The sequence below is a fragment of the Streptomyces sp. NPDC048420 genome, from assembly GCF_040651535.1.
Classification (GTDB): domain Bacteria; phylum Actinomycetota; class Actinomycetes; order Streptomycetales; family Streptomycetaceae; genus Streptomyces.
Genome location: NZ_JBEZKG010000031.1, coordinates 56,139 through 101,556, shown reverse-complemented (window position 1 = coordinate 101,556; position 45,418 = coordinate 56,139). Strand labels below are relative to the sequence as shown.

The window sequence follows — 45,418 nt, the reverse complement described above, 5'->3', positions numbered from 1 at the left end:
GCTGCTGCCGGCCGCCGACTTCACCCAGGTACCAGAGGCCGGCCACTTCATCGCCCTGGAACGACCCGACGTCCTGGCCGACCTGCTCAACGCGGCGGCATAGGCATCACACAACCGCAGCGGTCACCCCCGATCGGGGGTGTCGCGTCGGGGGAGCCTCGGTCGACCATGTGCTCGAGAAGGCGTCGTGGCAGGCAAAGGAGCAGCACATGACGGATATCCAGATCGAGTGCGACGTACCCGCGAAGATGCGTGACGGCACGGTCCTGCGCGCGGATGTCTACCGGCCCGGCGGCAGCGGACCGTGGCCGGTCCTGCTGAGCAGGCTGCCGTACGGGAAGCAGACGGCCCTGGCGATAGCGGTGCTCGATCCGCTGGCGGCGGCACGGCGTGGCTTCATGGTGGTCCTCCAGGACACCCGCGGCCGGTTCGCCTCCGAGGGTGAGTGGGAGCCGTGGACGCACGAGGAGAACGACGGGTACGACACCGTACGGTGGGCCGCCGCCCTTCCCGGCTCGAACGGCTCCGTCGGCATGATCGGCGCCAGCTATTTCGGCCACACGCAGTGGATGGCGGCGCTGTCCAAGCCGCCGGAGCTGAAGGCGATCGCGCCGATGGTCGCGTGGTCCGATCCGGACGACGGACTGTGGACGCGTGGCGGCGCGATCGAGCTCGGTATCACCGCGCCCTGGACCCTCATGATGGGCGCCGACGCGCTGATGCGGCGGCACGCCACCGACCCCGCCACGCTGGTCGGCAGCCTCGGCGGGCTCGTACAGGATCTCGACGGCCTGTCCGACGGCGGCTACGGCGAACTGCCCGCCGGGCACTTCCCCACGTTCGCCCGGCACGGCCTTCCCGAACTGGGCTACGAGCGGTCCCGGCGGGAGCCCGAGTGGGCGCGGGTCTGCCGGGTCGCGGGCCGGCACGACGAGGTGGACCTGCCCACCTTCCAGGTCGGCGGCTGGTACGACATCTTCACCCAGGGCACGCTCGACAACTTCACGGCCATGCGCCGGGCCGGCCGGTCCGCCACGCTGGTCATGGGGCCGTGGAGCCACGCCAACCAGCAGCACGTCATCGGCGACGTCAACTTCGGGTTCGCCGCGAACTTCGCCTTCATGGGCATGCGCGGCCCCCTGCACGGCCTTCAGCTCGACTGGTTCCAGCGCACGATCGGCGACGGCGAGCCGCTGGAGCCGGACACCGGCCAGGTGCTGCTGTTCGTCATGGGCGTCAACCAGTGGCGCGAGGAGACGGAATGGCCCCTGTCACGAGCCGTGGACACGGACTTCCACCTGCGACCGGACGGACGTCTGACCCCGGAGCCGCCGTCCGCCGACGAGCAGCCCGAGGAGTTCGCCTACGACCCGATGGACCCGGTGCCCACGACCGGCGGGGCGCTCTTGCTGACGGAGGACTTCCGTCCCGGGCCGCTCGACCAGAGGGACGTGGAGGCGCGCGAGGACGTCCTGGTCTTCACCACCGAACCGCTCGCCGAGGACGTCGAGGTGACCGGCCGGGTCCGGGTGGTGCTGTTCGCCGCCACCGACGGGCCGTCGACCGACTGGGTCGCCCGACTGTGCGACGTCGACGAGCACGGTGTCTCCCGCAACGTGACCGACGGCATCGTGCGAGTTCGTGAAGCGACACCGGGTGAGCCCGCCGAGCACGTCGTGGACCTGTGGTCGACGAGCATCGTCTTCCGGGCAGGCCACCGCATACGGGTCCAGGTCACCTCCAGCAACTTCCCGCGCTGGGACCGCAACCTCAACACGGGCGAACCCGAGCGGAGCGCGACCGCGGCGCGGGTGGCCCGGCAGCGGATCTTCCACGACGCCGGCCGGCCCTCCCGCATCGTCCTGCCGGTGGTCCCGGGCTGACAGGAAGCGGCGGGGCCGGCCGAGCGGTTGGGCCGCGCCGCCGGGGGCAGCGTTCTCCCGGCGGCGCCTGGCCGTCGGCGATCACCGGTTACCAGGAGGCCAGTGAACCGTCGGTGTTGCGCCAGACGGGGTTGCGCCAGCGGTGGCCGCGTTCGGCGGCGGCGCGGACCGCGTCCTCGTCGATGGTGATGCCGAGACCGGGTGCGGTCGGGCGGTCGATGTAGCCGTCGCGGAACGTGAAGGGTGTGGTGTCGGCGAGGTAGTCCAGCAGGCCGCTGCTGTCGCCGTAGCCGATGCCGAGCGCCTGTTCCTGGATGAGGAAGTTGGGGATGGCGAAGTCGAGTTGGAGGCTCGCGGCGAGGGCGATCGGGCCGAGCGGGCAGTGCGGGGCCACGAGGACGTCGTAGGCCTCGGCCATCGCGGCGATGCGACGGGTCTCGGAGATGCCGCCGGCGTGGCTGATGTCGGGCTGGGCCACGGCGATGCCGTCGGAGAGCACCGAGCGGAAGTCCCAGCGGGAGTAGAGCCGTTCGCCGGTGGCGATGGGGATGGAGGTGGAGCGCACCACGGAGCCGAGGTCCTGGGAGAACTCCGGCAGCACTGGCTCTTCGACGAAGAGCGGCAGGAGTGGTTCCAGGAAGGGCAGGACGCGGCGGGACATCGCCCCGCTGAACCGGCCGTGGAAGTCCAGCGCCAGGTCGCGGTCCGGCCCGATGGCCTCGCGGACCGCGCTCACGCCGGCCACGATGGCGTCGATCGCCGCGGGCGTGGCGAGTGGTTCCAGCTGGCCGCAGGGGTTGAGCTTGACCGCGGTCATGCCCTTGGCGACCTGCGCGGCGGCCGACTCGGCCAGTTCCTCGGGGGTTTCGCCGCCGACCCAGCCGTAGACACGCACCCGGTCGCGCACATGGCCGCCGAGCAGCTGGTGGACCGGGACGCCGTGGGTCTTGCCCGCGATGTCCCACAGCGCCTGGTCGATTCCGGCCAGGGCGCTGTTCAGGACGACTCCGCCCCGGTAGAAGCCGCTCTTGGCGAGCACCTGCCAGTGCTCCTCGATGCGGGCCGGGTCCTGGCCGAGGAGGTAGTCGAACATCTCCTCGACACAGCGGGCGACCGTGTGGGCCTTGCCCTCGACTATGGGCTCGCCCCAGCCGGAGATGCCCTCGTCGGTGTCGACGCGCAGGAAGAGCCAGCGCGGTTCGACGAGGAAGATTTCGTATCCAGTGATCTTCATGGGAGGGACCTCCGGGTCCTGTGCTGTGTACGGCCTGGTGCGGGGCCGAGGCTTGGTGAGGGGTGAGGGGTGAGGGGTGAGGGGTGAGGGGTGAGTCGGTCGTGGCCGTGGCGGGCAAGGGCCTCGGCCCGCTCGGTGGGAGAGGTGTGGGAATGAGGGGAGCAGGGCCGGTGCGGGCCTGCGACGCCGGAGTGGCGGCGGTCGGGCCGTTCCCGGAGCGGGCGGGGGTGTTCGCCCGGAGCGGGTGAGCCGGTGACCTACTCCTGGGAGCTGATGCTGCGGCCGCCGTCCACGAGCAGGTTCTGGCCGGTGACGAAAGCGGCGTCCTCGGAGGCGAGGAAGGCGACGGCGGCGGCGATGTCCTCGGGGACTCCGAGCCTGCCGACGGGGGTGCGCGCGGCGGTCCGCGCCTTGTACTCCTCGGGCACCTCGGCCCACAGGGCGGTGACCACGGCTCCTGGAAGGACGGCGTTGAACCTGATCTGGCCTCCGTACTCGACGGCCAGCTGGCGTACGAGAGCGTCGATCCCGCCCTTGGCGGCCGCGTACGCGGGGAAGCCCTTGAAGCCGATGGCCGCGTGCACGGACGAGGTGATCACCACCGCGCCCCTGGCCGTTCTCAGCAGGGGTACGGCGGCCCGGACTCCGTAGAACACGGAGTCGAGGGAGAGCCGCAGCTGGTCGTGCCAGCAGGTGTCGTCCAGTTCGTGGGCTGCTCCGGACACGTTGCGACCGGCGTTGAGATGGAGCACGTCCAGGCGGCCCGTCCAGGACTGTGCCTCGGCGACGGCCGCGGCCCACTCCCCCGGCGAGGTGACATCGAGGCGTCGGTCCCGCGCTTGTCCGCCCCCTGCGCGGATCTCCTCGGCCACGCGCTGGGCGCCTTTGTCGTCCACGTCGGTGACCATGACGGACGCGCCCTCGGCCGCCAGCCGGTGGGCGGTGGCCGCCCCGATGCCGGAGGCGGCCGCGGTGAGCAGGGCCGTACGGCCGGCGAAGCGCGCCGGTGCGGCGACGGTCATGGCGTTCCTCCTGCTTCTGCCGGTCTGGCCGTGGAGCCGCGCAGCATCAGCAGCGGCTCGGTCGGAACGACGACGTCTCCTGTCGGCTTGCCCTCGATGGTGGCCACCAGGGCGTCCACCGCGGCGGTTCCGAGCTCGTGCAGGGGCATCGCGACGGTGGTCAGCGGGGGACTGAGGTGCGCGGCCACCGGCAGGTCGTCGTTGCCGACCACGGAAATGTCCTCCGGGATCCTGAGGCCGAGGTCCCTGATCGCGGCCATGGCGCCTATCGCCTGGGCGAGCGAGCTGGTGTAGAGGGCGGTGACGGGTGGCCGCCCGTCACTGTCGGCGGGGCGCAGCAGTTCCCGTGCGGCGGACCCGCCGCCGTCCTCGGTGAAGTCGCCGGACGCGACGGGCGCCCTGTCCAGCCCGAGGGTGTCGGCGTGCTCGAGAAACGCCTTCTTGCGGACCTCGCTGGGGGTGATTCCGGGGGGACCCGCGATGTGGCCGACCGCGCGGTGACCGAGGCCGTGCAGGTGGTCGAGTGCCGTCACGCTGGAGCGGGCGACGTCCATGGTGACGTTGCGGCCGGATCCCTCCACCGAGCGGTTGAGGAAGACATGGGGGACCGCGCTGCGGCCCAGTGCCTCCAGCAGGGGGTGACCGGGGCGGGCCGAGGCGATGAGCAGTCCGTCGACCCTGCCTTCCTGGACCAGGTCGTGGAAGGACTCGTCGGCCTCCTGCCCGTCGAAGTCCTCGGCCAGCAGGGAGAGATAGCCCAGTTCACGGGCCCGCTGGTAGGCGCCGCGGGCGATGGTGACGTACGTGGGGTTGGCGAGGGCGGGGATCAGCAGGGCCAGTGCGTGGGTGCTGGCCCCGGCCAGTGCCCGGGCCCCGGAGTGGGGCCGGTAGCCGAGCGCCTCGGCGGCCTCGTGGACACGTCGGCGCGTCTCCGGCCGTACGGAAAGGTCCTGGCGGCCGTTGAGCACCTTGGACACGGTGGCCTTGGAGACCCCGGCCGCGTGTGCCACATCCACGAGCTTGGCCCGGACGGGCTGTTCCGGCACGTGCTCCCCCTCTTCCGACTGACGCGTTCTGGCCACTTGACACTTTCTGGAAACGCAACTTAACGTTCGCGAAAGTTTCAGTCAACCGGTTTCCTCGGACGGGAATAAGCGATACGTCCGAGCAGAAGCCACGAAACCGGTCATATCGATATCGCTAGATGTCGGCCACAGTTGACTCCCCGTCAGCAGCGGCCGAGGAGTCACCCCCGGGCTCACCGCGCACGCGACCACCGTCGCACTCGCGGTCCCCTGGCACCTGTGCGCGCACTGTCCACGCAGACAGCCGCACCCGGTTCAGGGCATCTCGCACCACCCCGAGCAAGCCGGTGCACCACCGGCCCCCCATGCTCGCCCGCTCGCTTCTCACGGCAGCCCCTCATGCCGCCATGGACTCCGCCCTACGTTCCGCAGCCGCCGTACGTCCCCGCAGCCGCGCACCTGTCGCGACCGCGCACGTCCCGCCACGAAAGGCAATCACCATGCCCATGTCCACGTCCCTCGACAGACGGCGCTTCCTCGCCCTCTCCGCCGGAACCGCGCTCGCCGCCACCGGTGTGTCCGCCTGCGCCGGCTCCGTCAGCAACGGCACGGGTGGATCCGGGGGCGGCAAGACGACGCTCACCGTGATGACGGTGCAGAACGAGTGGGACAAGAAGACCCTCAAGGCCGCCGAAGAGGCGCTGGGGATGAACCTCAACGTCATCATCTGGGACGCCACCAAGCTCAACGCCATGCTGGCCGCCAAGAACCCGCCGGACGTGGTCCGCGGCTTCGGCGCGACCGAGACCCCGTACTTCGCGACCCGCGGCCTGATGACGGACCTGGACCCGTACTTCGCCAAGAGCTCGGTGCTGAAGGACTCGGACCTCGACCCGGTCAACGACGTCTGGCGCTACGACGGCAAGAAGCAGGGCGCCGGACCGCGCTACGGCATGGCCAAGGACTACTCGCAGGACTCCATGTTCTGGTACCGGACCGACATGTTCGAGGCCGCCAAGCTGGACGCGCCCAGCGCGACCGAGCCGGTCTCCTACGACGAGTGGCTGGACCTGGGCGAGAAGCTGGTCAAGCGCCGCCTGGGCAAGGTGAAGGTGTACGGCCTGAACGCCACCGGCATGGGTGTCTTCCCGCAGCTCATGGGGATGACCGCGTCGGCCGGCGGCAGCCTCTTCGCCGAGGACCTGGCCACGGTGGACTTCTCCTCCCCCGAAGCGCTCAAGGCGCTGCAGTGGTACCTGGACTACGCCAAGGCCGACATAGGCCCGAACGTCGTCAACCCCAACCCGGACGGCTGGGACGGCCCCACCTACCAGGCCAACCGGATGGCGATGAGCTGCAACGGCTACTGGTTCGGCGGACTGATCGGCGCCGACGCCAAGCTCGCCGACGTCTCCCGCTTCGCGCCCGCCCCGCAGTTCGGCGGCACCCGCGTCAGCTCCTGCTTCGGCGCCACCGGCTTCTGGATCCCGAGGGACGCCAAGAACAAGGACGCGTCCTGGAAGTTCTTCGAGTGGTACTTCGGCGGCAAGCCCGCCCAGGAGCGTGCGGCCAGCGGCTGGGGCATCCCCTCGCTGAAGTCGCTGCGCGCGAACATGCCGCAGACCAGTGCCTTCCAGAAGCAGGCCTTCCAGGTGCAGGAGCAGGAGCTGCCGCACTTCTCCGTCCTCAGCTTCACCCCGTACGCCCAGCAGGCCGCCCTGGAGGGCGTGCTCAGCAAGGTCCTGCCGGGTGCCGTGAAGTCCGGGACGTCGGCGGGCAAGGTCGCCGACACGCTCAACTCCCGGATGAACGAGGCGCTCGCCCAGGGCAAGGAGCTCGTGGGGTGAGCACCGATCAGATCACCGCGTCGGGCGCGCCGTCTCCCTCCGGGGAGCCGGCCGCCCGGCCCGGGCCCCGCACCCCCGCGCACGCCGGACGCCGGCGCACCTCGCTGACCACCCGCCGGGCCCTCTCCTTCTATGTGTTCGCCGGACCCTGGGTGCTGGGCTTCCTCACCCTGACGGCCTTCCCGCTCGGTTACGCGCTGTGGCTGAGCCTGACCAACTCCGACGGACTGTCTAACAACTCCCGCTTCGTCGGCCTGGACAACTACCGGGAGGTCCTGACCGATCCGGAGACGATGTCCTCGCTGGCCCGCACCGGCGTCTTCACCGCGATCACCGTGCCGCTGAGCATCGCGGCGGGGCTGCTGCTCGCGGTGCTGGTCAACCAGCCGATCCGGGCCCGCGGCCTGTTCCGCACCCTGCTGTACCTGCCCGCGGTGGTGCCGCCGGTCGGTGCTGCCCTCACCTTCAAGCTGATCTTCGACCGGGACTCGGGCGCCGCCAACGGTGTCCTCGACGCCCTGGACATCAACGGCGTGGCCTGGCTGATGGACCCCTACGCCCGCTGGGTCCTGATCACCCTGATGCTGTGGGGCTGCGGCAACGCCATGATCATCTCGCTGGCGGGGCTCCAGGACATCCCCAAGGAGCTCCACGAGGCCGCCCGCATGGACGGGGCGAACGCCTGGCAGTCCTTCCACAAGATCACCGTCCCGATGCTGTCCCCGGTGCTGTTCTTCCAGGTCATCACCGGCATCATCGCCGCCGTACAGAGCTTCCTGCCGCTGCTGATCTCCCTCGATCCCACCCCCAGGGGCGTCTCGGCCGTCCCCGAGGGCAACTACCTGTTCATGATCCACGTGTTCGCCCAGTACTTCGCCAACGGCCGCTACGGATACGCCTCGGCGATGCTCTGGGTGCTGTTCCTGATCATCGTCGCGATCACCTTCCTCGTCTTCAGGCTCAGCAGGGGCGCGGTCTTCTACTCCGTCGCCCCGGAGCAGGACAGGCCTTCCCGGCCGCGCACGATCGGAGGCAAGTGATGGTGTTCCCCCGCAGAAGTGCCGTCTACGTGTTGCTGGTCGGCGCCGTGGTCCTCTTCCTCGGTCCGTTCGCCTGGCTGCTGGACACCGCTCTGAAGGCTCCCTCCGAGCTGCGCGCGCTGCCCATCCACTGGTGGCCGCACCACCCCGGCCTGGGCAACTTCCGGGACGCCCTGACCGAGATCGACTACCTCGGCTATGCCCGCAACTCCCTGATGATCGCCACCCTTTACGCCGTCCTGGTCACCCTGGCCTCGGCGTGGGCGGGCTACGGCTTCGCCCGTCTCCAGGCGCCCGGCAAGCGGCTGGTCTTCTCCGTTCTGCTGTCGACGATGATGCTGCCGCAGGTCCTCACCCTCATCCCGACCTATCTGCTGTTCGCCAAGATCCACCTCACCAACACCTATGTGCCGTGGGTGCTGTGGGGTCTGTGCGGCGCCCCGTACCTGATCTTCCTGTTCCGGCAGTTCTTCTCGAACATGCCCAAGGAGCTGGAGGAGGCCGCGATCGTGGACGGCTGTGGGCAGATCCGCATCTTCTGGCGGATCTTCCTGCCGCAGTCCTGGCCGGTCATCGCCACCAGCCTGATCCTCTCGTTCAGCTGGACCTGGGGCGACTACATCGCGCCGGCCCTGCTGCTGGACGACGCCCACACCACGCTCGCGGTCAAGCTCGCCTACGGCTACGTCAACGCGCACGGCTCGCCGCTGCCGAACCTGGTCGCCGCGGGCGCCGTGATGTACGTCGTGCCGGTGCTGGCGCTGTTCCTCATCGTGCAGCGGGGCTTCGTCACCAGTGCCGCAACCTCCGGGCTCAAGTGATCCCTCGACACCGGCGTACGCGCTGATCCGCCCCCGCCGACGCACCTCCGATCCGCGTCACCGACGCACCCGCCAGTAAAGGAACCCGCATGACCGACACCCAGGGAATCCTCAACTCCCCCACGGCGGTGGGGTCATGACGGAGCGTCCCGCCCTCACCCCGCAGCTCGGCCGGACACGGGTCATGGCCATCCTCAGGTCGGCCGACGCCTCCGGGCTGCCCGCCGTGGCCCGGGCCCTGGCGGCCGGCGGGGTCAGCTGCCTGGAGATCACCCTCACCACCGCCGGAGCGCTCGACGCGCTGGCCGCCGTCCGGGAGGAACTCGGCCCGGAGGTCGCGGTCGGCGCGGGCACGGTGATCACCGGCGAGCAGGCCAGGGATGCCCTGGCGGCGGGAGCGGAGTTCCTGGTCGCCCCTGTCGTGGACACCGACGTCATCCGGAACGCCGCCGACCGGGGCATCCCGTGCTACCCGGGCGCCTGGACACCGACCGAGGTGTCCCAGGCGTGGGGTGCCGGCGCCGCCGCCGTCAAGCTGTTCCCCGCGGGCACGGGCGGCCCCGCCCATCTGCGCCACCTGCGGGCCCCCCTGCCCGACATCCCCCTCGTCGCCGTCGGCGGTGTCGGCATCGACGAGGCACGGGACTACCTGGACGCGGGCGCCTGCGCGGTCGGTATCGGCTCCCCGCTGCTGCGTGGGGCGGACCGGGACCCGACTCCGCAGGCCCTGGACGCCCTCACCGCGAGGGCGCGCACCCTGCTGGACGCGGTCCGGGCCACCGCGCGGGTCGGGGAGGCGAGCGCGTGAGCGTCTCCTCACCTCCGTCCGGCGAGCCCTACCTCGTCACCCTCGGCGATGTGCTCGCCGTCATGGCCGCCCGGGAACCCGCCCCCTTCGGGCTCGGCACGACACTGCGCCTCGGGATCGCCGGCGCCGAGTCCAACGTCGCCATCGGGGTCTGCCGGCTCGGCGGAACCGCCACCTGGATCGGCCGGGTCGGCGACGACGAACTCGGCGACCTCGTCCTGCGCGAGTTGCGGGCCGAAGGGGTCACCACCGTCGCCGTCCGCGACCCCGCCCCCACCTCCCTGCTGCTGAAGGAACGCCGCACCTCCACCCACAGCCGTACGCGCTACTACCGCACCCACACGGCCGGAGCCCGGCTGACCGCCGACGACATCCCCGAGCACGTCGTCGCGGGGGCCGCGGTCCTGCACATCACCGGTATCACCCCGGCGCTCGGGGAGGGCCCCGCCGCGGCCGTGACCCGGGCCGTGGACATCGCCGCCGACGCCGGCGTGACCATCTCGCTGGACGTCAACTTCCGTTCCCTGCTGTGGAGCGAGGCCGAGGCCCGGGCCACCCTGTTGCCCCTGCTGCGCCGGAGCGACCTGGTCTTCGCCGGACCGCACGAGGCCGCGCTCGTGGTGCCCGACACCGACGGACCGGAGGAACTCGCCAAGGGCATCTGCGACCTGGGACCCGGCGGGGCCGTGATCAAGCTCGGCGCCGACGGGGCGTACGCCCTCCTCGACGGACTGTCCTACCGGCAGCCCGCCGTACCGGTCCGCGTGCACGACACGGTGGGCGCCGGAGACGCGTTCGCCGCCGGCTACCTCGCCGAACTGCTGGCGGGCGAGCCCCCGGAACAGCGGCTGCGGACAGCGGCCCTGCTCGGCGCCTTCGCGGTGAGCACCGCAGGCGACTGGGAGGGCCTGCCCCGGCGCTCCGAACTGGGACTGCTCGACCACCACGACGACATCGTCCGCTGAGACCTTCTCCACCCGCTCCGCCCCATGAACCTCCCAGGACCACCCATGCGCACCCACTCCCTCACCGTCCTCACCGGGTCCTACACCCAGGACTCCGGTGGCAACGGCCCTGGCATCGCCGCCCTGCGGCTCGATCCCACGACCGGACACCTCTCGTACGACGAGGTGGAGCCGCTGCCCGTGAGCGGGGCCTCGTTCCTGGCGGCGCACCCGTCGCTGGGGGTCGTCTACAGCACCAACGAGGCCGAGACCGGAACCGTCAGCGCCGTCATCCGCGACGGCGGGCTGTCCCCGCTGGGCGACCCGATGAGCAGCGGCGGAGCCAACCCGTGCCACCTCACCGTCCACCCGGACGGGGAATGGCTGCTCACCGCGAACTACGGCAGCGACACCGCGCCCGGCACGGTCGCGGTGCACCGGCTCGGCGCGGACGGACGCGTGCTGGAGCCGACCGATCTCGTCGTCCACCAGGGGTCGGGGCCGGTCGCCGGACGGCAGGAGGGCAGCCACGCCCATCAGGTACTCGTCGACCCGGCGGGCCGGTTCGTGCTGGCCACCGACCTGGGGGCGGACGCGGTCCTCACCTACCGGCTCGACACCCGCACCGGAACCCTGGAGCGGGTCGCGGTGAACCCGATGGCCGCGGGATCAGGCCCCCGCCACCTCGCCTTCTCCTCCGACAGCGACCTGGTGTTCAGCGCCGACGAGCTGTCCTCGACCGTCACCTGCCACCGCTACGACGCCGGTACGGGCACCCTGACCGCTCTCTCCTCCGTACCCGCCACGACAGCCGAGGGCGTCGACAACCAGCCCGCGGGAATCGTCGCCTCGCCCTGCGGACGCTTCGTATGGGTGACCAACCGGGGCGCGGACACGGTCGCCGCGTTCCGACGCGCGGGCAACACCCTGGAACCGCTCGGCGAGGTCCCGGCCGGCGGCACCTGGCCCCGCGGCCTCGCTCTGGTGGACGGTCATCTGCTCGTCGCCAACCAGCACAGCGGCTCACTCGCCGTCCTGCGTGTCCTGGACGACGGAACCCCGACCCAGTCCCACCCGCCCGTCTCCGCCCCCTCGGTCGTCTGCGCCCTGGCGCTCTGACCTCTCCCCGTACTTGCTCGAAAGGCAGTCATGTCCCACCCCGGCACCACCCCCGCGACGTTCACCCTCGACCCGGCCTTCGCGGTCGGCAGCGTCAACCCCCGGCTGTACGGGTCGTTCGTCGAGCACATGGGCCGCTGCGTCTACACCGGCATCTACGAGCCCGGCCACCCCACCACCGACGCGGACGGCCTGCGCCAGGACGTCCTGGAACTGGTCCGGGAGCTGGGCGTCACCACGGTCCGCTACCCCGGCGGCAACTTCGTCTCGGGCTACCGCTGGGAGGACAGCGTGGGCCCGCGCGAGGAGCGGCCCACTCGGCTGGACCTGGCCTGGAAGTCCACCGAGACCAACGAGTTCGGCCTCGGCGAGTTCATGGAGTTCTGCGGCAAGACCGGCATGGAGCCGATGATGGCCGTCAACCTCGGCACGCGGGGCGTGGAGGACGCGGTACGGCTGCTCGAGTACGCGAACCACCCCGGCGGCACGGAACTCTCCGACCAGCGCATCGCCCACGGCGGCAAGGAGCCGTACGGCATCCGGATGTGGTGCCTGGGCAACGAGATGGACGGCCCCTGGCAAACCGGGCACAAGACCCCCGAGGAGTACGGCCGCCTCGCCGCCGAGACCGCCCGCGCGATGCGGCAGGTCGACCCCGGTCTGGAACTGGTCGCGTGCGGCAGCTCCAGCTCCTCCATGCCGACCTTCGCCTCCTGGGAGTCGACGGTCCTGCAGGAGACGTACGACCTGGTGGACTACGTCTCCCTGCACGCCTACTACGAGGAGATCGACGGCGACCGCGACTCCTTCCTGGCGTCCGCCGTGGACATGGAGCACTTCATCGAGTCGGTCGTCGCCACCTGCGACCACGTCCGCGCCCGTCTGAAGGCGAAGAAGCACATCAACCTCTCCTTCGACGAGTGGAACGTCTGGTACCAGAAGCGGCCCAACCCGCACGCCGTGGAGGAGTGGCAGCAGGCTCCGCGCATTCTGGAGGACGTCTACACCGTCACCGACGCCGTGGTCTTCGGCTCGCTGCTCATCGCGCTGCTGCGGCACGCCGACCGCGTCACCTCCGCCTCCTTGGCGCAGCTCGTCAACGTCATCGCGCCGATCATGACCGAGCCCGGCGGCGCGGCCTGGCGGCAGACCACGTTCCACCCCTTCGCCCAGGCGTCGGCGTACGGGCGCGGCCGGGTCCTGCGCGTCGAGGTCGACAGCCCGACGTACCCCACCGCGCGCTTCGGTGAGGTACCGCTGCTGCACGCCACGGCGGTCATCGACGACGAGACCGGCGACCTCACCGTCTTCACGGTCAACCGCAGCCAGACGGACGCCCTTCCCCTGCAGGTCGACCTGCGCGGCGTCGACGCCCACACCGTGGTGGAGCACCTCGTCCTGACCGACGAAGACCCGGAGGCGGCCAACACCGCGGACCGGCCCGACCGTGTCACCCCGCAGCCCGCCACGGGCACGGCGGTCACCGACGGCGTCCTGCACGCCGAACTCGCCCCGCTCTCCTGGAACATGATCCGCCTTACGCGCCGGCCCGCCTGACGGCCTCGACGAACCGACCTCGTACTCACTCCTGGGAAGAACCGATGACAGCCGTTGCCCGACCCCTGTTCCGAGACCCCGTGCACGACGGCGCGACCGACCCCACCGTCATCTGGAACCGGCACGCCCGCGAGTGGTGGATGTTCTACACGAGCCGTCGCGCCGACGCGCCGCCCATGGACGACGTGAGCTGGGTGCACGGGAGCGACATCGGGATCGCTTCCTCCTCGGACGGCGGGGCCTCCTGGCTGTACCGCGGAGTCGCCGAAGGGCTGGACACCGAGCCGGGGCGGCACACCTACTGGGCCCCCGAGATCGTCGACGACGGAACCGACTACCACATGTTCGTCACTGTGATCCGCGGGGTTCCGACCCAGTGGGCGGGCCACGCACGCGTGATCCGCCACTACACGAGCCACGACCTCTTCTCCTGGACCTACCGCTCCACCCTGTCGCTGTCGTCGGACAGAGTGATCGACGCCTGCGTCCTGCGGCTCCCCACGGGCGGTTACCGCATGTGGTACAAGGACGAGGCCGACGACGCGCACACCTACGCGGCGGACAGTGACGACCTGACGCGGTGGACCGTCCGGGGACCCGCGGTCGAGTGCTCGAAGCACGAAGGCCCCAACGTCTTCGAGCTCGACGGCAGTTACTGGATGTTGGTCGACGAGTGGCACGGCCTGCGCGTGCTTCACTCGCGGGACCTGGAGACATGGGAGCCGCGAGGACTCGTCCTCGACCGCCCCGGCCATGGCCCCGACGACGGCTCGTACGGCTTCCACGCCGATGTCGTCACCAGCGAACTCGGCGCGTTCGTCTTCTACTTCACCCATCCCGGACGATCCGACGCCGGCCCTGGACGACGACACAGCGACCACGACGACCGCCGAAGCTCGATCCAGGTCGCCCGCCTGCGGGTGAGCGGGGACACCCTCGTGTGCGACCGCGACGAGACGCTGGAAGCACCCATCCTGCCGCTCGAAGGGCCGGGCCGGTGACCGCGATCCGGGAGGTGTCCGTGAGGGCCCGTCGCGCAGGGATGATCCCGTTCGTCGCCGCGCTCCTGCTCGCCACCGCGTGCCGGGCCGAAGCGCCGGCGGACTCCGGTGTGACCCTGCTCGACGGGCACCGGATCTCCCTCTCCGGCCCGACCGTCGTCTCGGCCCTTCCCATCGGCGACCAGGGCGACGTCCACGCGGCGGCGGCGCGCAGTCAGATCCCCTCGCTCAAGAGCGTGGCCCTTCAGTACCCCGAGGTCCGGGTCCTCGTCACCGACTCGGACGGGCACACGACCGACTCCGCTCTCCAGAACTTCGCGGCGAACTGGGCCCTCCCGACCGCGCTCGTCGTCGCCGCGGACTCCGCCTCCGTGGGCGCTCAACTGCCCACGGACGGACAGCTCCACACCCTGCTGATCGGAGCCGACGGCCACGTCGTCGCCGCATGGTCGAACCAGACCGTTCCGACGCAGGCCATCGTCGCCGCGCTCCGCAAGGTCACGGCGAGCCCCTCCACCCCTTCCGACAACGTCGTACGGAAAGAAGCATCATGAGACAAGTCGCAGAGATAAGACGGCTGTTCGCAGGCGCGGTCGTCACCATGCTGCTCGCCTGCGCCGCAGTGGCCCTGACCCCGGCCACGCCGGCCCACGCGGCAGGCACGGCCTACTACGTGGACTGCTCGGCGGCGTCCAACGGGACCGGCACCTCCTCCTCGCCGTGGAACTCCCTGGCGGGCCCGAACGCGACGACGTTCGCCCCCGGCGACCAGTTGCTGTTCAAGCGGGGCACGACCTGCACCGGTCTGCTGCACCCCCTGGGTTCGGGCAGCGCGGCCGGCGGATCGATCACCATGAGCGCCTACGGCACCGGCGCCCTGCCGGTCATCGCCGGGGGCGGTGGCACGGACGCCATCTACCTGTACAACCAGGAGTACTGGGAGATCTCCGACCTGGAGGTGACCAACACCGGGGCCGTGAAGGGCGCGAACGCGCGGCGCGGTGTGTACGTGGTGCTCGAGAACTACGGCACCGGCGACCACTACAAGGTCAGCAACCTCAACATCCATGACGTGAACGGCAACAACTCGAAGGAAGTCGACGGCAGCGCCGGCATACTCTTCGCCGTTCTCGGGACCACGACGCCCAGCGCCTTCAACGACGTCGACATCGACGGCAACACCGTGGCCAACATCGCCCGCAGCGGTATCAACATGTCCAGCACCTGGCTCTGCCGGCCGTCCATCGGCTGCAACAACCCGGCCTGGACGCCCTGGACCGGCGTCGTCGTCCACAACAACACCGTCCACGACACGGACGGTGACGGCATCGTCGTCCAGATGTCGAAGGACGCCCTCATCGAGCACAACGTCGTCTACAACGCGGCCAAGGCCCCCAACGCGGCGAACGCGGGCATCTGGGCCTGGGACTCCGACGGCACCGTGATCCAGTACAACGAGGCCTACGGGACCAAGAAGCTCACCGGGAACCCCGACGGCCAGGGCTTCGACGTCGACTACGGGCAGGACGGCACGATCGTCCAGTACAACTACAGCCACGACAACGAGGGCGGGTTCATCCTCTTCTGCGGCTGCGGCGGAGGGTCACGCCTCAGCAGCAACGCCGTGGTCCGCTACAACGTCAGCGAGGACGACCGTCTCCGGGTCGTCAACATGCTCGGCTCGCAGGACTCCAAGTTCTACAACAACACCATCTACATCCCCTCGGGGTCGACCGCGAACGTCTTCGAGGTCTCCGGCGCCTGGAACGACCTCACGCTCGCCAACAACCTCATCTACAACCTGGGCAGCGGCGGCTACGTCTACACGACCGCCCAGCCGGCCTCGAACTTCGCCTGGCGCAACAACCTCTTCTACGGCAACCACCCGGCCAGTGAGCCGACCGGCAACGGGAACATCACCGGCGATCCCCTGCTGGCCTCGCCCGGCAGCGGCGGCACCGGCATCGGCAGCGTCGCGGGCTACCAGATCAGCTCGTCGTCCTCTCCGGCCATCGGCGCGGGGGTCGTCATCCCCGACAACGGCGGCAAGGACTACTGGGGATCGGCTGTCCCCTCGACCTGCGCACCCGACATCGGCGCCGACCAGTTCAGCACGCCCTCCGACGCGACCTGCCTCGCGAACGAGAACCTCGGCTTCGAGAAGGGATCGCTCACGGCGTGGAGCGCGTGGAACTCCGCCTCGGTGGTGAACTCGGGCGCCCACAGCGGAACCTACGCGGCCCGGGTCGGTCCCTCGCCGGCCTCCGTCGAGCAGTACGTCCCCGTCGCGCCCCGCACGACGTACCGGGTCTCGGGCTGGGTGAAGTCCGCTGTCGCCGGTGAGGTCATGAACGTCGGTGTCAAGAACACCGGTGGTCTGGAAACGGTGGCGAGCGCCAGCGGCACCTCGTGGACGTTCGTCTCCGCCGACTTCACCACCGGGGCGACGAACAGCACGGTACGGCTGTACTGCTACAAGAGTTCGGGCACGGGCAACGGCTACTGCGACGACCTGGCCGTCACCCCCGTCAGGAACTACGCGATCAACGGCAACTTCGAGTCCGGCCACACCGTGCCCTGGCGCAACGGTGACTACTCGCTCACGGGCACGGCGGCCAATGGCAACGCGGCCGGGCTGACGAACGTGTCCCTGAGTTCAGGCTCCCTGTTCCAGATCGTCACCGGCCTCACGCCGAACACCACCTACCGGCTGACCGGCTCCCTCGCGAGCCAGACCGCCGGCACCACGACCGCACTGGAGGCCAAGCTCTACAACGGCACCGCTGTCACGAGTGCCTCGACCACGTCGAGCACCTACTCGAAGCAGTCGACGACCTTCACCACGGGCGCGGGCGTGACCTCCGCCCGCATCTACTGCCACCTCGTCTCCGGAAGCGGCGACGGCTACTGCGACGAGGTGACCTTGACCCAGCAGTGACGGGCAGCGTGGGCGTCCCGCATGGTCTTGGATCGTGCGGGACGCCCACGCGCTTTCCAACGTCTGGATCGCACGTCGGTCGAGTCGGTCGCGGCCAGATCGCCGGGCTTGCCCACGGTCACGACGTTCTTCTCGAAGTTGTCGTGCTGCCAGCAAGGGTCGACGTTGCGCACGTCGGTGACGGGACAGCCCAATCGGCCTTCTCATCTGCGTGGTGCCGGACATCCTCCGACGAACGTTCTCACGGGAATTGCTGTTTGTCGTCGGGCCGTAGCGTCTTCAGCCCTCGCCCGGATCCGGCTCCCGGCCGTCGTGGCCGGCTGCCGGCTTGCCCCGGTGTGCTAGACAGGGAGTAACCAAAGGGGCATTTTGCAGCAGCTCACGCTCGGAATCATGTCGCAGACCCGCAAGGAGAACGAGCACCGTCTGCCCGTTCACCCCGCTCATTTCGACCGCATCGACGCCGGTCTCCGCAAGCGCATCTACCTCCAGGAAAACTACGGAGAGCATTTCGGCGTCCCGGACAGCCGGCTCGCCCCGCTCGTCGCGGGCTTCCGCTCACGCGAGGAACTCATCGCCGACTGCGATGTCATCCTGCTGGCCAAACCGCTCCACGAGGACCTGGCGGAACTGCGCGAGGGCCAGGTCCTGTGGGGCTGGCCGCACTGTGTCCAGGACGAGAGGCTCACCCAGATCGCCATCGACCGGCGGCTGACTTTGATCGCTTTCGAAGCGATGAACCACTGGACCCGAAGCGGCGCCTTCAACCTGCACGTCTTCCACAAGAACAACGAGCTGGCCGGGTACTCCTCGGTCCTGCACGCCATGCAACTGACCGGCGTGACAGGCGACTACGGGCGGCGGCAGCGTGCGGTCGTCATCGGCTTCGGCGCGACCGCCCGCGGCGCGGTGACCGCGCTCAGCGCCCTGGGCGTGCACGACGTCGACGTGCTCACCGCGCGTGGCGTCACCGCCGTCAGCTCCCCCATCCACTCCGCGCGGATCGTCCACTTCGACCACGACAAGGCCGACGACACCCTCGACCCGCGACGCAGTGTCGCCCTCACCGAGGACGGCCCGCTGCCACTGGCCGAGTTCCTCGCCGAGCACGACATCATCGTCAACTGCGTACTGCAGGACACCGACGCGCCGCTGATGTTCCTGATAGGCGAGGACCTGCCCAAGCTGGCCCCCGGCACCCTGGTCATCGACGTCTCCTGTGACGAGGGCATGGGCTTCGACTGGGCCCGGCCCACCACCTTCACCGACCCGATGTTCACCGTCGGCGACCACGTCGGGTACTACGCGGTGGACCACAGCCCGTCCTACCTGTGGAACTCCTCGACCTGGGAGAACAGCGAGGCCCTCCTGCCCTATCTGGACGTCGTGCTCCAGGGCCCCGACGGCTGGGACGCCGACGACACGATCCGGCACGCCATCGAGATCCGCCGTGGCGTCGTCCAGAACCCCAAGGTGCTCGCCTTCCAGCACCGCACCGCGAAGTACCCGCACGCCCACGAAAATGCAGGTGCCGGTTCGCGGAACCCGGACTGTGGGTAACACTCGGTCCCACGAGCACGTCACGGACGCGAATCCCGCGGGGCCAGTCGGGGAGTAGATCTTCATTGTCAGCGCAGACCCGGTCCGGATCCGGACCGCCCGGGGCGCCGGGGACTGCCTTGGCCCACCTGCGCCCGTCCGAGCTCGCGACCGGCGTCAAGTCTTCGGCGTTGCCCGGTCGGTACCGGTGTTGATGAGGATCTGTTCGGCTTGCGTGATGTTGTCGGCGCGGACGGCTTCAGCCATCGCGGTGCGTGCCGCCTCGGGCGTCGCGTGCGGCGGGATGACGAGGAGGGAGAAGTAGTCCTGATCGCCCCTGGTGACAAGGACGGTGTCGTCGCCGACCGGGAAGGAGTCGATGCGGACGACGCGGTCGTCGACGAGCAGTCGCGTCGGCAGCGCGTCCCAGGCTGCGGCGTCCAGGCCGACGCGCGTGAGCGGCCCTAGGAACTCGGTCAGCGCGGAGATCAGGGCGGGAAGTTCGGCTGCGATATCACGGGAGCACGGCCACCACGCCCCGTCGAGAACGCCCTGCCGGTCATGCGTGGTCTGTAGCCGTACGACAGCCGTCCCCGGCTTCACCGCCTGGTGGACGGCGTCGGGCAGGAGCCTGGTCACACGCGGGGTACCGGAGTCGGACATGACACCCGCCTGTCTGCGAGAGATGGAGTCACTTCCTCGTTTCACGGTACTCCGCAGCCCGCAGCAGTCGGAAAGCTCGCTGGTCACACGGGCCGGAGCAGGGTGAAAGATCCAGTCCACGGATCCATGTCCAAGAGGGAACCGTCGTCATGCAGCCCCAGGAAACTCCCCCCGACGGACACGCCGACGTACGTATCGTCTCCGCCTCCCCCGAGGTCGCCCGTCGGGTCGCGGAGGTTCTCCGTCACTGCTTCGCCACCACAGAACAGCGCAGCCATCCCGCGGACACCGAGAGAGGGACCCGCCTCGAGCTCACCGTGGACACCACCAGCGCGGCAGAACCGGCGCGGTCCTGGCTGGAGACCAGCCGCTCCTCGGGCCAGGACGGCCGCCGGAAGTGAGGGGATCTCCGGGAGCGGTCCGTTCGGCCTCTTCGGGGAGTAGCGTGAACCCATCGGGAGCACTTCGCGCACCGGCCCCGATACCGGTGTCGTTCCTGGTGAGCAACGGCACCGGACAACTGCGCACGCGCAGGGGTTCGGAGACGGGTTCGCGCGATGTCCGCGATCACCGACCATCCTTCGGCGCGTACCGTGCCCTTCAGGGCCCCGTCCGCACGCCTCGCCCTCAAATCCGTGAGCCCCTCGCCGGGGCAGGTCGAGCTGGACGGCGCCTGGTGGCCCCGCTCCCGTGACCTGAGCGACGAACTGTCCGCGCTGGCCGACGTACTGGACCCGCTGTGGGGGCGGATCACCCGTATCGCCGTCAACCCCCGCTACTGGCCCGTCATCCCGCACCGGATTTTCGCCAACGGCCATGTGGTCAAGGTCGGTTGGTTCACCACGGAGCTGGACCCGCACAAGATCCTGCTGCTGTCCGGAACGTCGGGCCCCTGGGACCTCCTGGTGATACCTCCGGAGGTCAGCGCCCCATCGGCCGCCCGGCTGATGGCCGCCGCGAGCGCGGGCACCACCCCGCAATCGACCGCGACCGCTCTCCTGACGGCCGAACTGGTCGACGCCCCCTCCACATCGGCCGCCGCCGACACCGGAGGGCCCGACCGGCCGGGGGCGGAGATGCGGCCATATGCGCCGCCGCCCCGGCCGTAACGAGGCGGCCCGGATCGCGTGGCCACCGCGTTGACACGGACCGTCGCCGGAGGCGGAGAGGCCCAGGGTGTCGGGCCATGCACCTGCGGAACACGCGGCGGAACATTCCGCCGCTCCGCCTCGCCCGGCCCCCGCGAGAACCCACAGCAAGAGCTCGGCCGGGTCACCCGCAACAGGCGACTGCAGCGCCGAGGCATGAACGACCGCGTCTCCGGAAGCCTGAAACAGGCCGCGGAGAAGACCAAGGACGCCTTCAGGCGGAACGGAAGTGGCCCCCGATGATGTACGACCAGACACGCGCCCGGCAGCCGGCCGGTCAGACTCCTGGCCCGGCCGGACGCCGTAGCCCGAGCCCGGAGCCGCTGCTCCCGTCGGACGAACAGGACAAGATCGTCCAGCGCCTCCGGCACGCCCTCAACACCTTCGCCGACACCCCGCTCGAGGCGCTGGAAGAGGCCGAGAGCGCCTATGACGCAGCCATCGCCCAGCTCGTGAACGCCCTCGCGGAGCGACGGCGGCTCCTGCGCGCCGGCTGGCAGGACCGGGATCCCGGGACGCAGTCCGAGGAACTCCGGCTCGCGCTGAGGCAGTACCGGGAGATCACCCAGAGACTGCTCCACCTCTAGGCGGCCACTCCTCCGCGTCGCGGCCGAGCGCGGAGTAGTGTCGACAGTACCGAGGGCATTTCGCACACCGGCTTCCACGCCGGGTCGTTCTCGGCGAGAGATGAAACCCGGGCCGCCGCAGAGGCGGCCCGGAGACGGGTCCGCATCATGTCGGCGACCTTGCACCCAACCCTGCCGCACCCCGAGCCCGTCGCACCCCCGACCGCGCGTCTCGCCCTGAAGAGGGACGGCGCCTCCCGTGGCCTCCTGGATGGTGCCTGGTGGCCCCGCTCCCGGGATCTGCTGAGTGAACTGCCCGCGCTGACCGACGTGTTGGACCCCTTGTGGGGCCGCATCACGCGCATCGCCGTCAACCCCGAGCACTGGCCGGTCATCCCGCGCCAGGTTCCCGTGGACGGTCACATCGTCAAGGTCGGCTGGTTCACCCCGGAAATCGACCCGCACAAGCTGCTGCTGCTCTCGTACGGCACCGGCCGCTGGGACCTGCTGATCATCCCGCCCGAAACCGGCGCGGAATCGGCGGCCCGGCTGATGGCTGCCGCGTCCGACTACGACGGACCGCCACTGACCGCGAGCGCGCTCATCGCCGCGGACGAGGCCCGGCACGGCGTCTTGGCGACCGACGAGCCACTGGGCCCGGACGAGGCATGGGAGTACGAGGGCGGCGCCTCGGTGTCCGCAACCGTCCCACACCAGCCCAGTCGGACCAGTCGGACCAGTCGGACCAGTCGCCTGATCGTCGGTATGTGAGGCGGCCGCCACGAACGCCTCCCTGACGGCTGCCGCGGTCATCGTCCTCATCGCAGCGGCGGCCTACGTGATCCACCGGCTCAACATCGAGCACGCCAACGGAATCGCCGTGCACCGCTACAGCGCCCCCTGCCCAGTCGTCGACCTCCGGCGAGCGACGGGACCCCCGCGACGGGGGCGCGCCGGACAAGGTGAAGTACTCCACCGCCCGAAGGCCGCCGCGGTGGCCACGTACAGGAGCGATGTGCTCGACGAGGTCACCGGTCGCACGCTGCTGACCAGGAACCTGCGGACGTCAACGCCCTGACGGACCCGACGGTTTCGAGCCGGTGATCGCCGGTGTGACCGCGGGCTCAGCGGGGCGGGCACGGTGTCGCCGGTCGGGCGCCTGTCCGACTTGAGGGCGCCGGCGCCGAGGCCGTTCACGTTGTGCGCGAGCAGGTAGAACACGATCACAGGCACCACCGAGTCGGAGTCGCCATCCAGGACCCCGCAGGTGATCAGGATCAGGTGGTGATCACGACCGCGAGGATCGCGAGGGTGAAGAACCCCTTGCCCCAGAACCCGAGCCGGGCGAGGCGAACAGCGGGTGGCCACCCTCGCGCGGTAATTGACAGGGTACGAACGTACCTCTTAACGTACCCACCTCCAGGCAACGCCGCCGAGGCTCGACGAGGAGCACCGATGCAGCACCTATACGAGATAGACGTCCGGGTTCCGATGCGTGACGGCGTGGCCCTCGCCGCCAACGTGTGGCATCCAGTCGAGGGGCAGGCCCCGGCGCTCCTCGTACGCCTGCCGTACGGCAAGGACGTCATGATGGGCGTCGGCCATGCGCTCATGCCCGACATTCAGGCCCTGCTGGAGGCCGGGTACGCGCTGATCATGCAGGACTGCCGCGGCACCCACCGCTCCGAAGGCGAGTTCGTGCCCCACATGGCCGACCGCCACGACGGCGAGGACACCGTCGCCTGGATCACCGAACAGCCTTGGTCCGACGGCACGGTGGGCATGTACGGAGGCTCCTACCTCGGGATGGTCCAGTGGGAGACCGCCGTGACCGGCGTCCCCGGCCTCAAGGCGATCGCACCGGCCATCACCTCGATCGACAACTACGAGGCGCCCTGGTACGGCCCGGGCGGCGCCCTCTCACTGAGCCTGGTCACGATGTGGAACGCCATGATGTACGCGGCTGACGCGCAGCGGTCCCTGGCCCTCGGCGAGGACACTCTGCCCCAGCTGCAGCAGCTCGGTCAGGCGGCCCTGGCCCACGAGTCACTCAATGACGTGCTGCCGACGGCCGAGGTCCCGGTCCTGAGGGAGTACGGGAAGTGGTGGGACGACTGGATGGCCCACCCCTCCCACGACGCGTACTGGGATGCCATGGAGCTCACGCCCGAGCTCAAGAACGTCACCGTCCCGGCGCTGAACATCGGCGGCTGGTACGACCTCTACATCGGGCAGACCCTGCGCACCTACACCACCGCCCGCCAGAAGGCAGGCAGCGCGGAGGCGCGCGACGGGCAGCGGCTGATCATCGGCCCGTGGGACCACGGCCCCGCCGGGGACGGCGTCTATCGCGACCGCTCCTTCGGCCCGCCGGCCGGTGCCCGGTTGATGGGCCTGACCGACCTTCATGTGAAGTTCTTCGACCGCTGGCTGCGCGGTGACACCACCGCCCTGGACGGCGTGGCCCCGGTGAAGATCTTCGTGATGGGCATCGACCAGTGGCGCGACGAGCAGGACTGGCCGCTGCCCGACACGCGGTGGACCGCCTTCCACCTCACGAGCACCGGTCGCGCCAACACCGCGGACGGCGACGGGATGTTGACCACCGAGGCGCCGACCGACGCCGGGCACGAGACCTACCTCTACGACCCGCGCCGCCCGGTCCCCTCGGCCGGCGGGGCGTCCATGCCGACGACCCCGGGGTTCTGCGGCCCGGTCGACCAGCGCACGGTCGCCGCCCGCGAGGACGTCCTGTGCTTCGCAACTCCCGTGCTCGACGAGGCCGTTGAGGTCACCGGCCCGGTCAGCCTGACCTTGCACGTCTCCTCGTCGGCGGTGGACACCGACTTCACCGCCAAGCTCGTCGACGTCTTCCCCGACGGCAAGGCGATCAACCTGTGCGACGGGATCCTGCGCACCCGCTACCGGGGCGGCCTCGCCACGGAAGAGCTGATGGAGCCCGGCACGGTCTACGAGATCACCGTGGACATGACGGGCACCTCCAACGTGTTCCTTCCCGGTCACCGCATCCGCGTGGACGTCTCCAGCAGCAACTTCCCGCGCTACGACCGCAACACCAACACCGGCGGCGTCATCGCCCGAGAGGGCGAGGAGCAGATGATCCCCGCCATCAACCACATCCACCACGGCCCGAAACACCCCAGCCGCCTGGTGCTGCCCGTCATCGACCGCAAGGACCAGGCGTGAGCGCCGCCGACCGCGTCACCGAGCTGACCGCGACCTACGCGGCCCCCTCCCTGAACGTGGCCCATCTGCTGTGCGACCGGCACCCCGCCGACCAGACAGCGTTCACAGTCGTCGACAGCGACGGCAAGGCGTCCACGCTGTCGTACGGCGAGCTCACCGCGGACTCGCACCGGTACGCCCGGGCGCTGCAGGGGCTTGGCGTCGGTCCGGGTGACCGGGTGGCGACCCTGATGGGCAAGGGCACCGACCTGGTCACCGTCATCCTGGCGATCTGGCGGCTCGGCGCGGTCTATGTCCCGCTGTTCACGGCGTTCGCGCCCCAGGCCATCGCCCTGCGTCTGGAGGGCGCGGGTGCGCACGTGGTGGTCGTGGACCCCGATCAGCGTCACAAACTCGACCCCGGCCCCGACATGCCGGACGACCCCCGGCGCCGCGTCATCGTCACCGGAACGGCCGCGCCCAGCGGTGACCTGATGCTGGCCGACCTCGTCGCCGCCGCCTCACCGGAGCCGGTGCCGCCGGTCACCACCAGCGGGGGCGGCCCGCTGGTGCACATGTTCACCTCGGGCACGACCGGCAAGCCCAAGGGCGTCATCCACCCCGTCTCCTACATCGCGGGATGGCAGGTCTACCTGGAGTACGCCCTGGGCGTCACCCGGGACAGCAGGTACTGGTGCGCCGCCGACCCGGGCTGGGCTTACGGGCTGTACTCCGCCATCGTCGCTCCCCTGACGGCCGGCGTCCCCAGCCTCCTGCTGACCGGCGGGTTCTCCGCCGAGACGACCTGGCGCACCCTCCTCGACCACCGGGTCACCGACTTCACCGCCGCCCCCACCGTGTACCGCGGACTGCGCTCCTCGTCGGTGCCGGTACCGCAGGGGCTGCGGCTGGAACGGGCATCCAGTGCGGGTGAGCCCCTGACCCCCGAGGTCAACGAGTGGGCCGCCACCGCGCTCGGCCTGGCCGTGCACGACCACTTCGGCCAGACCGAGATCGGCATGCCCCTGGCCAACCACCACCACCGCGAACTCGCCCGCCCGCTCAAGACCGGATCGATGGGCCGCCCGGTGCCCGGCTGGAGTCTGACCGTCCTGGCCGACGAGAAGGACGAGGTCGCCGGACCTGGCGTGCTGGGCCGGGTCGCGATCGACGTCGGGGCGAGCCCACTGATGACGTTCCGCGACTACCAGGTCCCCGGGCAGAGCGGCTCCAAGTTCACCCCCGACGGCCGCTATTACCTCACCGGCGACGCCGGACGCGTCGACTCCGACGGTGACTTCTTCTTCTCCTCCCGAGACGACGACGTCATCATCATGGCCGGTTACCGGATCGGGCCGTTCGAGATCGAGAGCGTCCTCGCCCAGCATCCGGCGGTCGCCGAGTGCAGCGTGATCGGCGCACCAGACGACGTCCGCGGCGAGGTCATCGAGGCGTACGTCGTCCTCCGCGACGGCGCCGAGGGTTCACCGGAACTGGCCGCCGAACTCCAGCAGTTGGTCAAGACCCGCTACGCCGCCCACGCCTACCCGCGCTCGATCCACTTCATCGACGCCCTGCCCAAGACGCCCAGCGGCAAGACCCAGCGCTATCTGCTGCGCAAACGCCGACGCACCGAACTCGCCGGACGAGAGGCACCGTGACCGACTCCGACCCCCTCATCGTCGAGCAACGCGGCCCCGTCCGTCGGCTGTTGCTCAACCGCCCCGAGCGCCGCAACGCCCTCGACATCGCCCTCGTCGAGGCCCTGGACAAGGAGATCACCAGCGCCGAGGCCGACCCCGGCACCGCGGTCGTTGCGGTGTCGGGCAAGGGTCCGAGCTTCTGTGCCGGCGGCGACTTCCATCAGTTCCTCCAGCTGCACGACGAGGGCCACAACCCTGTCGGCTTCCTGACCGACGTATCCGCCTGCTTCACCCGTATCGCGGCCAGCCCGAAACCCTGGGTCGCCGTGCTGCACGGTCACGCCGTCGCCGGCGGCCTCGAACTCGCCCTGGCCTGCGATGTCGTGGTCGCCGCCGACACCACCCTCATCGGCGACGGCCACCTCAACCGGCGCCTGGTACCGGCCGGCGGGTCGAGCGTACGGCTGCCCGGCGCGGTCGGGCGGGGTCTGTCCCGCTGGCTCCTGCTCACCGGCGAGCTGCTGCCCGCGACCGCCTTCGCCCACACCGGCTGGATCCGCGCGATCGTGCCCGAGGCCGACCTCGACGCCACCGCCACCCGCATCTGCCACCAGCTGGCCGACCGCCACAGCCCCGCCCAGCAACGCCTCAAGACACTCCTGTACCGGATCGACGGCTTGGCCCCCGAACACGCCCTGCGCGAGGAACTGGCCACCTTCGCCGACAACTGGCCGGCGAGTTCGGTGGCCGACGCCCTGCGGGCCTTCCTCACTCCCCCCACCACGAAAGCCGACAGCAAGTGAATCGCTACCAGGGACGCGTCGTCGCCATCACCGGGGCCGCACAAGGTCTCGGCCTCGCCATGGCAACCCGGTTCGCCGCCGAGGGCGCCACCCTCGCGATGGCCGACGTCAACGAACAGGCCCTCACCGACGCCGCCGAAACCATCACCAGCGTCCGCACCGACAAGGTGGACGTGACCGACTCGGCCCAGGTCAACGCCTGGATCGACGGTGTCACCACCGACCTCGGCCGCCTCGACGTGCTGGTCAACAACGCCGGCATCATCCGCGACAACCGCGTCGAGGACATCACCGACGACGACTGGCACGCCGTCATCGACGTCAGCCTCACCGGCGGCTTCCACTGCGCCCGCGCCGCCTTCGCGCCCATGAAACGCCAGGGATACGGCCGTATCGTCAGCTTCTCCTCCATGTCCTGGCGCGGGAACTTCGGCCAGACCAACTACGTGGCCGCCAAGGCGGGCATCGTCGGCATGACCCGCACCCTCGCCCTCGAAGGCGCCCGCCACGGCATCACCGCCAACGCCATCGCACCCGGCCTCATCGAAACGCCCATGCTCGCCTCCATGAACGGCCCCGCACGCGACAAACTCACCCACAAGATCCCCATGCGCCACACCGGGCGACCTGAGGACATCGCCGAAGCCGCGGCCTTCCTCGCGAGCGAGGCCGCCGGCTACATCACCGGAGTCGTCCTCGACGTCGATGGCGGCATCTCCATCGGATCCTCGATCCGGTAAGCCAGGGCAGGGACGCAGGTCCGTCACAACAGGCCCGGTCGGTCACACACCCTTCTGTACGGCGCGTCAGGTACGTGAGTGCTCCATTCCGCTCTCGTCAGGTCGATGTCGCCCGCGCGGGCGCAGATCTGAGCCATGGCACGGCTCGGGTCGACCGTGTAGCGGCGGAGGGGCACGTGACCGCCGGCGACGAGGAGGGTGGTGTTGTCCGGGCTGAAGGCGAGGGAGGCTATGGGCTCTCCGGGGGTGGGGAGGGGGCCGCCGAGGGGCTGTTGGGTGGTGGTGTCCCAGAGCTGGATGGTGCCGACGTCGCCGCCGACGGCGAGGGTACGGCCGTCGGGGCTGAGGGCGAGGGCGCTCACCGCTTCGGGGGCGCCGCCGAGCGGGGCCGGGAAGACGTTGCGCAGGACGCCCGCGCGGCGGCGCAGGTCCCCGTCCCACAGGGCGACGCGGCCGGTCCGATCGCCCGCCGCCATGCGGCTGCCGTCGGGGCTGAACGCCAGCGCGCTGATGCGGTCGCCCTGAACCAGGTCCAGGGCGACGATGCTGTCGGTGGTCCCGCGGGCCACCCGGTTGTCGCCGACGACCAGTTCGCTGCGAGGGCTGAGCGCGAGGCGCGCGCTGACCAGGCCGGAGCCAGTGAGCAACTCCGTCCGCCGGCGGGTGGTGGTGTCCCACATCTCGTTCGCGGGTTCGCCTCCGGGCGGGGTGCGGGTGGTGAAGAGAACGCGGCCGTCGGAGGTCAGAGCGAGCGCGGTCACCGCCGTGCCGGACTGGGTCGACCCCAGGTCCAGCGTGCTCTGTTCACGGTCGCGGGTCAGGTCCCAGACGGTGAACCGCTGGGGGGCGGCCCGTCCGCCGGGCACGGTGACGCCGTAGACGAACCGGCTGCTGTCGGGGCTGAAGGCCATCTGGGGGGCGGTGGCCGCGGGTGCGAGCGGTGTCCCGGCCCGTGCGCCCTCGGCGATCGGCGGGGGTGAGGGCGGGAGCGCGCGGACGAGCCGGCCGTTCGCGGTGGCCCGTAGTTCGAAGACGTAGCCGTCGGTCGTGGGTCGGGCCGTGGCCAAGTGGCGGCCGTCGGGGCTGAGCAGTACGCCGTCCATGGGGCGTTCTCGCCAGGCGGCGGTGACGGTCGTCGTCAGGTCAAGGGTGTGGACGGTGCCGCCCTCCAGGTAGCGCAGCACCGGCAGGCCGGGGTCCCAGGCGAGGCCGCCGTGCGGGTGCTGGTTGTTGAGAGGGTGCCGCCGGACGGGGGCGGCCGGGGCGGACAGCCGCCACACCCTGATCTCGTCGGCGGTGCCCGCCGTCGCCAGGAACGCGCCGTCCCTGCTGAACGACGCGTGCCGCACACCCGGGTCACGGACCTCTCCGACCCGGAGACCGGTACGGACGTCCCACACCCGCACCCGGCCCCCGGCAACGACTGCGAACCGTCCGTCGGCCCCGAAGACCACCGCCGAGTCGGCACCGCAGAGCCCCTGGGCCCGCTCCCACTCCCCGCGCGGTGCCCGCCCTCCGCCGACCTGCCGGACCTGCGGCGCCTTCCCCGTCGGGCAGACGACCACCAACCGGTCGTCACCGCTCGGCGCCACGTTCGCCGGGGTCGCCCCCCGCGTCTCGAACAGCACGGCACCATCGGCCGTGGCCCGCACTCGTACGACGTCTGCGCGGGAGCCGGAGCCGCCATCCGAGTCTCCGCCGCCCGCACCGGGTTCGCCCACCACAAAGCTGCGCCCACTCGACCCGAAAGCGATCCCCTCCCGCCCCGGTGCCAGCGGCGTACCGGCCATCCATCGGCCGGCCCTCATGTCCCACAGCCGTACCCGCCCGTCCCCTCCCGAGATCGCCAGGACGCGGCCGTCGGGGCCGGCGGCCAGGACCTCGCCTTCGGGGAGGTGGCCGGAGCCGGTGCTGCGGCGGGTACCGAGGTTCCAGGTCTGCCAGGCGCGGTCGTCGACGCTGAGCAGGGTGCGGCCGGAGTCGGCCAGGAAGCGCTGGGAGCGGAATCCCGAGGCCGGATCGCTGAAGGAGTCGGACTCGGGCTGGACCAGGGAGCCGAGGAGGGCGCGACGGGTCTCGGGGAGGGGGGCCATGCGCCAGGCGGCGACACCGAGGAGGAGGGCGGCGCGGGGGTCGGTCGTGCGCAGGCCGTCCGCGACGGCGGCGATCCGGCGAGCGGTGTACTGCGTGCTCTGCCGCTGGTTGTGGTCATGCTGCCGCCAGGCGGTCAGGCCGGTGACCAGCGCCACCACGAGGACCGCCGAGAGGGCGCCGACCAGGAAGCGAGAGTGTCGGGTGGAGCGGGCGGCGGCCCGGTTCTCCTCCTCGCGGGCTTCGAACGCGGCCGTGAGGAAGGACCGTTCCACCACTCCCAGAGCGGGGTCGTCCTGGTGATCGGGAAACATCTCCTCGGCACGGGCCAGTCGGGTGCCCCGGAAAAGGGTGCCGGTGTCGCGGTCGTGCTCCAGCCAGGCGCGGGTGGCCTCGGTGAGCCGCCGGTGGTGGCGCAGGCGTTCGCGGTCCTGCTCGACCCAGCCGTGCAGCCGGGGCCAGCAGGTGATCAGCGCCTCGTGGGCGAACCGGACGCTCTCCTCGTCGACGGTCAGCAGCCGGGCGCGGGCCAGCTTCTCCACCACCGACGGTGTCTCGGCCTGCGTGCACTCCTGAAGCTCGGCCCGGGTGCACGGGCGGCCGGTGTCGACGGTGCCCCTCCCCGGCTCGACCAGCCGCAACAGCAGCAGACGGGCGACGGCGGCCTCAGGTGCGGACATCTGCCCGTACACCTCCTCGGCGGTCGTCGCGATCGCGCCGTTCAGTCCCCCGGCCGCCTCGTACGCGGCCGTCGTCAGCATGCGGCCCTTGCGTCGCCGCCAGGTCTCCAGAAGGGCGTGCGAGAGCATCGGCAGCGCGCCGGGACGGCTCTGCACCTCTTCGACGATCGTCGTGGTGAGCGACCGCTCCACGAGGACACCGGCCGCCAGCGCGGGTTTCACCACCGCGTCCCGCAGCTCGTCCGCGGTCATCGGGCCGACCGGCAGACTGGCGTGGCGCAGCGCGTCCGCCAGTTCCGGGTACTCGGCGCAGCGCGGGTAGAAGTCGGTGCGTACGGCGATGACCACCCGTAACCGGGATGCCGGGTCGTGGGCGGTCAGCAGCAGGTCGATGAAGCGGACCCGCTCCCGCTCGTCCTGGCACAGGGTGAAGACCTCCTCGAACTGGTCCATCACCACCCAGCTCTCCGGCTCGCCCTTCGCCGGTGTGAGCAGATGCCGGTACGTCTCGGCCGGCCGGGCTCCGGGTGTGAAGATCCGCACCACTCCCCCGCTCTCGGCCACCTCCTGTTCGGCGTGTGGGAGGAACCCCGCCCGCAACAGCGAGGACTTGCCGCTGCCGGAGGCACCCAGGACGGCCGCGAACCTGTGGGTGGACACCATCCGACAGAGTTCTGCCAGGGCCCGGTCACGGCCGAAGAACAGCTCGTGGTCGTCCGATTCGAACCGGGCAAGGCCCCGGTAGGGTGCCGGCCCGTCCCCTTCGTCCTGGACCGGAGCCGCCGCGACCGCCGCCTCGGCCTCTGTCCAGCGCCTCTCCCAGTCGCAGGTGTCGCCGCCGCAGGCACGCACATAGGCCTGGACGACGGCCCGCGACGGCAGCCGCTCCCCGGCCGCCGCCTGCGACAGCGTCGTCGCGGCGAACCCCGCCTCCTCAGCCATGGACCGGTACGACGGACTACCGGCCGCCCTGCGCAACTCCCTCAACTCATGGGCAAGTTGCTGCACAGGACCGGCAGCCGGGTCAACGGGCCTCTCGGGACGTCCCACAGGTCCACCCATTCACACTGAGATCAGGCGAAAACGATCTTCACGGTGCACGCCATCAAAATAGCTTGTACTTTCAAGCACCAACACCCTGGCCGCACGGAGTGTGGCGTTGATGACAGCCGAGGGACACGCCGCCGAACAACCGGCCACCGCTCGCCCGGATTGATTGCCCTGGTGAAAGCAGGTGTGCATCAACTCCCTACTCGTCAGCGTTTGTTGGGCCAAGCCGGATCACCGGCACCCCCCACGCAGACCAAGTGGAGAAACCGCTGATGCCCCACGCAGTCATGAGCCGCACCAAGAGGCACGGCACGTCCCTTCTCAGACGCCTCGGCCGTGCCGCGCTCGTCGCGGTCAGCGCCGCCGCGTTGACCGTCGGACTGACCGGCAGCGCACACGCCGGCGTACTGACCCCGCTGCCCGAGAGCACCACCACGTTCCAGAGGACGTTCCAGCCGGTCTTCGACTACGACACGGACGGCTGCCTCCCGGTCGCCGCCATCGACATCAACGGCAACCTCAACGGCGGCCTCGACGACAGCGGGTCCATCACCGGCCAGTGCCGCACCGGCCACCTCGGCAACGCCAACACCTACTCGCGGGCCAAGTGCAACAACGGCTGGTGCGGGATCATCTACACCCTGTACTTCGAGAAGGACATGAGCTGCGCCGACTGCACCGCCACATCACACCGCCACGACTGGGAGGCCGCGGTGATCTGGGTGCGGCAGGGCTCGGGCACACCCGACTACGCGTCCGTCTCCCACCACGGCGACTACACGACCTCGCAGTTCAGCGCCGTCCCCAGGGACGGGGTCCGCCTCAAGGTCGTCTACCACAAGGACGGCGTCTCCACCCATGTGTTCCGATTCGCCGGGGCGGGCGAGGTCGCGGAGGCCTGGGGCGACGGCGGCTGGGACTTCCCGCGCCTGGTCACCTGGACCAGGTTCCCGGCCGGCAACAACGGTGTGGACCTCCAGGCCCGGATGCAGAACGCCACCTGGGGCGACGCCAACTTCCCACTGAAGGACGGCCGCTTCGAACTGGAGCTCAGCAGGGCCAAGAAGCAGGCCGCCGCCAACATCCCCTTCGACCCGTACGGCGCCGGCTGACGGCCCGCGAACGGCCCGCCGGGCGCCTCACACCCTGCGGGCCGTTCGCTCATGTCAGCCACCAGCGCGGGTACGTTATGCGGTACCCTAGTACCCTTTCGCCAGGATCAACCTTCCGGCTCGGACGACCACCCGCCGCTTCCGGCGAAGACGCCCATGGGAGACTGCTGCGGTGACGGCCCCAACTGACTCGCGTGACCGCCGCCCGCGCCGAACGACGCGCAGGCGGGTCGTCGACACCCGTCGGCGTGACGAACTGCTGCGCCAGTCCGAGGCGATCATCCTGGCCGAAGGCTTCACCGCGGTGACCATGGACGAGCTCGCCCAACGGCTGGAGTGCTCCAAGGCGACGCTGTACAGCCTGGCCTCCACGAAGGAACAGCTCGTACTGGCGGTCACCCGCGCCTTCTTCCGGGACGCGACCGCCGAGATCGAGAAGGCAGTCCAGTCCGAGCCCGACCCCAGGCAGCGCATCCGGGTCTACCTCAACGGCGTCGGCACCGCCATGCGCCGCCACTCCAACGCCTTCTACGACGACATGGTCGGTTACGAACCGACCGCGCAGATCTACCGCAAGAACTCCGCCGCCGCCGCGCAACGGGTCCATGAACTGATCGAGGAGGGCGTGCGGACCGGCGTCTTCCGCGCGCTCAACGGGCAGTTCGCCGCCCAGGTCGTGGCGGTGACCATCGACGCCGTCCAGTCGGGGGCCCTTCTGGAGAGCACCGGCCTGACCGCCGGCGACGCCTTCTCCGAGCTCGGTGACCTCCTGCTGGACGGGCTCAGTTCGGGGCAGGCCGCGTCCGAGTCCTCCTCCGCAGCGGCCCTCCCTCCCGCGCATCAGGTCCCGGCTTCCAGGTAAGGCCCTCCGACTCGGTCGCCCGCCCGTTTTGTCGGCGCGTGGCCGACCGGCAGCTTGCCCCGAACAGGATGCATGATCTCGGAGGCCGGCAATCTGCCTGTGGCCTTCACCAGCTTCGTGGGCCGACGGCACCTCATCGCCGAGATCCGACGTGTCCTCGGTCCGGCGCGGTTGCTGACCCTCACCGGAATGGGTGGCGTGGGCAAGACCCGGTTGGCGCTCGAGGCGGCCCGTGGCGGACGCCGCCGCGGCGGCGCTCGGTGTGCCGGAACTGGGCGCGAGGCCCGCCCTGGACCAGCTCACGGGGTATCCGGCCGGGCGCCGGGCGCTGATCGTGCTGGACAACTGCGAGCATCTGGTCGACGCCTGCGCCGAGCTGGCCCAGGCGCTGCTGTCGGCCGCTCCTGAGGTACGCGTTATGCGAGCATGTCCTCGTCGTACCGCCGCTGTCGGTGCCGGAGGAGGCGGTCGAGCTCCTGCGGGACCGGGCCACCGCCTGCTCCACGGTGAGCGTCCGCAGCCGGGACGCGGCCAGCTCGATCGCCGGCGGCAGCCGTCCAGGTCGGCACAGAGCCGGGAGGCGCCGGAGCCGTGCGGTCAGGCGATGTCCTGGGGTATCGGGGCGAGGCGTCCGCTCGTCACCACGTCGCGCCAGGCGATGAGGAGAAAAATGTGGCCGCAGGTCAGAAGTGGCCCGCGCGGGACCGGCTCAAAGTTGTTCCGCCCAGATGGTCTTGCCCCGGGCGCTCTGGCGGGTGCCCCAGCGCTGGGTCAGCTGGGCGACGAGGAGCAGACCGCGGCCGCCCTCGTCGTAGGTCCGGGCGCGGCGGAGGTGGGGAGCCGTGTTACTGCCGTCGGAGACCTCGCAGATGAGGGTTTTGTCATGGATCAGGCGGAGTTGGATCGGCGGTTCCCCGTGCCGGATCGCGTTGGTGACGAGTTCGCTGACGACCAGCTCGGTGACGAACGCGGCGTCGTCCAGCCCCCAGGCCTCGACCTGTGCCACCGCGTCCTTGCGAGCCTGGGCGACGGCGGAGGGATCGGCCGAGACCTCCCACGTGGCGACCTGGGAGGTGTCGAGTGCGTGGGGGCGGGCGAGGAGGAGCGCGACGTCGTCGGCCGGGCGCTGGGGCAGGAGATCGGCGAGCACCATGTCGCACAGGGCGTCGAGGGAGGGCGTAGGCCGGGTGAGCAGGTGGCAGAGCCGGTTGAGGCCGTCGTCGATGTCGCGGTCCCGGGATTCGATCAGGCCGTCGGTGTAGAGGGCGAGCAGGCTGCCCTCTGGCAGGTCGATCTCGGCCGCCTCGAAGGGCAGGCCGCCCAGCCCCAGCGGAGGGCAGGCCGGGAGGTCGACGAGTTCAGCGGTGCCGTCGGGGCTCACCACGGCCGGCAGCGGATGTCCGGCCCTGGCGAGTGAGCAGCGCCGGGAGATCGGGTCGTACACGGCATACAGACAGGTCGCACCGACCTCGCCGCCGATCTCCGGGGACCGGCCGGCCGACTGGGCGCTCTCCTGCTCGGTGGACAGACGGGCCACCAGGTCGTCGAGGTGGGTGAGCAGCTCGTCGGGAGGCAGGTCGATGTCGGCGAGGGTGCGTACGGCCGTACGCAGACGGCCCATGGTCGCGGAGGCGTGGAGGCCGTGGCCGACGACGTCGCCGACGACCAGGGCCACCCGCGCCCCGGACAGGGGGATCACGTCGAACCAGTCCCCGCCCACGCCGGCGTGCCCGCCGGCCGGGCGGTAACGGGAGGCGACCTCCACCGCCGCCTGTTCGGGCAGCCCCTGCGGCAGCAGGCTGCGCTGCAGCGTCACCGCCGTACCGCGTTCACGGGTGTAACGCAGGGCGTTGTCGATGCAGACGGCCGCCCGGGCCACCAGTTCCTCGGCCAGCACCAGATCGTCCTGCTGGAAGGTCTCGGGGTGGTGGTAGCGGTAGAAGACGGCGACACCCAGAGTGGTACCGCGTGCCGACAAGGGCACCGTCATCACCGAGTGGACGCCGAGTTCACGGGCCCGGGAGGCCCGGGCCGGGTCGTCGGCGACCCAGTCGGCGATCGCGGCGTCGGTCATCTCGTGCCGCGAGGCCCGTCCGGACCGGAGACTCTCGACCGGAGCGGAGTGCTCCGGATACCCGTCCACATCGCCCAGGCCGACGACCGCCTCCGGGATGCCCGGGGTCACGGACTGGTGGGCGACGCGCCGCAGGAGGAGAGGACCGGCCGCCGTCCCGCCTTCCGGGGCCCGCTCCCCGTGCAGGTCGTCGAGGGAGGTCAGCAGTTCGACGCTGACGAAGTCGGCGAGTTGCGGGATCGTCACGTCCGCCAGCTCCTGCGCCGTCCGCATCACGTCGAGCGTGGTGCCGATGCGCCCGCCGGCCTCGGCGATCAGCTGGAGCCGCTTGCGGGCCCAGTACTGCTCCGTGATGTCGTGCGCGGTGAGGCAGACACCCTGCACCTGGCCCATCTGGTCCCGCAGTGGCGACAGGACGACCGACCAGGCGTGCTCGCGCGTTTCACCGCCGGCGCGCATGAAGTTCTCCTGATACTCGGGCTCCCCGGTCTCCAGCACCCGCAGCATGCCCTGCTCAGCCCGCTCACCGACCGGCCCGTCCACGCCCTCGGCGGTGCGCAGGCCGAGTAGGTCGTCCTTGGTGAGGCCCAAGGCCCGTTCCATGGCTTCGTTCACCCACCGCGCCCGGAGCCCGGTGTCGTAGAGCGCCTGCGCGCAGGAAGGGGACTGCGCGAAGCTCCGGCTCACTAGGGTTTCGTCGGCCGGCTGAGGCTGTTTACTGGTCAGGGCGGAGACCAGGAACCACTCGCGGGTACCGGTCTCCGGTGTCCGGTGGTGCGCGAGGACCCTGATCTCCAGCCGATGGCCGTCACGGTGCCGGACGGAGACCTTCCCATGCCATCTCGGCAGCTCCTCGATGGTGCGCAGGTCCTCCACCGGGATCGGCTCAGCCAGCAGACCGGCCGCCGTTCGCCCCACGATCTGCGCGGCCGAGTACCCCAGCAGGCGCTCAGCGCCTGCGTTCCACCCGGTCACTGTGGCGTGCTCATCGAGGGTGACGCGCGCCGTGAGCGCCTCGTCGACCGGCTCTGCGAGCGGCCGCGCCACCCGGTCAGCGGCGATGCGCTGGTCCATGATCGCTCATCTCGCTCTCGCGGAGACTGCACCGGCCTGTGATCCGTGGTCCGCGTACCTCGGGCGGCGAATCGCAGGACCTAAGCCATTATCGCCCTATCCTGCGGCTCTGCCCGAGGAGCGGTCGGGTGGCTGATCATGTGCGAAGTGCGACGGTCGTGACCCGCCCTGCGGCCCTGGCGACGGCGCTGGGCTGCGCAGAGCCAGGACTTCGAGAAGGTCCGGGCGCCCGGGCAAGGCGCCCGGTTCTCACTCGAAGGGCGTCGGCAGGACCACGCGGGAGACCGCGCCGGTGCCGTGGTGGACGGTGTGTGTGCACGGCCGCAGCCCGGTTCCGGTGCCGGGCGTCGCACCGGTGCCCTCGTTGCGTGCGTACCGGGGGTGGGAGCCGCCGGCGATGACCAGACGTATCCGGTGTCCGGCCTTGACCTCGTGTGCGCAGGCGTCCAGCCGCACACGCACGGTCTGCACCTGGTCGAGGGGCGAAGTGGGATCCAGGCGGAGGAGCCCTTCTGCGAAGTTGCGGGACACGCCCTTGGGGTCGACGTCGCAGAGCCGCACGAAGACGTCGGCGTGCGGGTTGCTCCTGGTGTGCGCCAGTTCGACGACCGGTGTTCCCATGATCTCCACCGGCGCGGTCAGCGTGTCGGTGGTGAAGGTGAGCACGTCGGGGCGGCTTTCCAGTTTGGCGTTGTCCTTGCTTCCGCCGTCGAGGGTGAGCAGCGGGCCGCCGAGGGTCGGCGTCGGGTTCGACGGGTCGTAGACGTACGTGGACGGCGCGCCACCGGTCGGTTCGTCGGCCAGAAGCTTTCCGCCCGGCTGCAGGTAGCGCACGGTCTCGCCCGCCGCCGGTGGCCATTCGGCCAGGTGTCGCCAGGCGCCCTGACCGGTGACGTACACCTCGACGGGGGATACGGACCGCGGGCGAGTCGGCGCTTCGTCGGCGAGGTGGGTCTCCAGCCATTCGAGATTGCCGCGGAGCAGACCTCCCATGCCCTTCTGGCCCAGTTCCTGATGGGTCCCCGGGCCGACGGTGAGCGAGACCTCGACCCCACGGGCACGCAGCGACTCGTACTGGTGCAGGGTCTGGTCGAGGAAGAGGTCCTGCCAGCAGGCGGTGAGCCGCACCGGCACGTTCACCCGCTCAAGGGCGTCGCCGAGTTTGAGCCGGTCCCACACCGCGTCGTCGCGCTCCGGGGTGGTCAGCCATTCCTGGAACCACGGCGCATGGTGCCCTGTCGCCTCGTCGGCCGCATCGGCCAGCGGGAGGGCACCGAAGACCGGGGCCAGCCGCCGGTTCAGGGTGAGCATCCGCGGCACACCCCGCAGCCCGGGGAACCTTTCCTGGTTGACCACCATCTCCGCGAAGGACAGGAAGTCACCCAGACGGAACGCTCCGCTTCCGTGGGCCGCGTCGTGCATGTCGTGCGGGGCCACGGCGATCAGGGAGGTGCGCAGTTCGGCGGGCGGGTCCATGAGCAGGGCCCACTGGGTCCAGCCCACATAGGATCCTCCGGCGGTCGCGAGCCGTCCGTCGAACCACGGCTGGGTCCGCAGCCAGGCCACCGCGTCCTGGGCGTCGTCCGCCTCGTTCGCCATCGGATAGAAGTCTCCGGTGGAACCGAACGTGCCGCGGCAGCTCTGCAGCACGACGTGATAGCCACGGTCCGCGTAGACCCTCGCCTCCAGGTCATGCGGGAAGCCGCGTCCGTACGGTGTACGCACGAGGACCGTGCCCTGCGGCCGGTCGGTGACGGGAGCGTAGTGGTCCGTCACCAGGACGGCGCCGTCGCGGGCGGGGGTCGGAATGTTCCGCTCGACCCGGTAACCGTATCGGGCGCCCGGCAACCGCATCAGGCGCGTCAATAGCCGGTTCGCCGCGCGGGTGGTCAGGCTCGGGGGTGTCAGTGCGGTGGGACGTGGAAGTGTCGTCGTCATGGCCTGATCTCTGGTTCTTCGGTGGAGTGGTTCGGCGGAGCCCGGGCGTCACAGGCAGTCGCGCAGGGCGCGGCTGAGCGCGTTGGCGCGGTCGTCGGGGAGGGCACCGGGCTGTGCGGTCTGATAGGCGAAGGCGACCTCGGACTCCAGGTGGGCGAAGCCGAGGCAGCCGCCCAGGCCGTCGTGGCCGAAGCTGCCGGGGCCGATCATCGGCCGGTGGGCGGAGCTGGTCATGAAGCCGGTCCCCCAGCCGCTGTTCGCGTCCGGGCCCACGAACGGGCGGCCCTCGGAGCGCACCACGAGGGCATCGCGGACGATGTCCGGGCCCAGCAGCCTGACCCCGTCGACCTCGCCGACCGTGGCCGCGTACAGCCGTGCCAGGCTGCGGGCGTCGGTCACGAGATTGCCTGCCGGTATCTCGACCGACAGCCACGCTTGCGTGTCGGCGATCTGGGTGAGCCGGGCGGCATCGTAGAGACCGCCCAGGCTGATGGAGCGTTCGACCAGGGGTGCGGCAAGGGCTTCGGCCATCATGGCGATGGCCTCGGGGTCGGTGCTGGGCAGCGGGTCCGCCAGGGGATGGAAGTCGGCGGAGGTGGGGTCGGTGCCGTACGTCATCGACAGGTTCAGGGGATCGGCGATGTGCTCGCGCAGCCACTGGCCGGGGCGCAGTCCGGTGGCGCGGCGCAGCACCTCGCCGGCCAGCCAGCCGAACGTGAGCGCGTGGTAGGCGTACGACGTCCCGGGGGCCCAGGCCGGTGTCTGACGGGCCAGTGCGTCCGCCACCGGTTCCCAGGCACGCAGATCCTCCAGCGTCAGGTCCGCCTCGGGCGCCACCAGGCCGGCCCGGTGTGCGAGAAGGTGCCGTACCGTCGTCGCCTCCTTGCCGTTCTCGGCGAACTCCGGCCAGTACTTCGTGACCGGGGCGTCGAGGTCGATCAGGCCGCGCTCGGCGGCCATCAGCAGACAGACGGTGGTGACACCCTTGCTGACCGAGAACACGACCGTGCGGGCGTCGGGTGTCCAGCCGCCCCGGGCGGTCTGGCCGGCCCAGATGTCCACCACCGGTGCACCCTGGGCGTACACCACGCAGGAGGCCGCCGTGTCGCCGCGGAGTTGGAAGTTGTCGGCGAAGGCGTCCGCGACGGCCTCGAAGCCGCGGGAGACGTGGCCATTCACCAGTACTGCTGTCATCTCACGCACTCCCTCGTGCCGCGTTGTCCCGGATCTGGGTGATGATCTGTGGCCAAAGCGGCTGGGGAAGCTCATGGCCCATGCCGGGGTGGATGGTGAGCTTCGAGTCCGCGATCAGTTCGTGCATGACCTTGGATCCGTCGGGGCCGATCAAGCGGTCGCCGTCGCCGTGGAGGATGGTGGTGGGCACGGTGATGCGGTGCAGGTGCGGCGTTCGGTCGGGGGAGTTGTCGAGCGATTCCAGCTGCCGCTCGATGCCGTCGGGGTCGTAGTTGCGGTCGTACATCTGGCCGCCGAGTTCGCGCAGCCAGGCGATGTCCTGGGGGTATCCGGGTGAGGCGCACACCGCTTCGTTCTCCACGTACAGCGCGATCGCCTCGTCGCGGTCGCGGGCCCGGGGGCGCTGCGTCCGCTCGTCGACCAGGTCGCGTCCGGCGAGGAAGTCCGTGCTGGGCGCCGTGTAGACCAGGGCCAGGGTCAACACACGGGTGGGATGGTCGAGGGCGAGCTGCTGGGCGACCATGCCGCCCATCGACTGCCCCACCACGTGCGCTGCGGGGATCTCGAGCGCGGTGAGGAGGCCCGCGGTGTCGTCCGCCATGTCGGCCAGCGTGTAGCCGCCCTGCGGGAACTTCTGCGACAGGCCGACGTCCCGGTTGTCGAAGCGCACGACGTGGAAGCCCGCGTCGGCGAGTTGCCTGCAGAAGTCGGCGCGCCAGCCGAGCATGTGGGCCCCGAGGCCCTGGATCAACAGCAGCGGGGGGTGGCCGGGATCGCCGAAGGTGTCGTAGTTGAGCGACACCCCGGCGGGTGTGGTGATCACGGTCATGGAGAGGGTCCTTGCGGTTATCGGATCGAGCGGATGGCCATGGCCAGCGCACCGGCGACCAGGGCGGACGCGCCGCTGACGAGGAACAGTGAGCCGTAGCCACCGAGTCCGATGAGGGAGCCGGCGATGGCCGGCGCCGCGAGCTGGGGCAGGCCGGTGGCGACGTTGAGGATCGCGAAGTCGCGTCCTTCGCTCTCCTTGTCCGGCAGGACCAGCGACATGACGGCGAGGTCGACCGCGAAGTACGTGCCCAGCGAAGCGCCCGAGACGGCGGAGTACGCGAGCATCGCGCCCCAGCTGTGGCTGACGATCGGTATGACCTGGGACAGGCCCAGGCCGAGGGCGCTGATCGCGATGAACAGCTTGCGCCGGTCGAGCTTGTCGGCGAGCCAGCCGCAGAGTGTGGCGACGGCGATCCAGGTGCCGAACGACACGGTCGAGAGGGTGCTCACCGCGAGGGCGACATTGCCGCCGGGGACGTTCTTGGCACCGACGTAGTCCTGCACGGCGAAGAAGAGGTAGCCGGAGACCGTGAAGTAGGCCAGGAACAGGCCGAACCGGCTGGCGAAGGCCAGGGCGAAGTCACGGTGGCCGAAGGCGCGGAAGAACGCTCGGACGGCCGCGAGCGCGCTGCCTCGTTCCTTCGGCTTCTCCGTCGCCAGGTCGAGCGAGGACGGTTCGCGGGCACCGGCCACGAGTGCGAGCGTCGTGACGAACAGCACCAGCGCGAGAGCCGTGTAGGCCCAGAGCTGGCTGACCCGGCTCGCCAGGTTGACGCCGAAGAGGATGCCCACGGGCGTGCCTAGACCGATGACCGCGGAGGCGATGCCACGTCTGGCCACGGGCACCCGGTCGGGCAGGATCGCCGAGATCGCTCCGCCGTAGAAGTTCGAGGTGAACCACAGGATCGGGACCAGGATCGCGAGGGCGACCAGTCCGGTGCTCAGGCCCATGGCGATCGTCAGAAGGGCGGACACGCCGGCCATGACCACCAGCCAGGGGGCGCGTCGTCCGAACCGGGACCGCGTGCGGTCCGAGAGCGCTCCGCCGGCGGGAAGGGCGAGCATCGAGGCCACCGCGCCCAGGGTCGTCAGCAGCGCCAGCACGCCGACCTTGGAGTCGGGCGCGAGCTGGGCCACCTGCGCGGGGAGCAGGATGACCCCGATCCCGTTGAACAGGGCGTACATCGCGGTGGTCGCCGGGAAGACGAAAGCGAGCAGGCGGCCCAGGCGGACCGGATCGGTGGGGGCGAGAACGCGGCCGGGTGTCGTGTCGGTCGTGACGGGGATCGTGTCGTCCATGACAGATCTCTCTTCGTGTGGATCCACCCCGTTGGCACGCCGGAAGGCGGAGATGGGCCGGGGTGGGCGGCTCGGGCAAAACGGGTGCGGGGGCGGTCCCCCGGCAGGCCATTGCGGCAACCGATGCGGCGATCTAACCGCGATCTAATACGTATTAGATCGCTGATCGCCGTACCGTAGCCTGTGTGTGAAGGCGTGGCAAGAGGTCGGGGAGGGGCGTTGCCGAGGGTCACCAGCAAGGACGTGGCGCGGGAGGCCGGGGTCTCACAGACCACCGTGAGCTTCGTGCTCAACGGCAGGGAGGAGCACGGGCTCTCCGCGGAGACCCGCCGACGGGTGCTGGAGACGGCGAACCGGCTCGGCTACGTGCCGTCGGGGGCCGGCCGCGCGCTGCGCAAGGGCCGCAGCAACGTCGTGCTCTGCGTGGTTCCGGACTTGCCCGTCGCGGAGGCCATGGAGCAGTTCAAACTGGCCCTCGGCCGGTCTCTGGGTGAGGCGGGTTACACCTGCGTGTACCTGCACCACGCCGGGACGGCCACGCCGCTGGCCGAGCTGTGGCAGCACGTCCAGCCGGCGGTGGTCGTCGCGTTCGGCAGCCTGCCGGCCGCCGACGCCCGGTCACTGCACCGGGCTGAAATCCCCCTGCTCGACGGCGTATTCACCCCGGACGGCACCGGCCTGACCGGGCTGAGCCAGGAAGACATCGGACGGCTGCAGATCGAGCACCTCGCGGCACGCGGCCACCGGCACATCGGCTACGCCGCGGTGGACGACCCCCGGGAGCGGCCCTTCTGCCTGCCGCGCCTGGAGGGAGCCACCCGGGCCTGCCGCGATCTGGGGCTGCCGGCTCCGCAGGTGGTCAGCATGCGCTACTCGCGGGACAGCGCCCGGGCCGCCGTCGTGGAGTGGACGCAGGGTTCCACCCCGGTCACAGCGGTCGCCGCGTTCAACGATCTGATCGCCCTCGCCGTCCTGGCGAGCTGCCGCACCCAGCACATCGGCATCCCGGACGACCTGGCGCTCATCGGCGTCGACGACCTCCCCGTGAGCTCGCTCGCCGTACCCGCCCTGACCACCATCGGGATGGACCTCACCGCCGCGGCCGGCAATCTCACCGCCGCCATCCTCTCGACGGTAGGGGCTCCCCCTCCGGCGGCACCGAGCGGGCCTGACGTGGGGGGCATCCTGGCGGTCATCCAGCGCGAGACGACGTAGCCCCGGTCGCGGTCACGCGAAACCCCGGCCGGTGCGAGGAGGCACCCGGTCACGGTGCCCCAAGCCGACAGGCGCCGCATCGCTGCGGCGCCTGCTGGCCAGGGGTCAGAAGTGGGCGATGTCCGAGAAGATCTCCTGCTGGAAGCAATTCACTGCTGCGAGAGCATGAATTACAGCTTCCCCGTCCTGAAGTCCGCACTGCTCTTGAGGACCGCGGAGTCCATGCTCCAGTTCTCCGGCTGGACCCTCTCCCACAGACTTCCCTTGCCGAGTTCCCTCCCCAGCTGGTCCTCCCGACGGAACCACTCCTCAGCGCTCCTGATCCTGTTGGGGTGGATTTCGTCGAGCAGGGCGTAGTCCCTGGTGATGATGCCGTGCTTCCAGACGTTCCAGAAGCCGGTGAAATTGTCACGGAAGCTCATGGTGCTCTTGTCGTCGGGGTCGGCGTTGTATCCGGCGGGGTGATCGGCGATCCCCGTCAGGTCCGGATGACTCCAATAGGCATCCAGATCTGTGTCGATGTACCGCGCCGGATGCCCGGTGACCTTCTCGAATGCCGCGGCCATGTCGGCGTAGGTCATGTGCTCGATGGCGACTTCGAGGTCCATGCCGTTGGCCCGTTCCGGGTGGTCGAAGAGCCAGCGGACATAGAATCCGCAGTCTTCCAGGGACACGTGCGGGACGGCTCCCTCGCCGAGGGGGACCCGCCACGTGACGACACCGTCCTCGATGGAGGGCGTCATGGGCGTGAGCGGTGAGATCACCATCTCGATGTAGGGGCCCGAGGTGAAGACCGCAGCTCCCATGCGGTCCCTGTTCTTTTCGTTCTGGAACAGCACCCATTCGGCCATGCGGCCCTTGCCGTCATAGTGGCCGGTGCGGAAGCGGGAATCGTAGCCCGACTTCTTGAGGGCATAGTCGAGGTTTCCGTAGACGAAGAACTTGATCCCTTCTTCGATCGCGATCTCATAAGTGCGGATGGCCCAGTAGGTCTCCGTCTTCTCGCCGGTGTTGAAACCGTCGATGTTGATGAACGCCCCGTCGCAGCCGCGAAATCCCTCGCGCAGTACGTCCTCGTCGGCGAACGTCCCTTCGAGGATGGAGACGTTGCCGAGCGCGACAAGCTCCTGAGCTCGGGGGGAGGTGGCGTCTCGGGTGAGGACCTTGACGGAGTACTTCTTGTCGGCGACAAGAGCGCGGACAACGGGCATCCCCTGGGCCCCGGTGCCGCCGATGACGAAGATGGAGGAGGTGGCGTGAGTGGTCATGGTTGCGACTCCAAAGCGGAAACCGATCGGTTTCCATCGGTTTCCAGCACGGTACACCGATCGGTTTCCCGGCGGCAAGCGCTCAGGGGTCGTCAGAGTCCCGCGGGTCTCTTCTGACCTGCGGGACTCCGATCTGAAAGGAAACTAGGGAAGCAGTCCCTGTCGCCGTGCGGTGACCACCGCCTCGAAGCGGGTGCTCGCTCCCAGCTTGCGCATCGCGCTGCGCAGATACGACTTGACCGTCTCGGGAAGCAGCGACAGCCTGCGCCCGGCTTCGGCGTTGCTGCAGCCCAGCGCCACCTGCGCCAGGACGTCGAGTTCCCGGGGTGCGAGCGTCGGGCCCGGTACTGGATGGGCGGTGGACGGCGGGGCCAACCGCCCGGCCACGTCGAGCAGCCGACCGCGCAGGTCACCGTCGGGCACCTGCTGGGCCAGGCACCGCAACTCGGCGTGGACTTGGCGGAGTTCTTCCAGTGGCACGCCTCGTTGCCCGCCGTCGGCAGGGCCCCGCGCGGCGTCCAGCAGGCGCAGGCGGTGGTCGACCTCGTCCCGGATGACCAGCTCGGCCGCCAGTCGCCGGGAGGCGTCGGCGACCTCGTCGGCCGCCCGGTCCCCGAGAGGTGAGGGGCCGCGACTGGCCCCGTAGAGCACCGCGCGCACCATACCGGACACCACGACGGGCACGGCGACGACGGAGCGGATCCCCTCCGTCAGCACGGGACGGTCGTAGTCATGCGTGATCGAGCGCGCCGACCGGTAGTCGGTCACCTGGGCCGGCCGCGCCGTGATGAGGACCCGGCCGCCCAGCCCGGTCTCGGCGCGCACCCTGAGACCGCGCAGGCCCGCCGTCCGCACACCGATGAACTGCGACAGGCTCAGCTGGCTGTTCTCCACCTGGCCGCCGAACAGGACGGGGATGCCGGAGCGCTCGTGGACCTGACGGAGCACCTGCCGAAGCGCGTCGCCGTCATCCGGCCGCAGAAGGGCGTCGGGGCCGGAGTGCGTCATCCGTCACCCCTTTCCGGGGGTAGTGCGCCGTCGTCGTGATGCGGAGCATAAACCGGCGTAACACCCCCGTCATAGAGCGGCGGCGGGATCGGAAAGGGGATGACGTGGCCATGAACGAGCGATCGGCGCCGGCGGTGACCTCAGGGCCCGGCGGGCCGTCGGTCGGCCGGGGGCGGGAGTTGCTCGGCCTCTTCG

36 protein-coding genes and 1 pseudogene (1 of these 37 running past the window's edge) are annotated in these 45,418 nt (G+C 70.4%); 25 read left to right on the top strand and 12 right to left on the bottom strand.

From position 1 onward, the window contains the following. Nucleotides 1-103: pseudogene (locus AB0D34_RS40160) on the top strand (alpha/beta hydrolase); the annotation flags it as partial. 106 nt (nucleotides 104-209) lie between these two features. After that, on the top strand, nucleotides 210-1,883 hold the full coding sequence (locus AB0D34_RS40155) for a CocE/NonD family hydrolase (RefSeq protein ID WP_362671364.1): 1,674 nt from the start codon (nucleotides 210-212) through the stop codon (nucleotides 1,881-1,883). A gap of 88 nt (nucleotides 1,884-1,971) precedes the next feature. Here the strand turns inward: AB0D34_RS40155 and dgoD are convergent, their stop codons facing one another. The 3 genes from dgoD to AB0D34_RS40140 all read right to left on the bottom strand — a co-directional run bounded on the left by dgoD (nucleotide 1,972) and on the right by AB0D34_RS40140 (nucleotide 5,185). After that, on the bottom strand, nucleotides 1,972-3,117 hold the full coding sequence (dgoD, locus tag AB0D34_RS40150; RefSeq protein WP_362671362.1) for a galactonate dehydratase: 1,146 nt from the start codon (nucleotides 3,115-3,117) through the stop codon (nucleotides 1,972-1,974). Between the two features lie 257 nt (nucleotides 3,118-3,374). Next, nucleotides 3,375-4,139, bottom strand: coding sequence for an SDR family NAD(P)-dependent oxidoreductase (locus AB0D34_RS40145; RefSeq protein WP_362671359.1), 765 nt, complete (start codon nucleotides 4,137-4,139; stop codon nucleotides 3,375-3,377). Next, nucleotides 4,136-5,185 carry a LacI family DNA-binding transcriptional regulator gene (locus AB0D34_RS40140; protein ID WP_362671357.1) on the bottom strand — a complete coding sequence of 350 codons (1,050 nt, stop codon included), beginning with the start codon at nucleotides 5,183-5,185 and terminating at the stop codon, nucleotides 4,136-4,138. The genes AB0D34_RS40145 and AB0D34_RS40140 overlap by 4 nt, the downstream gene beginning before the upstream one ends. A gap of 479 nt (nucleotides 5,186-5,664) precedes the next feature. On the opposite strand from AB0D34_RS40140, the gene AB0D34_RS40135 reads away from it, so the two are divergent. From AB0D34_RS40135 to AB0D34_RS40085, 11 genes are all read left to right on the top strand, one after another. Beyond that, nucleotides 5,665-7,011: an extracellular solute-binding protein gene (locus tag AB0D34_RS40135; RefSeq protein WP_362671355.1), complete on the top strand. Its 1,347-nt coding sequence runs from the start codon at nucleotides 5,665-5,667 to the stop codon at nucleotides 7,009-7,011. After that, nucleotides 7,008-8,051, top strand: coding sequence for a sugar ABC transporter permease (locus AB0D34_RS40130; RefSeq protein WP_362671353.1), 1,044 nt, complete (start codon nucleotides 7,008-7,010; stop codon nucleotides 8,049-8,051). Before AB0D34_RS40135 ends, AB0D34_RS40130 begins: the two co-directional genes overlap by 4 nt. Then, on the top strand, nucleotides 8,051-8,872 hold the full coding sequence (locus AB0D34_RS40125) for a carbohydrate ABC transporter permease (protein ID WP_362671351.1): 822 nt from the start codon (nucleotides 8,051-8,053) through the stop codon (nucleotides 8,870-8,872). Before AB0D34_RS40130 ends, AB0D34_RS40125 begins: the two co-directional genes overlap by 1 nt. Nucleotides 8,873-9,008: 136 nt before the next feature. Then, nucleotides 9,009-9,680: a bifunctional 4-hydroxy-2-oxoglutarate aldolase/2-dehydro-3-deoxy-phosphogluconate aldolase gene (locus AB0D34_RS40120; protein WP_362671349.1), complete on the top strand. Its 672-nt coding sequence runs from the start codon at nucleotides 9,009-9,011 to the stop codon at nucleotides 9,678-9,680. Then, nucleotides 9,677-10,645: a sugar kinase gene (locus tag AB0D34_RS40115; RefSeq protein ID WP_362671347.1), complete on the top strand. Its 969-nt coding sequence runs from the start codon at nucleotides 9,677-9,679 to the stop codon at nucleotides 10,643-10,645. The genes AB0D34_RS40120 and AB0D34_RS40115 overlap by 4 nt, the downstream gene beginning before the upstream one ends. A 45-nt stretch (nucleotides 10,646-10,690) precedes the next feature. Continuing rightward, nucleotides 10,691-11,743 carry a lactonase family protein gene (locus AB0D34_RS40110; protein WP_362671344.1) on the top strand — a complete coding sequence of 351 codons (1,053 nt, stop codon included), beginning with the start codon at nucleotides 10,691-10,693 and terminating at the stop codon, nucleotides 11,741-11,743. Between the two features lie 30 nt (nucleotides 11,744-11,773). Then, nucleotides 11,774-13,300 (top strand): alpha-N-arabinofuranosidase, encoded by a 1,527-nt coding sequence (locus AB0D34_RS40105; protein WP_362671342.1) that lies wholly within the window; start codon nucleotides 11,774-11,776, stop codon nucleotides 13,298-13,300. Nucleotides 13,301-13,344: 44 nt separating this feature from the next. Continuing rightward, complete coding sequence (locus tag AB0D34_RS40100; RefSeq protein ID WP_362671339.1) at nucleotides 13,345-14,301, top strand: glycosyl hydrolase; 957 nt, start codon at nucleotides 13,345-13,347, stop codon at nucleotides 14,299-14,301. A 20-nt stretch (nucleotides 14,302-14,321) separates the two neighbouring features. Beyond that, nucleotides 14,322-14,855: a hypothetical protein gene (locus AB0D34_RS40095; RefSeq protein WP_362671336.1), complete on the top strand. Its 534-nt coding sequence runs from the start codon at nucleotides 14,322-14,324 to the stop codon at nucleotides 14,853-14,855. Further along, a complete protein-coding gene (locus AB0D34_RS40090) occupies nucleotides 14,852-17,239 on the top strand; it encodes a carbohydrate binding domain-containing protein (protein WP_362671334.1) in 2,388 nt (795 codons plus the stop codon). The genes AB0D34_RS40095 and AB0D34_RS40090 overlap by 4 nt, the downstream gene beginning before the upstream one ends. A gap of 369 nt (nucleotides 17,240-17,608) precedes the next feature. Beyond that, a complete protein-coding gene (locus AB0D34_RS40085; RefSeq protein WP_362671332.1) occupies nucleotides 17,609-18,799 on the top strand; it encodes a N(5)-(carboxyethyl)ornithine synthase in 1,191 nt (396 codons plus the stop codon). A 156-nt stretch (nucleotides 18,800-18,955) separates the two neighbouring features. Here AB0D34_RS40085 and AB0D34_RS40080 read toward each other — a convergent pair whose 3' ends face one another. Next, a complete protein-coding gene (locus AB0D34_RS40080; protein WP_362671329.1) occupies nucleotides 18,956-19,441 on the bottom strand; it encodes a DUF5994 family protein in 486 nt (161 codons plus the stop codon). A gap of 149 nt (nucleotides 19,442-19,590) precedes the next feature. On the opposite strand from AB0D34_RS40080, the gene AB0D34_RS40075 reads away from it, so the two are divergent. The 8 genes from AB0D34_RS40075 (at nucleotide 19,591) to AB0D34_RS40040 (ending at nucleotide 27,527) form a co-directional block, all read left to right on the top strand. After that, complete coding sequence (locus AB0D34_RS40075) at nucleotides 19,591-19,842, top strand: hypothetical protein (protein ID WP_362671327.1); 252 nt, start codon at nucleotides 19,591-19,593, stop codon at nucleotides 19,840-19,842. Nucleotides 19,843-19,998: 156 nt separating this feature from the next. After that, a complete protein-coding gene (locus tag AB0D34_RS40070) occupies nucleotides 19,999-20,550 on the top strand; it encodes a DUF5994 family protein (protein ID WP_362671324.1) in 552 nt (183 codons plus the stop codon). Between the two features lie 278 nt (nucleotides 20,551-20,828). Beyond that, nucleotides 20,829-21,176, top strand: coding sequence for a hypothetical protein (locus tag AB0D34_RS40065; RefSeq protein ID WP_362671323.1), 348 nt, complete (start codon nucleotides 20,829-20,831; stop codon nucleotides 21,174-21,176). A 147-nt stretch (nucleotides 21,177-21,323) separates the two neighbouring features. Beyond that, a complete protein-coding gene (locus tag AB0D34_RS40060; protein WP_362671320.1) occupies nucleotides 21,324-21,926 on the top strand; it encodes a DUF5994 family protein in 603 nt (200 codons plus the stop codon). 684 nt (nucleotides 21,927-22,610) lie between these two features. Then, complete coding sequence (locus AB0D34_RS40055; protein WP_362671317.1) at nucleotides 22,611-24,362, top strand: CocE/NonD family hydrolase; 1,752 nt, start codon at nucleotides 22,611-22,613, stop codon at nucleotides 24,360-24,362. After that, on the top strand, nucleotides 24,359-26,002 hold the full coding sequence (locus tag AB0D34_RS40050) for an AMP-binding protein (protein WP_362671315.1): 1,644 nt from the start codon (nucleotides 24,359-24,361) through the stop codon (nucleotides 26,000-26,002). Before AB0D34_RS40055 ends, AB0D34_RS40050 begins: the two co-directional genes overlap by 4 nt. Then, entirely contained in the window at nucleotides 25,999-26,787 is a 789-nt protein-coding gene (locus AB0D34_RS40045; RefSeq protein WP_362671313.1) for an enoyl-CoA hydratase/isomerase family protein, read from the top strand. The genes AB0D34_RS40050 and AB0D34_RS40045 overlap by 4 nt, the downstream gene beginning before the upstream one ends. Then, on the top strand, nucleotides 26,784-27,527 hold the full coding sequence (locus AB0D34_RS40040) for an SDR family NAD(P)-dependent oxidoreductase (protein WP_362671310.1): 744 nt from the start codon (nucleotides 26,784-26,786) through the stop codon (nucleotides 27,525-27,527). The genes AB0D34_RS40045 and AB0D34_RS40040 overlap by 4 nt, the downstream gene beginning before the upstream one ends. 23 nt (nucleotides 27,528-27,550) lie before the next feature. Here the strand turns inward: AB0D34_RS40040 and AB0D34_RS40035 are convergent, their stop codons facing one another. After that, a complete protein-coding gene (locus tag AB0D34_RS40035; RefSeq protein WP_362671308.1) occupies nucleotides 27,551-31,360 on the bottom strand; it encodes a helix-turn-helix domain-containing protein in 3,810 nt (1,269 codons plus the stop codon). 260 nt (nucleotides 31,361-31,620) lie between these two features. Between AB0D34_RS40035 and AB0D34_RS40030 the strand changes: the two genes are divergently transcribed. Together AB0D34_RS40030 and AB0D34_RS40025 are read left to right on the top strand one after the other, a co-directional pair. Then, nucleotides 31,621-32,460, top strand: a complete 840-nt coding sequence (locus AB0D34_RS40030) for an NPP1 family protein (protein WP_362671306.1) — start codon at nucleotides 31,621-31,623, stop codon at nucleotides 32,458-32,460. A 172-nt stretch (nucleotides 32,461-32,632) separates the two neighbouring features. Further along, a complete protein-coding gene (locus tag AB0D34_RS40025) occupies nucleotides 32,633-33,322 on the top strand; it encodes a TetR/AcrR family transcriptional regulator (RefSeq protein WP_362671304.1) in 690 nt (229 codons plus the stop codon). A gap of 709 nt (nucleotides 33,323-34,031) precedes the next feature. Here AB0D34_RS40025 and AB0D34_RS40020 read toward each other — a convergent pair. The 5 genes from AB0D34_RS40020 to AB0D34_RS40000 form a co-directional block, all read right to left on the bottom strand. Continuing rightward, nucleotides 34,032-36,470 carry a SpoIIE family protein phosphatase gene (locus AB0D34_RS40020; protein WP_362671302.1) on the bottom strand — a complete coding sequence of 813 codons (2,439 nt, stop codon included), beginning with the start codon at nucleotides 36,468-36,470 and terminating at the stop codon, nucleotides 34,032-34,034. Between the two features lie 249 nt (nucleotides 36,471-36,719). Continuing rightward, nucleotides 36,720-38,408, bottom strand: coding sequence for a CocE/NonD family hydrolase (locus AB0D34_RS40015; RefSeq protein ID WP_362671299.1), 1,689 nt, complete (start codon nucleotides 38,406-38,408; stop codon nucleotides 36,720-36,722). A 48-nt stretch (nucleotides 38,409-38,456) separates the two neighbouring features. Further along, nucleotides 38,457-39,602 carry a serine hydrolase domain-containing protein gene (locus AB0D34_RS40010; RefSeq protein WP_362671297.1) on the bottom strand — a complete coding sequence of 382 codons (1,146 nt, stop codon included), beginning with the start codon at nucleotides 39,600-39,602 and terminating at the stop codon, nucleotides 38,457-38,459. 1 nt (nucleotide 39,603) lies between these two features. Then, complete coding sequence (locus AB0D34_RS40005) at nucleotides 39,604-40,431, bottom strand: alpha/beta hydrolase (RefSeq protein ID WP_362671295.1); 828 nt, start codon at nucleotides 40,429-40,431, stop codon at nucleotides 39,604-39,606. A gap of 17 nt (nucleotides 40,432-40,448) precedes the next feature. Continuing rightward, nucleotides 40,449-41,732, bottom strand: coding sequence for an MFS transporter (locus AB0D34_RS40000; RefSeq protein ID WP_362671293.1), 1,284 nt, complete (start codon nucleotides 41,730-41,732; stop codon nucleotides 40,449-40,451). Nucleotides 41,733-41,951: 219 nt separating this feature from the next. Between AB0D34_RS40000 and AB0D34_RS39995 the strand changes: the two genes are divergently transcribed. After that, a complete protein-coding gene (locus AB0D34_RS39995; RefSeq protein ID WP_362671291.1) occupies nucleotides 41,952-42,947 on the top strand; it encodes a LacI family DNA-binding transcriptional regulator in 996 nt (331 codons plus the stop codon). A 170-nt stretch (nucleotides 42,948-43,117) separates the two neighbouring features. Here AB0D34_RS39995 and AB0D34_RS39990 read toward each other — a convergent pair whose 3' ends face one another. Both AB0D34_RS39990 and AB0D34_RS39985 read right to left on the bottom strand, forming a co-directional pair. Beyond that, on the bottom strand, nucleotides 43,118-44,215 hold the full coding sequence (locus AB0D34_RS39990; RefSeq protein WP_362671289.1) for an NmrA family NAD(P)-binding protein: 1,098 nt from the start codon (nucleotides 44,213-44,215) through the stop codon (nucleotides 43,118-43,120). A gap of 144 nt (nucleotides 44,216-44,359) precedes the next feature. Beyond that, complete coding sequence (locus AB0D34_RS39985) at nucleotides 44,360-45,223, bottom strand: LuxR C-terminal-related transcriptional regulator (RefSeq protein WP_362671287.1); 864 nt, start codon at nucleotides 45,221-45,223, stop codon at nucleotides 44,360-44,362. A gap of 110 nt (nucleotides 45,224-45,333) precedes the next feature. On the opposite strand from AB0D34_RS39985, the gene AB0D34_RS39980 reads away from it, so the two are divergent. Then, on the top strand, nucleotides 45,334-45,418 hold the beginning of the coding sequence (locus AB0D34_RS39980; protein WP_362671284.1) for an AMP-binding protein. Its footprint extends 1,631 nt past the window's final position; the window shows 85 of its 1,716 coding nt (coding positions 1-85); the start codon lies at nucleotides 45,334-45,336; the stop codon falls past the right edge of the window.

Excerpts from the sequence above, each read along its gene's own strand:
- AB0D34_RS40090 (WP_362671334.1), top strand. The coding sequence starts at position 14,852 with ATGAGACAAGTCGCAGAGATAAGACGGCTGTTCGCAGGCGCGGTCGTC.
- AB0D34_RS40005 (WP_362671295.1), bottom strand. The coding sequence starts at position 40,431 with ATGACCGTGATCACCACACCCGCCGGGGTGTCGCTCAACTACGACACC.
- dgoD (WP_362671362.1), bottom strand. The coding sequence starts at position 3,117 with ATGAAGATCACTGGATACGAAATCTTCCTCGTCGAACCGCGCTGGCTC.
- AB0D34_RS40020 (WP_362671302.1), bottom strand. The coding sequence starts at position 36,470 with ATGGACCAGCGCATCGCCGCTGACCGGGTGGCGCGGCCGCTCGCAGAG.
- AB0D34_RS40075 (WP_362671327.1), top strand. The coding sequence starts at position 19,591 with ATGCAGCCCCAGGAAACTCCCCCCGACGGACACGCCGACGTACGTATC.
- AB0D34_RS40105 (WP_362671342.1), top strand. The coding sequence starts at position 11,774 with ATGTCCCACCCCGGCACCACCCCCGCGACGTTCACCCTCGACCCGGCC.
- AB0D34_RS40065 (WP_362671323.1), top strand. The coding sequence starts at position 20,829 with ATGATGTACGACCAGACACGCGCCCGGCAGCCGGCCGGTCAGACTCCT.
- AB0D34_RS40100 (WP_362671339.1), top strand. The coding sequence starts at position 13,345 with ATGACAGCCGTTGCCCGACCCCTGTTCCGAGACCCCGTGCACGACGGC.
- AB0D34_RS40070 (WP_362671324.1), top strand. The coding sequence starts at position 19,999 with ATGTCCGCGATCACCGACCATCCTTCGGCGCGTACCGTGCCCTTCAGG.
- AB0D34_RS40035 (WP_362671308.1), bottom strand. The coding sequence starts at position 31,360 with ATGGGTGGACCTGTGGGACGTCCCGAGAGGCCCGTTGACCCGGCTGCC.
- AB0D34_RS40135 (WP_362671355.1), top strand. The coding sequence starts at position 5,665 with ATGCCCATGTCCACGTCCCTCGACAGACGGCGCTTCCTCGCCCTCTCC.
- AB0D34_RS39990 (WP_362671289.1), bottom strand. The coding sequence starts at position 44,215 with ATGACCACTCACGCCACCTCCTCCATCTTCGTCATCGGCGGCACCGGG.
- AB0D34_RS40000 (WP_362671293.1), bottom strand. The coding sequence starts at position 41,732 with ATGGACGACACGATCCCCGTCACGACCGACACGACACCCGGCCGCGTT.
- AB0D34_RS40080 (WP_362671329.1), bottom strand. The coding sequence starts at position 19,441 with ATGTCCGACTCCGGTACCCCGCGTGTGACCAGGCTCCTGCCCGACGCC.
- AB0D34_RS40110 (WP_362671344.1), top strand. The coding sequence starts at position 10,691 with ATGCGCACCCACTCCCTCACCGTCCTCACCGGGTCCTACACCCAGGAC.
- AB0D34_RS40030 (WP_362671306.1), top strand. The coding sequence starts at position 31,621 with ATGCCCCACGCAGTCATGAGCCGCACCAAGAGGCACGGCACGTCCCTT.
- AB0D34_RS40145 (WP_362671359.1), bottom strand. The coding sequence starts at position 4,139 with ATGACCGTCGCCGCACCGGCGCGCTTCGCCGGCCGTACGGCCCTGCTC.
- AB0D34_RS40120 (WP_362671349.1), top strand. The coding sequence starts at position 9,009 with ATGACGGAGCGTCCCGCCCTCACCCCGCAGCTCGGCCGGACACGGGTC.
- AB0D34_RS40015 (WP_362671299.1), bottom strand. The coding sequence starts at position 38,408 with ATGACGACGACACTTCCACGTCCCACCGCACTGACACCCCCGAGCCTG.
- AB0D34_RS40155 (WP_362671364.1), top strand. The coding sequence starts at position 210 with ATGACGGATATCCAGATCGAGTGCGACGTACCCGCGAAGATGCGTGAC.
- AB0D34_RS40125 (WP_362671351.1), top strand. The coding sequence starts at position 8,051 with ATGGTGTTCCCCCGCAGAAGTGCCGTCTACGTGTTGCTGGTCGGCGCC.
- AB0D34_RS40055 (WP_362671317.1), top strand. The coding sequence starts at position 22,611 with ATGCAGCACCTATACGAGATAGACGTCCGGGTTCCGATGCGTGACGGC.
- AB0D34_RS39985 (WP_362671287.1), bottom strand. The coding sequence starts at position 45,223 with ATGACGCACTCCGGCCCCGACGCCCTTCTGCGGCCGGATGACGGCGAC.
- AB0D34_RS40010 (WP_362671297.1), bottom strand. The coding sequence starts at position 39,602 with ATGACAGCAGTACTGGTGAATGGCCACGTCTCCCGCGGCTTCGAGGCC.
- AB0D34_RS40060 (WP_362671320.1), top strand. The coding sequence starts at position 21,324 with ATGTCGGCGACCTTGCACCCAACCCTGCCGCACCCCGAGCCCGTCGCA.